This window comes from Xenorhabdus innexi (assembly GCF_002632485.1).
Lineage (GTDB): Bacteria > Pseudomonadota > Gammaproteobacteria > Enterobacterales > Enterobacteriaceae > Xenorhabdus > Xenorhabdus innexi.
The window spans coordinates 1-57,671 of record NZ_NIBU01000015.1 but is presented as its reverse complement, the minus strand read 5'-3'; the positions used below and the strand labels follow the sequence as shown (position 1 = coordinate 57,671).

Below are 57,671 nucleotides of genomic sequence, written 5' to 3'. Positions count from 1 at the left end.
ATCAAACATTGATGATTTACGTGAAAGCCCAGCGGTTCATATCACCAAAATGGTGGCGCAGTGGCATGCTGGCTCTACTTTGGCTGTTGAACCGAATATTCACGAATTGCCTCACTCACTGGAAGGCATGGTGGAGCTGGTCAGCCTGCAACAGGCACTGAGCGATGCGGATATTGTATTGATGCTGGTGGATCACAGTCAGTTTAAAGCCATCAACGGCAGCCAGATAAAACAAAAATGGGTTGTTGATAGTAAAGGAGTCTGGCGTTGAAACGTATTCTGATTACGGGCGGAGCAGGCTTTATTGGTTCTGCGGTGGTTCGCCATATCATCAATCATACCGAAGACAGTGTCGTTGTTGTAGATAGCCTGACTTATGCTGGCAACCTTGAATCACTGTCATCGGTGGCAGGTCATCCTCATTATGCGTTTGCACAGGTGGATATCTGTCATCGTGATGCTTTGGATCGTATTTTTCAGCAATACCAGCCTGATGCGGTGATGCATCTGGCGGCGGAAAGCCATGTTGATCGTTCCATTGACGGACCAGCGGCGTTCATCGAAACCAATATCATTGGCACTTATACCCTATTGGAAGCGGCTCGTGCATTTTGGCAGCAACTGGATAAGGAAAGACAGGCGGCATTCCGTTTTCACCATATTTCTACGGATGAGGTATATGGTGATTTGCACGACGAAGAGGGATTTTTCACCGAAACAACGCCTTACGCGCCGAGCAGCCCTTACTCTGCCTCCAAGGCATCCAGCGACCATCTGGTCAGGGCATGGCACCGTACCTATGGTTTACCGACCATGATCACAAACTGTTCGAATAACTATGGGCCTTACCATTTCCCGGAAAAACTGATCCCTCTGGTGATCCTGAATGCACTGGCAGGTAAACCGTTGCCTGTTTACGGTAAGGGGGAACAGATCCGTGACTGGCTGTATGTCGAAGATCACGCACGGGCATTATATCTGGTCGTGACTCAGGCCGTACCGGGCGAAACCTATAATATTGGCGGTCATAATGAACGCCGCAATATTGATGTGGTCGAGACTATTTGTGAGTTGCTGGAAGAGTTTAAACCAGAAAAACCAGAGGGCGTGGCCCATTATCGTGAGCTGATTACCTACGTCACTGATCGACCGGGGCATGATATGCGCTATGCCATTGATGCCGCAAAAATTGAACGTGAACTGGGCTGGACACCGCAGGAAACTTTTGAATCCGGTATTCGTAAAACCGTGCAGTGGTATCTGGCAAACGAAAACTGGTGGCGCAGGGTGCAGGATGGCTCTTATGCAGGGGAACGTCTTGGCTTGTCCGACCATGATGGAAAGTTTGATCATTGCGGAAATAAATAAATCCATCTGGGGGATGACATGAAAGGAATTATACTGGCAGGTGGCTCCGGCACACGTCTGTATCCAATAACACGTGGCGTATCAAAGCAGTTATTGCCTATTTATGACAAGCCAATGATCTACTATCCATTGTCAGTCTTAATGCTGGCCGGAGTACGCGATATCCTGATTATTTCAACTCAGGAAGATTTACCTGCATTCCAGCGGTTGCTGGGTAATGGTGAGCGTTTTGGCATTCATTTGAGCTATGCCGTACAGCCTTCACCGGATGGTCTGGCACAGGCATTCCTGATAGGCGAAGAGTTTATTGGCGAAGACCCTTGTTGTCTGGTGCTGGGTGACAATATTTTCTTTGGTCAGGCATTCAGTCCCAAGTTGCAGAGTGTTGCAACCCGTAGTCAGGGTGCAACCGTATTCGGCTATCAGGTTATGGACCCTGAGCGGTTCGGTGTGGTGGAATTTGACGAACAATATCGCGTGCTTTCCATTGAAGAAAAGCCGGTGCAACCAAAATCAAACTGGGCTGTGACCGGGCTTTACTTTTATGACAACAAAGTTGTGGATTTTGCCAAGCAGGTAAAACCATCTGCCCGTGGAGAGCTGGAAATCACCACTATTAACCAGATATATCTGGAACAGGGCGAACTGAATGTTGAGTTACTGGGGCGAGGTTTTGCCTGGCTGGATACCGGTACTCATGACAGTCTGATTGAAGCCAGTACATTTGTGCAGACTGTCGAAAAACGGCAGGGCTTCAAAATTGCCTGTCTGGAAGAGATCGCATGGCGTAATGGCTGGATGAGTGATGAGCAGGTCAGGGCTTCTGCGGCAGAGCTGGTAAAAACAGGATACGGTCAATATTTGCTGGATATACTCCATGTCTATTCACGCTGATATTGAACCTTTGGAATGGGACAGCCAATTTTTTGGCCTGTCCACTGCCCGTCTGAATTTAGCGCCTGAGTCTTTGTTGATACCGAGGCAGATAACAACAGCTCAGTTAGATGAATATGCACTGGTGCAGGCGAAAATATCGGCTCAACAGCCGCATCTGATAGATGAATTGTCCGCTCTGGGATTCTCCCTGGTGGAAGGCGAAGCAGATTTACTTTTACCGGTCAGCCCAGAAAAGGTTGGCAGGGAGCAATGCCTGATAACGGCGACCCCACAGGATATTCCGTTACTGAAAGCGGCGGCTGCCTGTGTATTTACAGTCAGCCGTTTTCGTGCTCCTTGGTATCAGCCGGATGACAGCGGTCGGTTTTATGCAGTCTGGGTTGAAAACGCAATTCTGGGCACTTTTGACCACGAATGTTTACTCGTCAACGATGAATCCGGCAGCCCTGTCGGCTTTGTCACTATGAGGAACACCGGAAACCATGAAGCACGGATAGGCTTACTGGCTGTATTACCGGGTAAGTATCAGCAGGGAATTGGCAGGAAATTGATGTCGGCGGCGCAACAGTGGTGTCATAACCATCAGATACAGCGGCTGAGAATTGCGACACAAATCAGCAATATCCCGGCCTTGCGTCTTTATACACGTAGTGGTGCGACCATCGAAAGCACCGCATATTGGTTATACAGAGGACGAAATGATTCCATTTAATAAACCACCGGTAGTCGGCACTGAACTGGAATATATGCAACAGGCAATGGCCAGCGGGAAATTGTGTGGTGATGGTGGTTTTACCAAGCGTTGTGAAGAGTGGATGGAAAAGCGTTTTAGCTGCCTGAAAGTGCTGCTGACACCATCCTGTACTGCTTCATTGGAGATGGCAGCAATACTGCTGAATATCCAGCCGGGTGACGAAATCATCATGCCGAGCTACACCTTTGTTTCGACTTCTAATGCCTTTGTTCTGCGTGGAGCAACAATTGTTTTCGTGGATATTCATCCAGATACGATGAACATTGATGAAACCAAAATTGAAGCCGCCATCACGGATAAAACCCGCGCCATTGTGCCGGTACATTATGCCGGGGTAGCCTGCGAAATGGATACCATTATGGCATTGGCAGAAAAGTATAATCTGTATGTCGTAGAAGATGCGGCACAGGGCGTTATGTCTACTTATAAAGGCCGTGCATTAGGCACTATCGGTCATATTGGCTGTTTCAGCTTTCATGAAACTAAAAATTATTCGGCTGGTGGTGAAGGTGGAGCAACGTTGATCAACGATCAATCCATGCTTGCCCGTGCCGAGGTTATCCGTGAAAAAGGCACTAACCGCGCTCAGTTCTTCCGGGGGCAGGTAGACAAATATACATGGCGTGATATTGGTTCCAGTTATCTTTTATCTGATTTACAGGCCGCATTTTTGTGGGCACAACTGGAAGTCGCGGATAAAATCAATCAGCGTCGCCTGATGTTATGGAATAATTACTATCAGGCTCTGAAACCATTGGCTGATAAAGGGTTACTGACTCTGCCGGTTGTGCCAGAACATCTGGAACACAACGCACATATGTTTTATATCAAACTGAAAGATGTGGCAGAGCGTAGTGAATTTAACCGCTTTATGAAAGAGGCGGATATCCTGACGGTATTCCATTACGTTGCACTGCATACCAGCCCGGCGGGTGAAAAATGTGGTCGTTTTCATGGCGAAGACCGTTTTACTACCGGCGAAAGTGAACGCTTAGTACGCTTACCTATGTTTTACAATATCACTGATGAAGAACAACAGTTCGTTATCAGCCGCATCAAGGAATTTTTTGCCTGATATGTCACTTGCCAAAGCCTCAGTCTGGACGGCGGGCTCCACACTAATCAAAATTGGTGTGGGGTTACTGGTCGTTAAACTTCTGGCCGTTTCCTTTGGCCCGGCAGGAGTGGGGCAGGCGGGAAATTTCCGCCAGCTCATTACTGTTCTGGGGGTACTGTCCGGTGCCGGGATTTTCAATGGTGTGACCAAATATGTTGCGGAGCACCATTCTCAACCAGAAAAGCTCAGGGCTGTCCTGGGAACATCATCCACGATTATTCTGGGGTTTTCTACCTTACTGGCGGTAGTTTTCCTGTTATTCAGTGACGCTATCAGTATTGGTTTGTTTGGTCACAATCATTACAAAACTGTTGTGCAGGCGCTCGCATTTATCCAAATGGGAATCGCTTATGCCAACTATTTTCTGGCTATTTTGAAGGGGTTCCGCGATGCTCAGGGAAATGCTCTGGCAATTATACTGGGCAGCCTGACAGGGGTTATTGCTTATGTCCTGTGTTATTGGCTGGGTGGTTATGAAGGTGCTCTGGCTGGGTTGGCTTTAGTCCCTGCGTTAGTGGTTTTACCGGCAGGAATGATGTTACTGCATAGAAAAACAATAGCGTTTTCATCATTGAAGCCAGCTTGGGATCGTGTCATTGCCAGCCATTTAGGGAAGTTTACGCTGATGGCATTGCTGACATCCATTACACTGCCAGTCGCTTACATCATGATGCGAAATTTAATGGCAGAGCATTATAGTTGGGAAGAAGTGGGAATTTGGCAGGGTGTCAGCAGTATTTCTGATGCTTACTTACAATTTATTACTGCCTCTTTTACCGTTTATTTGCTGCCGACTCTTTCTCGTTTAGAAAGTAAAAATAAGATCACCAGTGAGATCGTAAAGGCACTGAAATTTGTATTACCTGCAGTGGCCATTGCCAGTTTTTCCGTCTGGTTATTGCGTGATTTTGTTATCTGGCTGTTATTTTCAGATAAATTTACCGCAATGCGGGATCTATTCGCATGGCAGTTGGTAGGGGATGTTCTGAAAGTTTGTGCTTATGTTTTTGGCTATCTGGTGATAGCAAAAGCCGCCCTGCGTTTTTACGTACTGGCGGAAGTCAGCCAGTTTCTGCTGTTGACAGGTTTTTCTCACTGGCTGATCCCGATAAATGGAGCGTTGGGAGCAGCACAGTCTTATATGGCGACTTATATCGTTTATTTTAGCCTTTGTTGTAGCGTATTTATTATTTATTGCAGACGAGCATGACAACCTTAATCCACGTATTGGGATCGGATATCCCACATCACAATCAAACGCTGCTGCGTTTTTTTAATGACGTACTGGCACAGGAAATTAATTCCTCAGCCAAGCCGTGTTTTATGGTGGTGGCTAAAAATAACTCAGGGGTAGCAGAAAATTATCCTGCTTTAACAATCACAACTTATGAAAACAAAGCACTATTATCGCAGGCAGTTATCGCACAGGCACAGGAAGACCGGGCTAACCGCTTCTTTTTCCATGGGCAGTTTAATCCCGGTTTATGGCTGGCTTTATTGACCGGAAAAATCAAACGTCATCAATTCTGGTGGCATGTGTGGGGAGCTGATTTGTATGAAGATTCCCGCCAGCTTAAATATCGTTTGTTCTATCTATTGCGTCGTCTGGCTCAGAAGAGGATAGGGAAAGTATTTGCTACGCGTGGTGATCTTAACTATTTCGCCAAATCCAACCCTCGTGTACCGGCTTCACTGCTCTATTTCCCAACACGGATGACACCTTCGCTGACAGTGACAGAAAAATTATTTTCCCCTGAAGGGATTACCCTCTTACTGGGAAATTCAGGTGATCAATCTAATCGGCATATTGAAGCACTACACAAAATTCACCGCCAATTTGGTTCGGAAGCACGGATTATCCTGCCAATGGGTTATCCCGAGAATAATCAGGCTTATATCCAGCGTGTGGAACAGGCTGCATTGTCGTTATTCAGAGCTGAAAATGTCAGGATACTGAAAGAAAAAATGACTTTTGACGATTATTTATCATTACTGCGTCAATGTGATTTGGGCTATTTTATTTTTCAGCGCCAGCAGGGGATAGGAACGCTTTGTCTGCTGATTCAACAGGGGATCCCTTTTGTTCTGAGCCGTCAGAATCCCTTCTGGCAGGACTTAGCCGAACAGCAAATACCGATCCTGTTTGATGGTGATGAACTGAATAAGCATTGGGTGCAGGAAGCACAGCGTCAGATGCTGTCTCTCGATAAGCGGGCAATCGCTTTTTTTGATCCTAATTTTGTCAAAGGGTGGAAGATGGCCCTGCTGGAAGCATCTGGAGAGTTGCCATGACGTTGGTGCAATTGGGTGGGTTGTTTATTGTTTACACGATTTCGCTGGTTTTTATTCTGGCACTGACGTATCAAGAATTTCAACGCGTTCGTTTTAATTTTAATATTTTTTTCTCACTGCTTTACCTGCTGACTTTTTATTTTGGTTTCCCGCTGACGAGCCTGCTGGTTTTTCAGTTTGATGTGCAGGTTGTACCGGTGAGTTCACTGCTGTATGCGATATTAGCATCAACCTGTTTCTACGCTATTTATTATGTCAGTTATAAAGTACGTCTCAGGTATCGGTCTTCGGATCAGAATAGCGTAACAAGTAATCTTGTACCGCGCAGGCCTTTATTCACCATGAACCGGGTGGAGACTAATCTGGCGTGGCTTTTGTTGGCGGGCATTGCCATCTTTTCCGTTGGCTCTTTCTTCCTGCAAAATGGTTTTCTGTTATTTAAGTTACAGTCATACAGCCAGATTTTTTCCAGTAAGGTTTCCGGAGTGGCGCTTAAGCGCTTTTTCTACTTCTTTATCCCCGCCATGCTGGTGGTCTTTTTCCTGAAACCAACCAAAACGCGTTGGTTGTTATTTTTAGTGGGAACAGTCGGGTTCGGCATTCTGACTTATGTCATTGTTGGCGGCACCCGCGCCAATATTATCATTGCGTTTGCCCTGTTTCTGTTTATCGGTATCGTCCGGGGCTGGATTACACTGTGGATGCTGCTTGTGGCCGGTGTGATGGGCATCGTCGGTATGTTCTGGCTGGCTCTGAAACGTTATAGCCTTGATGTGAGCGGAGCAGAAGCATTTTATACCTTCCTGTATCTGACCCGAGATACTTTTTCTCCGTGGGAGAATTTGGCTTTACTGTTGGATAACTACAGCAAAATTGATTTTCAGGGGTTAGCCCCGATTATCCGCGATTTCTATGTTTTTATTCCGAGCTGGGTCTGGCCGGATCGGCCAAATTTGGTCTGGAACACAGCCAATTATTTTACCTGGGATGTACTGAATAACCATTCCGGTCTGGCAATTTCCCCAACTCTAATCGGTTCATTGGTTGTTATGGGGGGCGTATTTTTCATACCCCTTGGCGCAGTCGTGGTTGGCATGATTATCAAGTGGTTTGACTGGATTTATGAAGCCGGGAAACAGGAAAAAAACCGTTATAAGGCTGCTATTTTGCAGGCATTCTGCTTTGGTGCGATTTTCAACATGATAGTCCTTGCTCGCGAAGGTATGGATTCTTTTGTTTCCCGTGTTGTGTTCTTTGGTGCTGTCTTTGGTTTGTGTCTGATAGTGGCAAAATTGCTGTACTGGCTGTTTGACAGTGCTGGGCTTGTCCGGAAATTTGTCATCACCAATATGTCTGTATCACCAGAAACCCCTGTCCGAGTGGATGTAAGGAGCAAAAATAGCGATGAATAATATACGTAAATATCATATCCGTGGTCTGAAACTGTGGGGGTTTCAGGGAATGTCGCATTTCCTTGATCATCTTTTTCAGGATGGGCAGGTTAAGGCAGGGACTCTGGTGGCGATCAATGCAGAAAAAGTGCTCACTGCTGAGAAAGACAATGCTCTGAGCACCTTGCTGGATGAAGCAGAATATCTTTATGCGGATGGCATCAGTATCGTGCGTGCCATCCGGCGTAAATACCCGGATGCGCAGGTATCACGCATTGCGGGTGCAGATCTATGGGAAGCCTTGATGGAGCGAGCAGGACGTGAAGGTACACCTGTATTTCTGGTGGGTGGAAAACCGGATATTCTGGCGCAGACTGAACATAAACTTCGTGAACAGTGGAACGTCAATATCGTCGGCAGTCAGGATGGCTATTTTACCGCTGAGGAGCGTAATGCGGTATTTGAGCGTATTCATGCCAGCGGTGCAAAAATTGTCACGGTCGCAATGGGCTCGCCCAGACAGGAAATTTTTATGCGTGACTGTCGAAAAGTGCATTCTGGCTCACTGTATATGGGAGTCGGAGGGACGTATGATGTTTTCACTGGCCATGTGAAACGCGCGCCAAAAATTTGGCAAAATCTAGGTCTGGAATGGCTTTATCGTCTGTTGTCACAGCCTAGCCGCATCCGAAGGCAAATCAAACTTTTGAAATTTCTGGGATATTACTACAGGGGTAAGCTGTAGGTATTGTTTTAAGTAGATATTGTTTTAATTGCAGCTAACCCACTGTATCTGGATTGACGTTGGGCACGGAGCAGTGGGATGCCTTACCTCATCCACATCATTTAATCACTTTCGTTGACTCGATTTTACAATTTTTTATTTCACTGATAGGCAAAACGTGTTTTGATCCCTGCCTTTTTACAACTTATCTTCACAACCATTGATTATCAATTCCTGTATTTTTTCTGTTTGCAAATAATATAGACACCATAAAAATGGATAGGGAGTTTTATGAGTGATTCGAAACAAGATCTGCCCGAACAGGGGCTGCAAAGGGGACTGGAAGCACGTCATATTGAGCTGATTGCGCTGGGTGGCACAATCGGCGTCGGGCTGTTCATGGGCTCTGCCAGTACCCTGAAATGGGCTGGCCCCTCAGTTTTACTGGCTTACATTATTGCCGGTCTTTTTGTCTTTTTCATTATGCGGTCAATGGGCGAAATGTTATTTCTTGAGCCTGTCACCGGTTCATTTGCTGCTTTTGGTCATAAATACCTCAGCCCCTACTGGGGATACCTGACTGCCTGGGGCTATTGGTTCATGTGGGTTTCGGTCGGTATTTCAGAAATTACTGCTGTAGGCGTATATGCCGAGTTCTGGTTCCCTGATTTACCACAATGGGTTGCTGCTCTGGTGGCTGTCAGTCTGGTGGCATTGGCTAATCTGGCGGCCGTACGGTTGTATGGCGAGCTGGAATTTTGGTTTGCGATGATCAAAGTCACTACGATTATTGTGATGATCTTGGTGGGTATCGGGCTGATATTTTTTGGATTAGGTAATGACTGGCAACCCATCGGTCTTGATAATCTTACCATACATGGTGGTTTCTTCTCCGGTGGTTGGAAAGGGTTCCTGTTTGCTCTGTGTATTGTGGTTGCATCGTATCAGGGGGTCGAGTTGGTGGGGATTACCGCCGGTGAGGCCAAAAACCCGCAGGTAACTCTGAAAAAAGCAATCAACAATATTTTATGGCGTATTCTGATCTTCTATGTCGGGGCGATTTTTATTGTTGTCACCTTATTCCCATGGACTGAGGTAGGAAGCCATGGCAGCCCGTTTGTAATGACTTTTGCTAAAGTCGGCATTGCTTCGGCAGCGGCAGTGATCAACTTTGTTGTACTGACTGCGGCACTTTCAGGCTGTAACAGCGGCATGTACAGCGGAGGCAGGATGTTATATGCGTTGGCGGAAAATCGTCAGTTACCGGCTTCATTGCTGAAATTATCGAAAAATGGTGTTCCTGTCAGATGTATTGCAATCACTATTGGCTGCCTGATTGCAGGTTCCAGCCTGAATTATCTGATCCCGAACCCACAGTCTGTTTTTGTGTATGTTTATAGCGCCAGTGTTCTGCCGGGAATGGTTCCGTGGTTTGTGATTCTGGTCAGCCAGTTACGTTTCCGTCAGCATCATCAGGAAGCCCTGAAACAGCATCGGTTTAAATCGATACTCTTCCCTTATATCAATTACCTGACATTGATTTTCCTGTCTTTTGTCTTGATTGGGATGGCGATTAATCCGGATACGCGTTTTTCACTGATGGTGGGTGGTGCCTTTTTGCTGATTGTGTCACTGATTTATTGGGTGGCAAAATTTATCCGGGAACAAAAACAGGTAGAAAATATAGGCTAAATTTTCATCTGAAAAACAATTTGCGGTGGAAAAGTGTTGTCTTTATCAACGAAGTGAGTAAAGCATAATCAAACGCACCATTTCTTTAAAAAAAGCACTGGACAGTTGGAGATTAAATCCGTACTATCCTCCACCGCAACGGCGTTAAGCGCCCGTAGCTCAGCTGGATAGAGCGCTGCCCTCCGGAGGCAGAGGTCTCAGGTTCGAATCCTGTCGGGCGCGCCATTTAAAGCGTGCAAGAGCAGTGACAATGGGTTATCGTGGTACGGCGTTGTAAGCAGTAATAAAAGATATGTTATGGTGGCTATAGCTCAGTTGGTAGAGCCCTGGATTGTGATTCCAGTCGTCGCGAGTTCGAGTCTCGTTAGCCACCCCATCTTTTTTATGACATAGCGAGGGTGGCGGAATTGGTAGACGCGCTAGCTTCAGGTGTTAGTGTCCTTACGGACGTGGGGGTTCAAGTCCCCCCCTTCGCACCATAAAAAAGAAAATAAAGTATCTTTAAAAAATTTCGGCGAGTAGCGCAGCTTGGTAGCGCAACTGGTTTGGGACCAGTGGGTCGGAGGTTCGAATCCTCTCTCGCCGACCAAATTCTTAAGAAAGGCCCTGCTTTTGTAGGGCCTTTCTTATTGTATTTTAAGAAAATAAAAAACATCCCCCTTTCTCTTAATCTCCTTTCTTTTCTGATAATTATTTTTATTTAAAATAAATTGTTTTTATAAGTTTGGGTCTTTATTAACTTTTTGTTTTTTAAAAATTTTTAATCTATATGTTGTATTTCAACGACAAATGAGACCTTCCGGTGTCTCCAATGAGAGACGTGTAACTAATTGATTATATTTAGGTGTGATTAAGATGCTGAATTGGCGTCTCAAATAAGAGACAGTATTTGGGATGTTTTGTAGAAAGATAACATATCCATTTAGTCTCTTATGCTGTTTTTTTATCTGATGGGCTTTATATTTCCGCCATCATCGCCATCATCGCCATCATCGCCATCATCGCCATCATCGCCATCATCGCCATCATCATATAGTATTTATGTGTGCGGTATTTGATTGATAGAAAATTTGGCATGAAAAATGCATTAACTAAAACTGTAGATACTCATCCCACTCCTTATGACAGTATAGCTTCATAAACCTCGGGATGATGTAGAGCTGATTGTTGGTGCCTATGGTCCATGTTATAGATGAGTAAGTCTATTGTCTTTTCATCACGAACCGGACATAACGTTGAGTGAGGCACTATCCGTCTGTAGACCTGATTGTATTTATGCACCTGTCTTATCGCGGCAGGTGTTTTTTTTTGCCATGATTAACGACGATATTCCTGTCGGCATTGTTAACCATGGCAAATCTGAAAGGTTAAGGTAAAAGCTTATACTTCTTCTGTAGCACTTTCTCGCTTCAGTGTCAGCATAAAGCCTTTAGTGCGTATCTGAGCTGCTTCTTCGCGTTTATGCAGCCTGTCCAGTGCATCAGCAAGCCAGGCGTAGTCATGGGCATCAGGACGTTGTGCAAGAGCTGCCTTAAATGCTGTTTCTGCTTTAGCCCATTCGCCATGACGTAATGCTAGTTGCCCCACTGTACTGTTCAACAAAGGCGTTGCACCATGTTGTTTCAACAAATGTGCCAGCGATTTTTGTACTGCCTCGGGGTTACCTACTTTTAAGTGAGGAAGCAGCAGTAACAGTCGGTCATCATATTGTTGTTTTAATCCGTCGAGAATAATCTGCTGTGCAGTTTCATGGTCATTACATTCGATCAAATGTTCGGCTATCGCAACCTGTAGTGCTGTTTCATTGCGGATCTTGCGATGTTGATCTTTCCACCATGCTTTTAACCCGGCACTGCCTTTTTCTGCCATGACCTGATTCATCAGCCCGATATAAGCCTGTTGATGCAGTTGAGCCATTTGCTCTTCGTTATACAGGTCGGCTTTCTTTATCGAAGGTAAAATATCAATCAGGGACTGATAGGCTCCTGAACGCATATACGCCTGTTCAGCCAGTCGCAACACTTCCGGGTGCCGTGGAGCTGTATCCAGTAACTTATCTACACTATTACGGGCTGCATGAATTTCACCCTGCGCTAATTGGATGCGTGTGCGGGTAATATCGACAGGAAGCTGATCTTTATCAGCAACTTCGGCGGCACGTTCGATATATTGATTGGTGCGGAAATAATCCCCGCGCTGTTGTGCCGCTTCTGCGGCAAGCAGGTAGTTAACGACAGGATCTTCTGCATGGTCAGCATTACGTGTCATTAAATGTTCAACCTGCCTGAAGTCGCCTTCGGCCAGTTTGAGTAATGCCTGTCTGGTTTGTAAACGGGCACGGTTACGCTTATACCCGCCAAAGATCCAGCTATGGGTAAAAGTACCGGTGCGTCTTAGCCTGCGATAGCACCAGCCGATAAAAATCAGCAAGAATTGCAGTAGCAGGAACATAATCACTAAACCGGTCACGCTGGTAGTAATATCGTAACTGTCGGTCTGGATAAGGACGTATCCCTGATGCCCGGACAGGAAAGGGCCGAGCACAACACCAATGATAAGGATGATAAACAGTAATAATATTTTTAGCATATTCAGCCCTCCTGCACGGATGTTTCCGCCTGACTGGTTTCACTTTCAGGTTTTGGCTGATGGTAAGCTTCTGGCGAAGGCTGAGAAGCAGGCTGATAGATACGCTTACGTACTAAATCGGCCAGAATAGGCTGACTGCTTAACTGTTCTGGCATTTCAATAGAAAGAGGCTGTTTTTCCAGAGTTTTTATTTCGTCCAGAAAGGTGATTGTGTCGGGTAATGATGTATCAAAGTAAGCGTTTACCCAAGTTGAAACAGATTCCAGTGAATCTTTATAAGTATCAAGTTGTCGGCGGGGAACCGCCTGAGCTGCGATCAGCAATTTAGACCGAATGTTTTCCCGCAGATAGACTTCTTGGTTTGGTGCTAATAATGCTACTTTCGAACCATCACGCGGTTTAATTGTGATGAAGTTATCCATGAAACTGTGCCAACTTCTGCTCAGGTTCTGGCGCCAGTCAGAAAGTGAGGCACTGACTTCTTTACCGTCTTCATCCATTGGCTTACCCTGCTCGACTTTATCAACCAAAGATAAATTATCTACCTGATTTGATAGATTATTCAGGGTTAAAATGATGCCATCCAGATCGACTTGTTGAATTTTGGACAGCGCATCAATATCTGTCTTAATGGCTGAACGGGCGGGCATTAAGCTGGAATCATTCATGTCTGCGAGCGTGTTGTCAGCATCTTTTAACAGTGCAATAGCCGTAACAACATCCTGATCACTCCATATCTTGCGACTGGCCATTTTCACGAGGAAATTTGCCTGTGCCAGCCGCCAGTTTTCAACGTCAGAACTTGTAACAGCAGACACCCGGTTCCGGAGTTCTGCAATATGGCTGTCCACCTGCTCGATTTGTTGCTGGTTTTTAGCTCCGGATTCCTGTAGTTCCTGTTTTAACTGTTCAATTTTGCTCTCAGTAGCCTGCTTATCGGCAGATTGCAGTTGTGTGAGGGAAGTAATCTGCGTTTGCAGAGCGAGATTTGCAGCGCTTAATGCCGCGTTCTGCTGCTTATTGTGATAATAAAGATAAAGCCCACCGGCGCCTATTGCCAGCGCAATGGCAATTGAGAGAGTACTGCCCACCCATCCATAATTTCTGGATTTGCGAGGCGCCTTTTCAGGCTGCTGAGGGTGTTTTGTCTCAACCGCATCAGTGGATTTCTTTTGTTCCGTCATAATGGACATCCCATATTGGTTTATTCCAGCGCCTGCATTAAGGCGTCATTATCTGCGCTCTTGGCTACTTTTATTGCTTGCCAGCCCAGTGTCCGGGCGATACTGGCCAGGCGTTCACTGACCACAATCAGTCGGCAATTTAATAACCACGCTTTGCTCTTACTACTCGCATCAGTCGCATCAGCGCTATCATCTTCAATAACTAAGTTATATAACAGTCGTAACATTTCGCCACTGGTAATAACGATGGTTTTTATACCACACTGCTGCCAGTGATGGCTGAATTCAGTTGAATGATATTTGACAGGCTGACGTGCATAACATTCACAATAGTCAACTTCTCCTCCCCTTGCCCTCAGGGTTGAAGCAATGACTTCACGGCCCCCATTCCCCCGGAGTAATAAAATTTTTTTATTCTCCACATGCTGTAGGGTGGGAAGTTGCAGCAAATCCTCACTTGTTTCTCCCTGCTCTGACCAGAGAATGTTTTTCCCTGTTTTTTGGCGAAAAAACAGGGAGGTTGATTTGCCTATACCATAATAAGATAGCCCGTCAGACCATGACAGGCTATCTTGCCTGAGCTGCTCACAGGCATAGTGAACGGCATTTTTGGATAGCAGAAAAACAAAATCACCTGCCGATAGCCTTTGCAGTTTATGAGACAGCAAGGGCAAATCAGCCCCCGGATGAATTGAAATAAGTGGCGCACTGAATGCCATCTTACCAATGGCTTTTAACCGATTAACCAATTCTTCTCCTGCGGGAGCAGGGCGGGTGATTAAGATACTCATGCAGGTAGATCTCTCTGATAAACGTCAGCCAGAATCTGGCGGGCACCTTTCTCCAGTAATTCTTCGGCCAGTGAAATACCTGCCTGACAAGCCTCTTCGGATGACACGGCGCTATCGCTGCTGATGATTCTTTCGCCCCGAATGACGGCACTGCCATCAGGGGCACCAACAAGCGCACGTAGCCAGATATTACTGCCCTGCCAGATGGCATAACTGCCAATCGGAACCTGACATCCCCCTTCCAGACGGGTATTCATGGCTCTTTCAGCAAGGACACAAATTTCCGTGCTTCTGTGATTTAAAGGTGCAAGCAATTCACGGGTCTGTATGTCATCCAGACGGCACTCAATACCGACAGCCCCCTGTCCGACAGCCGGAAGCAGTAATTCCGGCGCCAGTGGCATCCGGATACGATCTTCAAGCCCTAACCTTTTAAGTCCGGCAGCAGCCAGGATAATTGCATCATAATCACCCTTGTCCAGTTTGCCTAAACGAGTGCCGACATTGCCGCGCAAATCGCGGATCACAAGATCAGGGCGTAACCGGCGAAGCTGACACTGACGGCGCAAGCTGGATGTCCCGACAATACTGCCGACGGGAAGGTCATCAAGTGAGGCGTATTCTACTGAAACAAAAGCGTCCCGTGGATCATCCCTTTCACAGATTGTGACCAATCCCAAACCATCAGGAAATTCGACAGGGACATCTTTCATAGAATGAACGGCAATATCTGCTCGATTTTCAAGCATTGCCAGTTCCAGTTCTTTTACGAATAATCCTTTGCCCCCAACTTTGGCGAGCGGAGTATCAAGGATGACATCTCCACGGGTGATCATAGGAATTAATTCGACCGTCAAATCAGGATGAAAATGTTCTAATTGCTTTTGAACATATTGAGCTTGCCACATAGCCAGTGGACTTTGGCGAGTCGCAATGCGAATGGTTTTCATTGTCATGGATAATATATTGGATAATTGTATTAATTAACGGCAATTGGAGGTTTTTAACCTCAGAAGTGAAAAATAGAACAGTAAAAATAGATCTCTTTTAACACTTCGATAATGTTTTTTCCAGTTAAGAAAAACGTGAATAGTATATAAATATACAGCTTTAATTGGTAAAAATAATTTTAAATATTAAAATAATATTTTAATAAAATAGAGAAAATAAACAAAAAGATTGATTTAAAATCAAATTGCTATTTGTTATTTATCTTTTGTGAAGAAAAATAAAGATGTTTATCAATTAAAATTAATGAAAGGGTTATCTAAAGGTCTCTGTTTACAATATGTTACCTGATAGATATAGAAAATAGCTGAATATAATGCCTATTTCAAAAAAACATATTTTAGTGTCAAATTTGTGATTAACTTAATACTTTACAATGAGTTAATTGATGATTTGGGGTTGTGGGTCAGGCTAAAAAGTGGTATTGCGGGCTTTACGCTTTGGCAGCAAGGTGTTAAATTGATCACGTTTCCGACAATAAGTTTGTAAAAAAAATCTAAAAATAATTTTTGTAAATTACACGTTAACAAAAATAAAGCGTTAACGGATGTGGGCCTTAGCGGAAACTGGCGATTGTAAGCACTGGAACTGAAGCAGGCAAAAAATCTTGTATCTTTATATTGAAACGCTAAAGCAGCGGCTGGATGCAATTAATCAGCTTAGGTTAGAACGTGCGACTGACTCGATGAGTGCCACGTTTAAGCAGGTTTATAATTTAATTCCAGTATTATTACATTATCATCACCCAATGATGCCGGGTTATATCGAAGACGGTGTTCCCCATGGCGTTTCTTTTTTTATACCTGATGAAAACCAGAAATTCTGGATTAACGATCTTAAATATCCACTTGCCGATATTTTAGCGCATACCTCTAAGGGTGAACTGCCAATTACAGGGGTTTACTCCATGGGCAGTACCTCCTCTATCGGGCAAAGTTGCTCTTCTGATCTGGATATCTGGGTCTGCCATCAATCCTGGCTGGATAATAGTGAAAAAAATTTACTGGAACAAAAATGCAATTTAATACAACAGTGGGCAGCTTCACTGGGTATTGAGGTTACATTTTTTCTGATAGATGAGAATCGTTTTCGTCATAATACCGGTGGTAGCCTGAATGGTGAAGATTGTGGCTCAACTCAGTATATCCTTCTGTTAGATGAGTTTTATCGCACTGCGGTCTGCATGGCAGGCAAACGACTGCTGTGGGCGATGGTTCCAGTGGAAGAAGAAGGGAATTACGACGAATATGTCACCTCTTTATACGCTCGGGGAGTTTTAACACCCAATGAGTGGCTGGATTTGGGGGGGCTGGATGAGCTATCAGCAGAAGAGTATTTTGGTGCCAGTCTATGGCAACTTTATAAAAGCGTCGATTCACCTTATAAAGCAGTATTGAAAAGCTTGTTACTGGAAGCCTATTCCTGGGAATACCCCAATAGTAAGTTGCTGGCGATGGAAATGAAGCAGCATTTCCATGCAGGTTCGATTGTTTCCTATGGCCTTGATGCGTATAGCATGATGCTTGATCGTGTCACCCGTTATCTGACTGCGACTAATGATATGACTCGGCTGGATTTAGCCAGACGCTGCTTTTACCTGAAAGTTTGCGAAAAAACTCAGGGCAATGGCCGTCAGCATGGTAGTCATGAGCATGATAGTCATGAGCATGATAGTCATCGAACTCAGGAATGCACCGGATGGCGGTCTCTGGTTGTTTCTCAGCTAGTAAAGGCGTGGGGATGGGATAGCGATAAACTGGCGATGCTGAATAGCCGTAATGAATGGAAAATCGAGCAGGTGCGTGCGGCGCATAATGAATTGTTGGATACCATGATGCAGAGTTACCGCAACCTTATCCGTTTTGCCCGACGTAACAACTTAAGCGTCAGTGCCAGCCCGCAGGACATAGGCGTATTGACCCGTAAGTTGTATGCGGCATTTGAGGCACTGCCCGGCAAAATCACATTGGTTAACCCACAAATTTCACCGGATCTGTCTGAGCAGGATCTGACATTTATTTATGTTCCGCCCGGTCGGGCAAATCGTAGTGGCTGGTATCTTTACAATCGCGCTCCCACAATAGAATCCATTATTGGTCACCAGCCACTGGAATATAATCGTTATTTAAATAAGCTGGTGTCATGGACATATTTCAATGGGTTACTGACTGAAAAAACCCGTCTCCATATCCGTCATGGTGAATCTCAGGTTGATAAAAAGAAACTTGAGGATTTAGTCAGAGATGTTTCCACTCACTTTCCGATTCGTTTGCCAGCTCCGACACCAAAGGCATTATACAGTCCCTGTGAAATCCGCCATCTGGCTATTATTGTCAATTTAGAAACTGACCCAACGACACATTTTTCCGATCAGGTTGTGCATTTTGACTTCAGAAAGTTAGATATATTGAGTTTTGGTGAGTCACAGCAGTGTCTGGTGAGCAGCATCGATCTGCTTTACCGTAATTCATGGAATGAAGTGAGAACGCTGCATTTTAATGGTGAACAATCCATGCTGGAAGCGCTGAAAACAATATTGGGCAAAATGCATCGTGATGCCGCACCACCAGAAAATGTTGAAGTTTTTTGTTACAGTCGGCACTTGCGCGGGTTGATTTGTACCCGCATCAGGCAACTGGTTTCGGAGTGTATCGAATTACGTCTTTCCAGTAACAGTCAGGATCTGGATCGCTGTAAGGTATTACGTATTTCCGGCCAAACCTGGGGATTGTTTTTTGAACGGCTGAATGTTTCGGTACAAAAGCTGGAAAATGCAGTGGAATTCTACGGTGCAATTTCAAACACCAAACTGTATGGCCTGCCAATAAGAGTTGATAACAAAGAAAGACAGTTGCCTCCTGCTATTGATGGCTTTGCCTGCGAAGGAATAATTCAGTTTTTCTTTGAGAATATTGAAGGTACTCAGGGCTTCAATACCTATATTCTTGATGAATCGAACAGTGTAGAGATTTATCCCCATTGCGAAGGAAGTAAAGAAGAGCTGGTGCGTGATGTCAGCCGTTTTTATTCATCTTCCCATGATCGGTTCACTTATGGCTCCAGTTTTATCAATTTTAATCTGCCACAGTTCTATCAGATCGTAAAGAAGGGTGAGCGTACTCATGTAGCGCCATTTATGGATGGGAAGTCACCGCTGGAGCATGAGACTGAAGCCATTGCTGAACGGGAGAAGGATGAAAAAATCAGGGCAAATGGTCAGTACCATTCTTATCACTATTGAGTTCCATGGGTAATTATAAAAGTGCCGTACTATGGATACGGCACAGCATGTCGATAATTGCAGTATGCAGATAGTTGTACAAGATGCAGATAGTTGTACAAACGGTATAAAACGCTAACTAAAACAGAAAAGGTTCGCCACTCTGGTCGGTGATTGCCTGTCCCAGCATGGAAAGAAAATCGTTGCTGCTACGGTCGCAAACCCACTGGTTATCGCGATAATCGAAGTGATAACCGCCATTTTTAGTCGCCAGCCAGATTTGATGAAAAGGTTCCTGTCGATTGATAATGATTTTGCTGCCATTCTCAAAACTTAGCGTCATTACACCGCCATTAGTTTCACAGTCAATATCTGCATCACCTTCATAATTATCCAGTTGTTCTTCAATATGTGACATCAATTGATCGGCTAATTGATGAAATTCGCTATCGTTCATATTCATTTCCTATTTGCTTTTCAGGGCCTAACTGCGATTATAGAGAGTATTGGCGTATGAATCACAGGCATTAATTATGATGAACAAACAATTCCGTTGGTCGCTGGCTATCATAACATTACTCTCTGTTACAGGTTGTGGCCTGAAAGGCCCTCTTTATTTCCCTCCGGCAGAACCAGCGGCTCCTCAGATTTCAGTAAATAAAGCACAGTCTGAGGATCATGCTTCTCAGGGCATCACCTCTAAAAACGATATTTCTAAGAACAGTACCTCAGCGAGCGCTTAATAAGTGTGAGCAGGTGATGGGCTTTCGGCTTTCATTGGAGTGGCTTTTATTGGAGTAGAAAATGCAATTCTCCAAAATGCATGGTCTTGGCAATGATTTCATGGTTGTTGATGCAGTAACCCAGAATGTTTATTTTTCACCGGAATTAATTTGCCGGTTGTCAAACAGGCATACTGGCGTGGGGTTTGATCAATTGCTGGTTGTTGAAGCGCCTTACGATCCTGATTTAGATTTTCATTATCGTATTTTCAACGCGGATGGCAGTGAAGTATCTCAGTGTGGTAATGGTGCACGTTGTTTTGCCCGTTTTGTCCGTTTGCGGGGGCTGACGAATAAGCGTGATATTAAAGTCAGTACACAGGCAGGCCATATGGTACTGAGCATTACTCACGATGATCACGTTTGTGTCAATATGGGGGAGCCTGTCTTTGAGCCACAGTCTGTTCCCTTTCGTGCTAATAAAGCAGAGAAAACTTATATTATACGGGTGATGGATCGCACTGTGCTTTGTGGTGTCGTATCAATGGGGAATCCCCACTGTGTTATTCAGGTTGATAATGTGGATACGGCAGATGTTGAGGTGCTCGGCCCTGTTCTTGAATGCCATGAACGCTTTCCTGAAAGAGCGAATATTGGCTTTATGCAGATTGTAAGTCGTAACCATATCCGATTACGTGTATTCGAACGGGGTGCCGGAGAAACTCAGGCATGCGGCAGTGGCGCTTGTGCGGCTGTTGCGATTGGTATTCAGCAAAGTCTGCTGGATAAACAGGTTCGCGTAGATTTACCCGGAGGTCCTCTGCAAATTCGCTGGGATGGGCCAGGGCAGCCACTTTATATGACCGGGCCTGCAACTCACGTTTATGACGGTACAATTCACTTGTAATTGTGGAATATAAGGCATTGGAAAATGGGTAAAGAAAATGAACCATTGCACACTGAAAGCATATTGGATGATCAGCGGGTGGTGGATTATCTGCTGAATAACCCCGGTTTTTTTATCCGTAATGCTAATGCGGTTGAAAGGATACAGGTTCCTCATCCGGTGCGTGAATGTGTTTCTCTGATGGAATGGCATATGAGCCGCCAGAGAAAACGGATTGGTTATCTGGAAGAAGATCTGGTTAATCTGGTGGAACAGGCAAAACAGAATGAGATGCTGTTTAACCGTTTGTTGCAATTGCTTGCTGAGCTTTCTGCTGCTGAAAGTTTGCAGGGCTTTCTTTCCCATTTAAGTAGCTGGTCGAAAACACTGGGTCTGAGTAATTGCTATATCCGGCTGTTTTCTGATAAATGGTTGCTTGGTGCTCCTCTGAATGCGCCGGATTTGGCGATATCACGTAATGCTTTTGAGTCTGTCCGTATTCAGCGATTTGGTGACAGTAACCATTATCTTGGCCGATTACACGGCCCGGAAATTTTATTGTTGATGCCTCAGGCCCGTCATGTCGGTTCTGTCGCGGTGTCTCTTTTAGGAGCGCAGGGAGAACTGGGAATGGTTATCTTCAACAGTCATGATAAACAACATTATTACGAAGGTATGGGAACAGATATGCTGGATCAGTTAGCGAAACTGTTACCGGGGTTGCTGTCCCGTTGGGTCGAGCGAGCATGAGCCAGCCAATTGATTCACTCCTTGAGCCGGTAGAGGGTTTCTTACACTATCTGCGGGTTGAACGCCGTTTAAGCCCGATGACAATAATCAACTATCGCCGGAATCTGACGGTACTGGCAGAAATGTCGCTGGAAATGGGAATTGCCGATTGGCAGGAACTTGATGTCACCAAAATCAGAATGTTCGCTACCCGCAGTCGTCGGGCCGGATTACAATCTGCCAGCCTTGCTTTGCGTCTTTCTTCCCTGCGTAGTTTCCTCGACTGGATGGTAACGCAGGAAAAAATAGCAGTTAACCCGGCTAAAGTTGTCAGCACTCCACGTAAAAAACAGCACCTGCCTAAGAACATGGATGTGGATGAGGTGAACCAGTTACTTAATATTGACCTGAATGATCCATTGTCTGTGCGTGACAGAACCATGATGGAAGTCATGTATGGTGCGGGGTTACGTTTGTCAGAACTGGTTGGGCTGGATTGCCGTCATCTGGATTTGGAAGGCGGTGAGGTCTGGGTATACGGTAAGGGCAGTAAGGAACGTAAAGTCCCTGTCGGCAGAGTTGCACTGGAATGGCTGCATCGCTGGCTGGAAATGCGGGAGTTGTTTGAGCCGGAAGATGATGCCGTTTTCATTTCCAGCCAAAGTGGTAAACGGCTATCCACTCGCAATGTGCAGAAGCGGTTTGAGCAGTGGGGAGTTCGACAGGGAATAAACAGCCATATTCATCCCCATAAACTGCGCCATTCGTTTGCGACACATATTCTGGAATCCAGTGGTGACCTCCGGGCAGTACAGGAACTGTTGGGTCATGCAAATTTATCTACTACCCAAATATATACCCATCTGGATTTTCAACACTTAGCCAAAGTTTATGATGTGGCTCACCCCAGAGCAAAAAGAGGGAAATCATAATGCATTTTTATCGGCCTCTCGCGCCATTTGCGGCGATGACATTCGATCTGGATGATACACTTTATGATAATCATCCGGTCATCGATAGAACCGAAAAAGAAGTATTGTGTTTTATCAGGCAGTACGATACCAAATTCAGCCATTTTGACCGTGAAGATCTGCATGTATACCGTCAGGCCGTTCTTGAGATGGAGCCTGAAATATACCACGATATGACATTATGGCGTCGGCAGTCCGCAGAGCTGATGTTCAGCTATCATGGTTTTAACCGCGAAGAAGCAATGCGTGGTGCAGATGAGATTATGTCCTGTTTCACTTATTGGCGTAATCAGATTACAGTACCGGAATCCACGCATAATACTTTATCGGTACTGGCAGAAAAAATGCCGCTGGTGGCGATCACCAATGGCAATGCAGAACCTGCGGAGTGCGGTCTTGCCTCTTATTTCAAATTTGTGCTCAAAGCGGGCGTGGACGGGCGTTCCAAACCCTGCCCGGATATGTATCATCGGGCGGCTGAACGGCTGGCGTTGCCGACAAACCAAATCCTGCATGTTGGTGATAATCTGGAGACAGATGTTGAAGGCGCAATTCGTAGTGGCATGCAGGCGTGCTGGATCAATATTGAAAATAAAAATCTTATGCAGGAACCGGAAGGGCGACTGGTGCCACATGTTGAGATTTCTGACTTGGATTCTTTGATCGCACTGATATAATTTCAGACTGTAAATCTGTATAAAAAAACAGTGACAACGGTCATTGCTAACAACTGATGGTAATTATGGACGTCTCTTATCTGCTCGAAAGCCTGAATGATAAACAACGTGAAGCCGTTGCAGCACCCCGTACTAATATGCTGGTACTGGCCGGAGCCGGTAGTGGTAAAACCCGCGTATTGGTACACCGGATCGCTTGGTTACTGTCAGTTGAACATGCCTCACCTTTTTCCATTATGGCGGTAACTTTCACTAATAAAGCCGCCGCAGAAATGCGCCATCGTATTGAACACCTGATTGGCACCAGTCAGGGCGGCATGTGGATTGGCACATTTCATAGTCTGGCGCATCGTTTACTGCGGGCTCATCATTTAGATGCCAATCTGCCGCAGGATTTTCAGATTCTGGACAGTGACGATCAGCTGCGTCTGATCAAACGGATCATCAAAGCGATGAATCTGGATGATAAACAGTGGCCTGCCCGTCAGGGCATGTGGTACATCAACGGCAAAAAAGATGAAGGTCTGCGTCCTCGCCATATTGAAAGCTATGGTAATCCGGTGGAAGTCACATGGCTGAAAGTCTATCAGGCCTATCAGGAAGCCTGTGATCGTGCCGGATTAGTCGATTTTGCTGAGCTGTTGTTACGCGCTCATGAGCTGTGGTTGAATAAGCCGCAGATATTACAGCACTACCGTGATCGTTTTACTAATATTCTGGTAGACGAATTTCAGGATACCAACAGTATTCAATATGCATGGATTCGCCTGTTAGCAGGTGATTCCGGCAGAGTCATGATTGTCGGTGACGATGATCAGTCTATTTATGGCTGGAGGGGAGCGCAGGTAGAAAATATCCAGCGTTTCCTGAAAGACTTCCCCGCTGCGGAAACTATTCGTCTGGAACAGAATTATCGTTCTACCAGCAATATACTTAAAGCGGCCAATGCCCTGATTGCACATAACAGTGATCGGCTCGGTAAAAATCTATGGACAGAAGGCAGTGAGGGAGAGCCAATCTCACTTTATTCGGCTTTCAATGAATTAGATGAGGCTCGTTATGTGGTCAGTCGTCTGAAAAACTGGCTGGATAACGGCGGGGCTTTGAAAGAATGTGCGATTCTGTATCGCAGTAATGCTCAGTCCCGCGTATTGGAAGAAGCTTTGTTGCAGGCTTCTATGCCTTACCGGATTTATGGTGGTCAGCGCTTCTTCGAACGGCAGGAAATCAAAGATGCGTTATCTTATCTGCGGTTGGTATCCAATCGTAATGATGATGCAGCCTTTGAGAGAGTCGTTAATACACCAACCCGGGGAATCGGGGACAGGACACTTGATGTTGTGCGCCAGATGGCGCGTGATCAGCAGAAGACACTCTGGGAAAGCAGCCAGTTGCTGGTTCAGGAAAAAATACTGGCAGGGCGTGCGGCCTCGGCCTTGCAGCGGTTTATTGAATTAATTAATGCGCTGGAAACGGAAACAGAGGAAATGCCGTTGCACGTCCAGACTGACAGGGTTATCCGGGACTCAGGCCTGTGGGCGATGTACCAACAGGAGAAAGGTGAGAAAGCACAGGCGCGTATCGAAAACCTTGAGGAACTGGTGACTGCGACCCGCCAGTTCAGCTATCAGGACGAAGACGAAGATTTGATGCCGTTGCAGGCTTTTCTGTCTCATGCAGCGCTTGAAGCAGGGGAAGGACAGGCTGATGCCTATCAGGATTCTGTCCAGTTGATGACCCTGCATTCGGCGAAGGGGCTGGAATTCAGGCAGGTTTTTATCGTTGGTATGGAAGAAGGTATGTTTCCAAGCCAGATGTCCATTGATGAGGGAGGGCGTCTGGAAGAAGAGCGCCGTCTGGCTTATGTCGGTGTGACAAGGGCCATGGAAAAATTGACTCTGACCTATGCCGAAAGCCGCCGTTTATACGGTAAAGAGGTCTACCATCGCCCATCCCGTTTTATCGGCGAGTTACCGGAGGAATGCGTGACTGAAGTTCGTCTGAGAGCAACGGTATCGCGGCCTGTGAGCCATAAACGGCTGGGAACACCGATCAGCGCCAGTGACAGCGGCTATGCTTTAGGGCAACGAGTCCGCCATCCTAAATTTGGCGAAGGGACGATTGTTAATATTGAAGGCAGTGGGGAGCATTGCCGTTTGCAGATCGCGTTTCAGGGTGAAGGTATCAAGTGGCTGGTCGCCGCTTATGCCAGACTTGAAACCGGCCAATAATAATCCGGTCGAATGTTGACAGACTTTTTCTTCTAAGCGTAGTAACATTCGCGCCTTACGATGAACGTAGGGAGTATAAGGAGACTTATGGTACATGCTGAACGCATTTAAATTAGAGAATAATCGCCTGCTCCGTCTTGAACTTGAAGAAGGTGATACATTATCCGACTCCATGTGGGTAGATTTGGTCGGGCTGGGAGATGATGATCGACTCCGGGTTCAGAACGAATTAGGGCAAATTCTGGCGACCCGCACGGAACTGGATGATATCGAGGCTTCGGCCCGTTTTTTTGAAGATGAAGATGGTCTGCACGTTCACTCATTCTTTTACTTTGAAGACGCCGAAGACCATGCTGGTAACTCGACAGTCGCATTTACCATTCGTGACGGTCGTCTCTACACATTGCGAGAGCGTGAACTCCCTGCATTCCGATTATACCGAATGCGCGCCCGTAACCAGACGATGGTTGACGGGAATGCTTATGAACTTCTGCTGGACTTATTCGAAACCAAGATCGAACAGCTGGCAGATGTCATTGAAAATATCTACAGTGTGCTGGAATCCCTGAGTCGGGTCATTATGAACGGTAAACAAGGGGACGAATTCGACTCGGCTTTATCTAACCTTGCCGAGCAGGAAGATATCGGCTGGAAAGTGCGCCTGTGTCTGATGGATAGCCAGCGTGCCCTGAACTTCCTTGTACGCCGTACCCGTTTGCCTGCTAATCAGCTAGAACAGGCGCGTGAGATCCTGCGGGATATCGAATCCCTGTTACCACATAACGAATCTCTGTTTCAGAAAGTTAACTTCCTGATGCAGGCGGCGATGGGCTTTATTAACATCGAACAGAGCCGGATTATCAAAATATTCTCCGTTGTTTCTGTTGTGTTCCTGCCTCCGACGCTGGTGGCTTCCAGCTACGGTATGAACTTCGAATTTATGCCGGAGTTACACTGGACATTCGGCTACCCTGGGGCTATCGGCCTGATGATCGCTGCGGGACTGGCTCCTTACCTTTACTTTAAGCGAAAGAACTGGCTATAACCATTCCGGTTTTTACTTCTTAACCCGCTGTTTTATCTGCTTTTATACTGACTCCGGTTATATGGTTTACTATATAACCGGAAACTGTCTCTCGTTATACTGCGATTTGAAAGAAACATACTCCTTGTGATTGTACATATATTGACCTTTCTTAAAGGTTGGCATATGTTATACATATGCTTGTTATAGTAGGAGATTGACTATGAGAATTGTTGCTGTTTTTAAAAATGGAAATAATCGTGCTATTCGCTTACCTAAAGATTTGGATTTTGAAGGCGTTAATGAGTTAGAGATCATTCGAGAAGGCGAAACTATTATATTACGTCCGGTAAAACCCAGCTGGTATTCATTTTTATCTGAAGAGAAAGCTGACGAGGATTTTTTATCTGAACGCCCGGATGTTATTGAGGAAGGTCGTGTTCAGCTATGAAAAAAGTTTACATGCTGGATACAAACATTTGCTCATTCATTATGCGTGAACAGCCTATTGCAGTAATAAATCAATTACAGCGATGTGTGATGCATAACCACCCAATAGTAGTATCCGCCATTACTTATTCAGAAATGCGTTTTGGGGCAACTGGGAAAAAAGCCTCTCCCAAACATGTTGTGTTGGTGGATGAGTTTTGTAAGCGTCTGGATAGTGTTTTACCGTGGGATAAATCTGCGGTAGATGTAACAACAAAAATAAAAATGGCGTTGGCTGCTGCTGGTACACCAATTGGACATAATGATACGGCTATTGCCGGACATGCTTTATCTGTAGGGGCTACATTGGTAACAAATAATACCCGTGAATTTTCACGTGTAGTCGGATTACCATTAGAAGATTGGACTGCGATATACCAATAATTCACTAATATGTTGATTAAAAGAGCTGACCCAAATTTTCAATAATGTATTGGGTCAGCTTTGGACTTATGAGAGATAACCGATTACTTCCGCAATTTATGTTGTGTATAAAGTGCATCCAGTGTAAATAAAATCAGGGCTGCCCAGATAAAGCCGAATGTGACTAAACGGTCTGACCCGATTTTCTCACCATAAACCAGCGTTGCCAGCAGGAACATCAGAGTTGGTGCCAGATACTGGAAAAAGCCCAGCGTAGATAAACGCAGATGACCCGCCGCAGCGGTAAAAAACAGCAACGGTACTGTTGTAATAATACCCGCAGCAATTAATAACAGATTCAGGGATGCTGTATTATTCAGCATATTACTTGTTGGGGTATGGGTGAAAAACAGCAGATAAGCCAGCGCAACCGGGAATACCCAAATAGTTTCTATCAACATGCCGGTTTGTGCATCCACGCCCAGCTTTTTACGGATCAGACCATACAGGGCAAATGTCGTTGCCAGATACAGACCAATCACAGGCACAGAGCCAAACTGCCATAGCTGAATAAAGACACCGGTGAATGCCAGCCCCACCGCAACCCACTGCATACGACGGAATCGCTCACCAAGGAATATCATTGCAAACAGCACACTGACCAGAGGATTAATGAAATAACCAAGACTTGCTTCCAGCATGTGATTATTGTTGACTGCCCAGATATAAACCAGCCAGTTACTGGCAATAGTAAAGGCGGTAATACCTAACATCAGCAGGTTTTTTGGTTGCTTTATTACAGTCGAAACCTGACGCCAGTGACGAGTGATTGTCAGCATCAGCACCATAAAGAAAACAGACCAGATAACACGATGCGATACGATTTCATCGGGTGGCACGTACTGTATTTCTTTGAAATAGATGGGAGCCAACCCCCAAATCAGGTAAGCACCTAAGGCATATAAAATACCTTTGGCTGTCTGTGGTTCGTTCATAATATCCTTGAATGTTCAGAGAGTGTTCAGAAAAAAATGAGAAGAACATCATAGATGTTAGCTCATAGAGCCGTACAATGTGTCATTGGGTTGAGTAATTTACAAGAGGTTAATCGTGGGAATAATAAATAAAAACTTTCCTTTTACGTAACTGGTGTTTAATTCCAATTTAATATGTATTATTGGAATTATAATCTATTCTCATGTGATAAATTGACTTTTTAATCAGTGTTCAGCGCTATGAATAGAATATAAGAATTCACTAAGTGGTCAGTAAAGTTTACACATTTACACTATCGCATTATCTGAACCCCATTATTGTTTTAATCGGTGATTTAAATTTATCAGGGCAGTCCAAATCTCGTATTTTAACAGCAAGATCATTGTTTCTTAATTCATTACATAATTGTGCAATATCTTTCGGAGTCCAGTAGATGTTTTTTCCGTATCCTATGTTTTGTACAGGTGTTAATGAATTCTCGACGCCGCCTGCTTTTAATATGCTGGCGACCATTGTTGCACAATTTTTGTTAATAGGGTTGTAGCTGTGACTTATCTGGTGATTGCCATACCTTTTCCCATTATAGATTTCATTCTTTTTAGCCTGCATTTTTTCAACATCTAAGCCAATGAGATAATATTCCATATGAGGATGTACCTTAAAATCACTCTGAGTATTATTGAGAATTCCCTGCACAGATATAGTGCCTCGGAATACATTGGAATCACCCATGAAACTGACATAATTATTATCTTGCGGGAGTGATGGCCGTTGTACGGATGTTGATTGCGTAGGGAATTCTGTTATCCCGATTGACCAGGGGCATTTGGGAACTCCACCAATATAAATAGCAGCGTGTCCTACAGGAAATCTATGGCAGGGATACCAGATATAGACAACCGCAGAGACAGGAGTTCCTGTGAGAATGGCTTGTTCTGCTTTATTTGATGGTGGCATATTCTGCCTCCTCATTCCTTTCTATACCGCTCAGGGCATATGCGATTTGCAAGCCGGAGCACAGCGGTTATGGTGATACTATATATAACAGCAAAATTGTTGTCCACTTGCCACTTGCTATGTCTGTTTCTGTCAAATTTGATATCTGTTTAAGTAAATAATAGTTAATTATTTTTCTTTGAAATTTTAATAAATTACCTATTTATTATATTTAAATTTGCAGCCTAATATTATGTTCTTTAATTGCTATTTGTTTGAGATTACGCAATATTCTCTATTTTTAGATTGAGGAAGGAAAAGACATAAATTATAAAGTAAAAAGGAATGAGTTATTTATCACATTCCTTTATTTAAAAATATTAAACATTACCCAACCAAATACGTTCCTGTTGCACTTGCAATATGCACTTGTTTTTCATTGTGTAATTCTATTCTGGCAACAGAGACTTTATTACCGGCACGGATAATATTACTGCTGGCAGTAAATTTTTCTCCACGTCCGGGACGCAGATAGTCGACACGCAGGTCTATAGTACCGACAGTAGACAGGCGATTTTTGATCTCTTCTATCGTGACTGTTTTCATCATGCTCAGTATACTGCCGGCACAGACTAAACCACCTGCAACATCAAGTATTGACGCTATAGCACCACCGTGCAGGATCTGCTGAACCATATTACCCATCAGTTTAGTCTGGCTGAAAAATTGAAGTTCTGCATAGTCCTGTTCAAAACGAATTAACTCAAGCCCTAAAAGCTGGTTGAATGGCATATGGTAAATAAAAAAATCCCCTATAACTTTACGAGCCTCTTCTTGTGTTAAAGGCTGAGTTGGGTGCTGTATCGTTTCCATGTTGAAATTCCTGATAATTATAAAAATAAATTGAATATCATTAGAGAGTTAGTTTTAGTTAATAACTTGTTAAGTTTATGCTTTTATTTATCATCTTGCCAGTCTGAGAAGTACTTCGAAAAACAATTCATTGAGGAAAAAGTTACTATAAAAAAACCTCATTTCGAGTTTAGAATATCCCAGTGATTTTTTGCTCTTAATATTATTATCTTCTTACTTCTTTATCTTTGAACTATCACAATTAGGAAAACCAGAAATGCAATTGCGGTGGAAAATACTGGTTATCAGCTGTTTATTATCAACATTCTCTTATGGCTCAGATAAACAAGCTGATGTAGTTAGGGGTAGTGTAATTTCGGCGATGCTGCAAGAATATGATTCGCCTTTCATGCTCTACCCCTATGATACAAATTATATTATTTATACTTATAGTACCCGCGTAAATAAACAGGCAATCAGCAGTTATGACTGGGCTGATAACGCCCGTAAGGATGAAGCTCACTTTCAGGTCAGTTTTGGTTTCCCAATATGGCGAGGTATTTTGGGTGAAGATTCATTACTGGGGGCTTCTTATACACAGCGTTCATGGTGGCAGCTCAGTAATAAAAAAGAGTCTTCTCCATTCCGTGAAACGAATTATGAACCGCAGCTATTTCTGGCATGGTTAACCGATTATGAACTGGCAGGCTGGCATTTGCGGGAAATTGAAGCGGGAATCAACCACCAGTCTAATGGGCGTTCGGAATCCACTTCCCGCAGCTGGAACCGGGTTTATGCACGGTTGATGGCACAGAAGGGAAACTGGCAGGTCGATCTGAAACCCTGGTATCGCCTGACTGAAAGTAACAGGCGTGATGATAACCCGGACATGAACCGTTATATGGGGTATTATCGCCTGAAAGTCGGCTATTACTCGGGAAAAAGTGTATTTACCCTACAGGGGCGCTATAACTGGAACAGCGGTTATAGTGGCGGAGAGCTGGGCTGGAGTTATCCTCTATCTAAACATGTCCGTCTTTATGCTCAACTATTCAGTGGGTATGGCGAATCAATGATTGATTACAATTTCAGACAGACCCGATTTGGTATCGGTGTTATGCTGAATGATATGCTGTAATTGATTAATATATAATTGTTTTTAAAACCAGCTCTAAAAATCGAGGAAAGGCGTGTCTACCGCAGAAGTCATCAGCACGGCATCACTGGCTGAACAAGTATTACGAAAAACATTCGGGTATCAGCAATTTCGCGCCGGACAGCAGCAGGTAATAGATGCTGTTCTTGATGGTCGCGATTGTCTGGTTGTCATGCCGACCGGTGGCGGGAAATCAGTCTGTTATCAGATCCCGGCTCTGGTCAAAGATGGGTTGACACTGGTGGTATCTCCTCTGATCTCATTGATGAAAGATCAGGTGGATCAACTCAGAGCAAATGGCATAGAAGCAGAGTGCTTAAATTCCACTCAGAGTCGTGAACAACAGATTGATATTATTCGCCGGTGCCGTCAGGGAAATATCAAGCTGCTTTACATCGCACCTGAGCGACTGGTTACTGATAATTTCCTTGAGCAGTTACAAAATTGGAATCCGGTTCTGCTGGCAGTTGATGAAGCACACTGTATCTCTCAATGGGGGCATGACTTCCGACCGGAATACCGGGCGCTTGGGCAACTGCGCCGACGTTTTCCCGACCTTCCCGTTACCGCACTGACTGCCACCGCAGATAAAACCACCCGGCAGGATATTGTCCGCCTGTTGGAATTGCGCGATCCCATCATTCATATCAGCAGTTTTGATCGTCCTAACATTCGCTATACATTGGTTGAAAAATATAAGCCGCTTGATCAGCTTTGGGCATTCATTCGCAGTCAGCAGGGAAAAAGCGGGATTATTTACTGCAATAGCCGGAATAAAGTAGAAGAAACGGCCGAACGTCTGCAAAAGCGGGGGTTGAGTGTTGCACCTTACCATGCAGGGCTGGAAAACAATCAGCGGGCTTGGGTACAGGATGCTTTCCAGCGCGATGATTTGCAGGTCGTTGTGGCAACCGTTGCATTTGGTATGGGGATCAACAAACCAAACGTGCGATTTGTTGTGCATTTTGATATTCCCCGCAATATTGAATCCTATTATCAGGAAACGGGGCGTGCCGGTCGTGATGGTTTACCTGCTGAAGCGATACTGTTTTATGATCCGGCGGATATGGCATGGTTGCGCCGTTGCCTCGAAGAAAAGCCAGCCGGTGAGCAACAGGATATTGAGCGTCATAAACTCAATGCGATGGGGGCATTTGCTGAGGCGCAAACTTGCCGACGGTTAGTCTTGCTCAACTATTTTGGTGAAAGCAAGCAAACAGCCTGTGGTAACTGTGACATCTGCCTTGATCCGCCGAAACGCTACGATGGTCTGATGGATGCACAAAAAGCGCTGTCCTGTATTTACCGCGTTGGGCAACGCTTTGGTATTGGCTATATTGTTGAAGTGTTGCGTGGCGCGAATAACCAGCGTATCCGGGAATCAGGGCATGAAAAATTGCCTGTTTATGGTATCGGCAAGGAGCATAGTCAGGAGCATTGGGTGAGTATCCTGCGCCAGCTGATCCATCTGGGGCTGATTAACCAAAATATTGCCAATTATTCTGCATTACAACTGACAGAAGCTGCGCGGCCTGTTTTGCGCGGTGAAATACCTCTGCAACTTGCTGTGCCCCGAATTCAAAGCCTGAAAAGCAGAAATCAACAAAACAAATCATACAGTGGGAACTATGATCGTAAATTATTCGCTAAGTTGCGGAAATTACGAAAATCCATTGCTGACGAAAATAACATTCCGCCTTTTGTCGTTTTCAATGATGTCACACTGATTGAGATGGCGGAACAGTGCCCGATAACACCTGATGAGCTTCTGCTGATTAATGGTGTCGGGCAGCGTAAACTGGAGCGGTTTGGCGATGCTTTTATGACAGTTATCCGTGAACATTTTGAAGGATTCGAATAAGTGCAGTCGTAGTACGTAATTATATAATCTGTAATCGGAAAGACAGCGGGTATATAGGATGATGGCACCTGATAGATTAAAAGCAAGTTGGTTAAACCGCGAGTCTCAGTTTTCTGCATTTACAAATGGATTATTGCTGGATTTTTGGAATATCAGAGATGAACGCGAATTTATAGGTGTCGATAACATTCCTATCCGTTATGTCTCTTTCAGTTCACCTCATCATGATAAAACGTTGCTAATATCTCCGGGTCGTAGCGAAAGTTATGTCAAATACCCGGAAGTAGCCTATGATTTTTACCATCTGGGTTACAACATTCTTATTATTGATCATCGTGGTCAGGGGCGTTCGGGCAGAATGCTGACAGATCCCCAGAAAGGCCATGTTGAATCATTTGAGCATTATGTCGATGATCTGGCAAAACTCATTGAGATAGAAATTTCCTCACTTAAATCGCATCGCTGTTATGCACTTGCCCATTCAATGGGAGGGGCTATTTTGAGTTCTTTTCTGTTACGCCATGAGTCCGTATTCCGTGCAGTGGCGTTGTGCGCACCGATGTTTGGGATTAATCTGCCAATGCCTCGCTGGTTAGCCAACTTTCTTGTCAATCAGGCCGAACCTTACCCCAAAAGACGTAACAGATATGCGGTATCAACCGGACAATGGCGTCCATTACCCTATTTTATCAATCTGCTGACTCATAGCTATGCTCGTTACCAGCGATACTTACGTTATTATGTAGACTATCCTGAATTGCGTCTTGGTGGCCCGACTTATCGCTGGATGCGTGAAAGTATGTTAACTGGGGATAATCTTATTGAAAAGGCAGGAGAAATTCAGACACCGCTGATTGTTTTAAAAGCAAGTGAAGATAAGGTAGTTAGTAATCGAGAATTGTTGGCTTTTTGTCAGTCTCGTCAAAAAGCAGGAATAGGAAAAGAAGAATATAATCCTCTGGTTATCCAAGGGGCACGCCATGAAATCCTGTTCGAAAAAGACGCGTTGAGAGCACATGCACTCAATGTGATTAGTGATTTTTTTGATCAAAACTGATTTAGCTTAGGAAATTTAACCATGTACCATGTTGTTGCTTCAGATTTAGATGGCACGCTTTTATCTCCCGATCACATATTAACGCCGTATACAAAGAAAGTTTTGAATCTGCTGACAGATAAAGGGATTCATTTTATCTTTGCAACAGGGCGTCATCACATTGATGTAGGTCAGATCCGTGACGGGCTGGGAATTGATGCTTACATGATCACATCCAATGGAGCAAGAGTGCATAACTCACAGGGAGAACTGGTATTCAGTCATAATCTGGCTCCGGAAATTGCCCGTGATTTATGTCTGCTGGAGTTTGATAATCCAGATGTTCTGACCAACTACTACAACAACGATGACTGGTGGGTTAATCGCGCAAGTGAAGAACAAGCTGAATTTTTTCAGGAGTCTGATTTCCATTATCAACTTTTCCAGCGCGACAATTTCCCTGTTGATGGCGTATGTAAGGTCTATTTTACCAGCGAAGACCATGATTATTTGGTTCAACTGGAAGAAAGGATTGAAGCGCGCTGGGGAGATAAAGTGAATGTCAGCTTCTCATTGAGAAACTGTCTGGAAATCATGTCAGGCGGTGTATCTAAAGGTGAAGCACTGGCGCAGGTTTGCCAGTCGATAGGGTATGAGTTAAATGACTGCATTGCTTTTGGCGATGGCATGAACGATAAGGAAATGCTGAGTGTGGCAGGCAAAGGCTGCATTATGCAGGGCGCGCATCAGCGCCTGAAAGACACTCTGCCGGATATGGAAATTATAGGTTCTAATGCCGATGATGCGGTGCCGTGTTATTTGCAGAAAATGTATCAGGTTTGATTAAACAATTTAAACGAAGTAACCATAAAACAGCATTCTGATGGGTGCTGTTTTTTTATTATTAATGGAGTTCAATTATTTTTCCTATTTCATATAGTGATTTCTTTGATATTTTAAGTTTGTTTTATGTGTCATAGATAATATTGTTAATTTTGCATTTTAAAGTTTTAGGCGTTTCTTTTGTTTTTAAACGAGTTTTTTTTATGCATAACATATCACTGTGCTTTGGTATTTTTACTTAAAGAATATAGCGTGAGTGTAGGATGGTGAGGTACGTCATTTTTTGTGCAAAAATAAACCAGTTAAGTGGCTTATAGGTTATTTTTATATAAATCTTTTAATTTTTAATTAGTTAGGATTTTTAAGATTATGAGTGTATTGTTTTAAGATATCTAATATTTACCAATTACCAAGTTTTATGTATGGTCCTACGGTTTTTTTTGATACAGTTTCTTACCGTAAAATAAATTTTAATATAGGTTTGTTATTTTACGTGTTTTTCAAAGAAATACTTTTATCTTATTATTCTGGATTAGAAATAGAATAATTATTTTTTGATAATATAAAAATCTACTCGAGTAGATAAAAAATAAAAATATAACTATGAAAAAATATTTTTCCGGTTTATAAGTTTGGCACTAATTTACTGTTCCAACATTCAGGGAACATGCCATGCAGTCTGAAAGTGTAATTATGCCTTTAATGGAGAAACAATATGCATCCGAAGCATGTTTGTTAACTCAAAAAGGGCAAAAAGGTTTTTATCGGGCAGTTTTTTCTTGTTGGCTGGGCACGGCAATGGAATATGCTGATTTTGCTCTTTATGGACTGGCTGCCGGGATAATTTTTGGTGATGTGTTTTTTCCGGATATGACACCAACCGTAGCATTACTTTCTAGTTTTGCTACGTATTCTATTGGGTTTATTGCTCGGCCTATTGGGGCGCTATGGTTTGGATGGTTAGGTGACCGTAAGGGGCGAAAAGTCGTTATGATCACGACTATTACTCTTATGGGGGTATCAACAACACTTATTGGTGCTATCCCAAGCTATACTCAGATTGGTGTTTGGGCTCCAATTTGCTTAGTTATTTTACGCTTTACACAAGGACTAGGAGCTGGAGCTGAGCTTTCTGGTGGAGCGGTAATGCTGGGAGAGTATTCTCCTCCAAAAAAAAGGGGATTGATTTCTTCCATCATTGCTATTGGTTCAAATAGTGGAACATTGCTAGCATCACTAATTTGGTTATTAGTACTCACAATGGATAAAGAAAGTTTACTGGAATGGGGGTGGAGAATCCCGTTTCTATCGAGCTTTTTACTTGCCGTGATTGCATTGCTTATCCGCAAACATCTAGATGAAACCCCTGTATTTCAGCGCTATAAAATGGAATTAGATACCCAAAATTTAAAACAAGAGGGGTTATCTGAGGAGCTTCATTATAAGCCAAGACATAAGTATCAGAGTCTTTGGAAGCGTACGAAAGCATTCTGGATCATGGTTGGTTTGCGTATTGGTGAAAATGGACCATCCTATTTAGTTCAAGGTTTTATCATTGGTTATGCTGCTAAAGTGCTAATGATAGATAAATCTATACCAACAATTGCAGTTTTCATTGCGTCAATCTTAGGTTTTTTGATTATTCCATTGTCAGGCTATTTATCTGATCGTTTTGGACGTCGAATCACCTATCGCTGGTTTTGCTTCCTGATAATTTTGTATGCGGTACCTGCTTTTATCTTATTGGAAAGCCGTGAACCTATTATTGTTATTCCAACTATTGTAGTGGGAATGGGACTGGCTTCGTTGGGTATATTTAGTGTTCAGGCTGCTTGGGGGGTTGAATTATTTGGTGTAAGAAATCGTTGTGCCAAAATGGCCTTTGCAAAAGAGCTTGGATCCATTTTATCTGGTGGTTCTGCACCATTAGTTGCATCTGCTCTATTGTCTTTTTCCGGGCACTGGTGGCCTATCGCATTTTATTTTGTATTCATGGCTGGAATTGGATTTATAACCACGTTCTTTGCACCAGAAACTCGTGGTAGAGATCTAAATTTACCTGAAGATGCTATTTAATTCTTTAGTTAATAATCCTATCGTTAATAACTTTAGCATGAATGAATATTATTTGATTCGTGCCAAGTGTTTATTACATTTGAAATCATGGTATTTTAAATCCTAAATTATTCAAATTATTACTTTCACCTACATATAAAATAAATATCATGAAGTTACATGTAAAAAAAGTGACCCGGACTGATGTTGCGAAAGAAGCAGGAACATCTGTAGCGGTTGTTAGTTATGTTGTTAACAATGGCCCAAGGCCTGTTGCCGAGGCAACACGGCAGCGTGTATTAGAAGCCATCAAAAAAACAGGCTACCGCCCGAACGGTATTGCGAAAGCACTTGTTTCTGGGATGACACAAGCATATGGGCTTATTGTACCAAACATATCTAACCCTTTTATTTCATCTATGGCTCATGCCCTACAACAAGAAGCTTTTAAGTATGGGCAGGTATTGTTATTAGGAGATTCAGGAGATGATAGAAAGCGAGAAAAGAAATTGATTAACAACTTGTTGCAACGTCAGGTAGATGGATTGATATACATTAGTGTTGACCGTCATCCTCATATTGAACTTATCCAAGAAAGTGGAACACCATGTGTCATGTTAGATCGTGTTGATGCGAAGCTAAATGTTAGCGCTATCATTGTAAATGAACGTCTTGCGGCGTTTAAAGCTACTCAGCATCTGGTTCAACATGGTTATCGTGACATAGCCATTATTTGTGGGCCACGTGATATGTTAAATACACAGGATCGTATTGCTGGTTGGCGTGATGCATTACAACAAGCAAATGTAGTGGTGCATGAAGAATGGATCTTTTCTACAGATTATACCCGCACGGGAGGGTATGAAATGACATTAAAAATGTTAAAAGGAAAACGCCCACGAGCTCTGTTTGCAACAAATGAATTGCAAGCATTTGGATGTCTTCGCGCATTATCTGAGCATGGCATAAAAGTACCGGGTGATCTTGCGTTAATTTGTTTCAATGCTACACAGCAATCGCAGTTTAATGTGCCTTCTTTGACTGCGGTGCGCCAGCCGGTTGGCAAAATGGCAAAAACGGCTATTGAAATGTTGAAAACATGGAGTGGGGAAGCCCGTGAATGTGAATTTGAGTTTGATTTACAGATCGGTGAGTCCTGTGGTTGTACATCTATTGTAAAAGAATAAGTATGCGGTTAATTATTGATTGTGATCCAGGGAATGGCATAGCTGGAGCTAATGTTGATGATGGCCTTGCTTTAGCACTTGCCATCGCAGCCCCTCAAATTTCTCTTGAATTAATTTCTATTGTAGCAGGTAATACTCCCAGTGAAATAGGCTATTCTGTAGCAAAATCTCTTTTACAGAGATTAGGTATAGATATCACGGTAATCCGTGGTGCTTCCCAAGGTTTATTAGAGCCTATTGCAGAATGGCGCGAGAAACTTGATCATGGAGTAGATCAGAATGGTTTGCGTCATCTATGGAAAGATACTATTCCTCCTGAACAATTTCCTTTGGAAGAATTATCGGCAGTTAAAAGTATAGGTGAGTTAGTATGTAATAACCCAGGCGAAGTGACTCTTATAGCAATTGGGCCTTTGACTAACATTGCTAATGTTATACAGTTATATCCTGACTTTCCTAAGTCTGTAGCTGAAATTATCATAATGGGTGGAGTTTTCAATGTTTCGGGTTATCAAAAGGATACTAACTTTGGCGTTGATCCAGAAGCAGCACATATTGTATTAACAAGTGGCGCAAACATTACTCTGGTACCGATGGACGTCACGACACAAACTCAGATGTTACATTCTGATTTAGATTACTTATCTACATTTAATAATCCATTATGCGAGTTTTTGGTCGAAACAATTCGTCCTTGGATGAACTATTCAATAGAGACAAGAGGATTAAATGGTTGCTGGATCCATGATGCCCTAACTGTAGCATGGCTTATTGATAGAACTATCGCCACGACTACTCAAAATTATGTGGATGTTATTTTAGAAGGGAAAGACCGTGGGATGACTTGTCTTTATGACCCTAAATCACCATATTGGAAGGATGCAGTCTCAAATAAGCAGAGAAAGCCTATTACTATATTGAACTCTGTAGATAGTCAGCTGTTTTTATCAATAGTCCTCAATTATATCCAGAAGTATTGATTAGCTAAGTTGCTTTCCCATAGGTTCTTAGGTCTTACCTGATTTAGAATTTTTAGGGTAGCAATCTTTACATTAAATTTGCAAGTAGGCAGTTTGGAATAACTGCCACTAATGTTTTTTGCTTAATCAAATCACTGCCTAAATGTCCCCTGACTACCGATACCTAATGATGCAATAAGGCTGATCGCAAAAATATAATTCCAGATCAAGTGGAAAAAATTAGTGGAACACAACTTGTAGTAATGACTTTGCTACAGAGTGTGAAAAACAGCCTGTATGAAAATACTCTACTGATTACTATAAAATTGCTTGCCTGTAGGATAGGTCATAAGTAGTAACCACGGCTTGCTTTCAAATCAGGGGATAAAGCATGTTCGTATCTATTCTGAGATAATATGATTTTGTTAAATTTATGTCAGTGCCGTGGTCGATAAGACAGTATTTTTTGCGTTTGTACATTCATTAATAACTATTGAATGTGTTTTTTCAGGAAACTATTCATGTTTTAGATAAGTTTGTTAATTATAACATGCTAAATAAATATTATTTATTAGTGGTTAATAATAAGTTAATTGCCTTTGTTTTTCTGATTGGTTTCTAGGTAACTTTGATATGAGCCAGACGAATGTATATTGAAAGCATGCTGTGTTTTATATTAGACAGATTTTCTGAATTCAATATCTAAGAATTACATGATTTGGTTAATATTATTGCTTTAAGAATGAGACGTGGACTTTAAAAGATAAGTGAGTATAAAATCCTGCATCCTTTATAGTTTGTCTCCTTTTGTTTTATAAAATTTAATTTTAAAGAAGTAACATTATGAATTGGTATCTTCAGGTTTTAAAAAATTACGCTGATTTTTCCGGGCGTGCGCGTCGTAAAGAGTATTGGATGTTTTATCTTTTTCATATGCTCGCCTTTCTTGTCGTTGGGATATTAGCTGCAATTCTCGGTGACACCTTCGGCGCTATATTATATGTTATTTATTTCTTGGGAACTATTATCCCATCTCTTGCTGTAACAGTGCGTCGACTGCATGATTCTAATCGTTCAGGCTGGTGGTTTTTACTGTGTTTTGTCCCTGTTGCCGGTATTGTAGTATTTATCTTTACCGTTTTGGAAGGTACTGAAGGCAGTAATGACTACGGTGCTGATCCGAAAGGAATGCGTTAAAATAGTAGTATCTCTTTGATCTTATCTTTAGTTTGCCAAAACTAAAAACGCTGTTTGTTATTTTACAACAGCGTTTTCTTATCAATAAAAATCATCTTATTCTGGCTTTATTACCTTCAATTCAATTTTCTTTTTTCCCTCGCAGAAGTAAGTAAACCCATATTGCACTAAACACCACTACGGCCATGATAATAGGTGTTTGTTGTGAGATTCCTGATTCCAGTACAGCGCCAAAAGAGATGTATCCGACAGGAATGCTAAGAAATCTTGAGGAAGTAAACAGTGTCATTATCCGGCCAAACAGATTTTCAGGTACTTTACGTTGAATTAACGTAATTTCTACCGGAGCAGCAAAACCAATTCCACAGCCGATGACAAAAAGCTGGATAAACAAAACATACTGCCCACTGAATAAAGACAAAGACAGGAAGCATAGCCCAAGCAGGCTGTAGCCGGAGAGCAGTATCCGGTGACTGGAAAAGTATTTACCATAGATACCGTACAGTAAAGAGGAAAGGGCGGTACCTATACCAAAGCACGTCATTGAAACCCCAAGACTGACAACGGAATTAAATTCGATTTTATTCACGTAAGGCAGATAAACGGTCAGGAATGGGGTAATAACAAAATTGATTATTGAACTGAGGATCAGAATAGAAAACAATTCCTTCTCTGATTTAATGTAGCTGAAAGCTTCAAGAAAATAACGGTGTGGCAGAGAGGCAGTTTCAGTTTTCTGGTTTATATCGGCAACAAAATATTTTTTCAGAATAATAATACCGAAGGAAACCACTAAAAAGCTGATTGCGTCAAAGTACAATGCGTTTATTGTGCCCAGCATTGCGATAATGAGGGAGCCAAAAGCGGGGCCAACAAGATCACAGATATTTTCAATAGTGCTGTTTATTCCATTAATTAACTCATTCTCTTTTTGATGCTGCTTTATCTCTTTTGCCAGCATAATATCTTTAGCCAGACGTCCCGGTGCATCTAAGATAGTTGAAAATACCAATAAAATCGTCAAAAGATAAAGGTGAAGAATATCCATCGTATAGAATACGGGGATTAATAAGACACTCAGGAAATTCACTAAATCCGATAAGACTGAGATCCAGAATGCACCATATCTATCAACCAACTGTGCACTGAAAAAAACAGACAATATCAATGGCAGCATTTTCGCTGACATAATAGCAGCAACCAGTAATGGGCTGCCTGATATTTCCAGAATTAACCACGGAATGGCAATTTCTGTAACGGTGTTTCCCAGAATGGAAACACCATTTAATGCCAGTAAGCCACTTATCTGAACAGGAATGCGCCTTACCATATTTTTGTTCTCTTTCCCTAAAATCACCACCCTAAATTAAATTACAGGTCTCCCGGTTTACGCGGAAGATTACGACCTGACATATTAGTTGTAGCACTACGGATTTCCTGCCCGAAAATATCAACACGTGCCTGAAATGGGGGGAATGGCAGGGTGATATCGTGTTTGTGGAATTCCTGCAAAATATACTGATGTACTTCATGACGGGCTGGCATACGATGCCCCATTTCTGCGGCATAAGCGCGCAGTTCATAAATCTGAATCCCTTGCTGAATGTCAACCAGATAGGCTTCAGGCACCGGGTTATCGATAATTAACGGGCATCGCCTTGCCGCAGTCAGTAATATCTCTGTTGCCTTAGTGGATTCTGTTTCTGCGGGAACAGGGATAGTCAGGACAATACGGGTGATGGTATCAGATAATGACCAGTTGATAAATTGTTCAGTAATAAATGCTTTGTTGGGAACGATAATCTCTTTTCTGTCCCAGTCAGTCAGGGTTGTAGCCCGCGTATTAATTTTTGTAATACTGCCGGTCAGCCCCCGGATCGTTACGGTATCACCAATACGGATTGGTTTTTCGAACAAGATTATCAGCCCGGAAATGATATTGGTGAAAATTTCCTGTAACCCAAAACCAAGACCAACCCCCATTGCAGCGACCAGCCATTGCAGTTTTGACCATTCAATTCCCACTAATGAAAAACCGAGGATACCGCCGATCAGTGTAATACTGTATTTGGTTAATGTGGTGATGGCATAGCCTGTACCGGGCGTTAGCTCCAGATGCTGTAGCAGTGCAAGCTCCAGTAAGGCCGGGAGATTGCGAACAAGCTGAGCGGTAATAACAATGACCAGAATTGCAATCAGAATGGAACCCAGCGTGATTGGCTGAATAGTATCAACGCCGTTGATGACAGTGGTAACATCCCATAACGGGATCGTTTCAAGGAAAGAGAACGCGGAATGGAGTTCTGACCATAACAGGATAAGCGAAACCAGAGCCAGCATAGTCAGAATGGAACGTACCAGACCTAAAGACTGGGCACTGATTGCATCTAAGTCGATAACCGGTTCTTCAATGTCAATCGCTCCTTCAACACTGCTGTTAATGTTGCTGGAATCATCTTCATTCTTAGCGCGTTGGGCAAGGATATCTGCCCGGCGTTGTTTGGCCCTTTCAAAAGCAATTTTACGGCGCTGGATTAACATCCATCGGCGGGTGATGTGATAGATGACCAGCAGGAAAAACCAGATGGCAACAGAGGTTTCGAGCCGTGCCAACAAAGCCTGCGAAGTTTGCAGGTAACCAAGTACCGAGGCCAGCGCGGCCAGAATCGGTGCAGAGAGTAATATCCACCATAAAACCGAGTTGATGGCGTTTTCACCTGACCCGTGCTTGTCCATATACAGCGGAATACCAGCGCGTTTCAGGCTGGTTGTGACCAGACTTAGCGAGACGCAGAGCATCAGAAAGCATAATCTGCCGAGGGTTGCAGCAAATTCGCGATCACTGTAATTGTTAAAGGTAATAAGTGCCATCATCAGTGGCACAATCAGGAAAATTGATACCCGATAAAACCGCATTGCCCGTTTTACCCGTTCTTCCGGCCAGCGGAAATGAGCAATAAACAGGCCGTTCGGATGGGCAAATGCTGCACTGAGCATGAAAACCCACAGAATTGGCGTTGTTTCACTGACACCATTACCGATAGCTGTTGCCATCGGGTATTGCCAGGCACTTTTCAGGCCATAACCAATAGCAGACCAGAGCATCGGCAGAGGTAAAGCCGCCACTATAGACCAGAACACCGTCCTCATCGTCAGGGAGAAATGATCTTGTGTCACCTTGCCGATACGGTTGCTGGAACGCTCAAGAAAAGCATGATACTGGCGGTGCGAACTGATGCTGAATATCACCAGCAACAACGTACCCAGCAGATAAAGTAAGGTATCCTGTGTTGTCAGCATCACGTGGATTGCAATGCCTAACTGGGAGATGGTATCCAGAGAGAGCAATTGGGTTAAATCCCGCACAACCAGCAGCGGGTAATTCAGTGAAATGGGATCGACATCTGCAACCCAGAACAGATAGCGGTGTGTCGCTTCCTTAACTTCTTTCAGCGCATCATTTAACTGACTGGTAGAGACTTTGAGTTTCGTTAATTCTAATATTTCGCTGTCATAACCGGAAAGGAGGGAGTTAAGCAACTCTTTTCGGGTACGGATAAGGGAGTCATAAACCTGTTTTTGGGTCGAAGTCAGGCTGTTATTCGTAATCGGAGTATGTTCGCTTTCCCGTTGAGAACTCTCCAGCATTTCTTCATATTCCAGTCTCTTAACCCGTAGCTCGACAATATTTCGGTCTAGCTGCTGAGATTTCGGGATATCCGGAATATGTGTTAACTGTGTCCTTAATGCAGCTCCAAGTGCTGTTGAATCACCCAGCCATTGCGCCTGTTCGCGGATAGTATTAAGAGTCTGTCGTACCCGCAGAATATCATCGGCTGCTTTACGTTGCTGGGAGCCAATGGAATCCATGCGTTGGGTCTGCTGGTTGAGCATTTGTGAAAGATGGCGGTTTTGCTGAAGTTCATCCAGTAGAAACTGGGGCAGTTTTCCGCCATTTTGTTCTGCCAGCATTTCGGTATGCTCAAGCGCTGACTCTGCTTTTTGCTGGCGCTGGGCGTTTAGCTGGCTGCGGAGTTGCTGGAGCTGAATATCGAGATTTTGATAGCGTTTTTTAAATAATTCTGCCCGTAAGCGGGCAATTTCCTGCCGATTATTGGTCGAAAGTTGTGCCATCTCCAGTTCACTGGTGACGGTTTTACGGGCATTTACTTCCGCCTGAGCAAGGGCTAACTGTGCTTCCCCCAATACCGTGGGAGATGTGTTTAATGATTGAAGCCGGGAAGTTGCCTCAGTTAGCAAGCGCCTTGCTTCTGCCTGCTGTTGAGGCATGAGATTTACGGACTCACTGATTTCCCGGATTTTATCCTGTTCTTGTTGTAACTGCCGCTCCTGCTCCAGTAATTGACTGTTGAGCTGGATAATCTGCTGTTCCAGACTGCTGATAGGCTGATTAGCCGGAATAGCAGGGGGTGGCTCACTGGCAGCCAGAATTTTTTGTCTTAATTCCCGGATAATTTTAGGGAAATCATCAATGGACTTCTGGTATTTTGCGATCTGTTCCTTGGAGGATTTTGTGTCATTAATCCAATTGATAGCCCCTTGCAGTGCTTGCGCAATTTCAGCATCCTGTGGATTTTTACTGCCTTCAACCTGTTTCAGATCCTGTTTAAGCTGGTTTTCATCCAGCTGTACTGTGGAAGCAAAAGTCAGATTCGCAATAAACAGGCTAAGAAATAAACTGATAATCAGGCGCACAATAAGGGGCTCCTTGGTAATAAATTAACTGGCGTTATTTTGATTCATGGAAACATCGTCAGTTGTGTGCTCAGTGAGCTCATCATCGTTTGAGATAGCTTGTGCCATCAGGCCACCCAACAGAGTCTGTGAGCCACTGTATAAGTTATTGGCAAACTGAATCTGATTGGGGGCAAACAGATTGATTACGGTTGAACCAAGCTTGAAACGGCCCATTTCCTCTCCTTTTTTCAGAGAAACAGCCCCTTCCTCGCCTTTTGCCGGATAGACCCAACGTTTGATAATCCCTTCGCGCGGAGGGGTGACACAGCCACTCCAGACGGTTTCTATACTGCCCACAATTGTGGCACCAACCAGAATTTGTGCCATCGGGCCGAAAGCGGTATCAAACATGCAGATAACACGCTCATTACGAGCAAACAAATTCGGCACATTAGCGGCAGTCAGCGGGTTGACTGAGAACAGATCGCCGGGAACATAAATCATCTCTTTCAGTACGCCGTCACAGGGCATATGAACACGGTGATAATCTTTCGGAGATAAGTAAGTCGTGACAAAATGGCCATTGCGGAATTGTTGAGCAAGTTGGTGCTGTCCCGCCAATAGCGCTTCTACAGTATAGTAGTGGCCTTTAGCCTGAATAATCTGCTCTTCACGGATGGCGCCTAGCTGGCTGATGGCTCCATCTGCGGGCAGTGCCAACTGGTGTGTTTCACTGACAACAGGACGAATGCCCTCTTTTAATGGTCGGACAAAGAATTCGTTAAAGGTTGAATAAGCCTGAAAAGAAGGATTCTGGGCTTCATTCATATCAACTTTATAAACTTTGGCAAAAGCCTTAATTACAAGCTGTGTTAACCAGCCAGCTTTTTTATTGGCGAACCAGCCTGCTAAGTGAGTAATACATTGCTTTGGCAGTAAATATTGTAGTCTGATTTTAATATTATCCAGCACGTCAACCTCTTGGAGTATTTTATCGGCCAATGTTTTTATACGAAAATTGGGCAAAAGTCTGCTATTGTACCTGCCCTTACCTTGAATGTCAGGGCTACCCGTTGTCTTTCAAACAGTCTCTTTGTTGGCGGTGCTCACTCACTCCGGCCACCGTTTTTATAAACAGGCGGTTATCTATGTTTCCGGGAGTTCATTCGCTTGCCGCCGCGACGCATTTTGAAATCCATTGGGTATATGCATAGGATGTATTGCTAATTATTGTCTTATTTTTGACCTTCGGTGAAATTTTTGCGTGGTTTAACCTGAGCCATACTTTCCAGAATCCGGTGATAATTTTCAAAGCGCTCTTCTGCGATAGCGCCTCGCTCCAGAGCATCGCGTAAAGCACAGCTGGGATCATCAAGATGTTTGCAATCGCGGAATTTACAGCTACCAAGATAATCACGGAACTCAATAAACCCTTGTACCACCTGTTCTGGTGTCAAATGCCACAAGCCGAATTCCCGGACACCGGGGGAATCAATGACATCTCCTCCCTGTGGAAAGTGGTAGAGGCGTGCTGTTGTTGTCGTGTGCTGACCAAGGCCGGAGTTATCAGAAACCTCATTAACCAGAATGGTTTTTTCGTTATCCGGCAGCAAGGTATTAAGCAGGCTGGATTTCCCGACCCCTGACTGACCTGCGAATATACTGATTTTATCCGCCAGTAAGTGGATCAGTTCAGGAATACCTTCACCGGTATGGCTGGAAACTTCCAGTACCCGATAGCCGATGTGACGGTAAATATCCATGACACCGTTGACCCATTCCCGGCTTTCGTCGTCCAGAAGATCGATTTTATTAAGCACTATCAAGGGTTCAATATTGAGTGTTTCACATGCCACCAGATAGCGGTCGATAATATTCAGTGAGAGTTCAGGCAGAATAGCGGAAACAATCACAATTTGGTTGATATTAGCGGCAATGGGTTTAATACCATCATAATAATCGGGGCGGGTGAGAACGGAAGTACGTTCATGAACCGCTTCTACTATTCCATTAACCTTAACATCTGACTGGAGCTGTAAGGCAGGACGCCATACGACACGATCACCGGTAACTAGTGAACGGATTGTCCGGCGGATATTACAGCGTTGTATGGAAGCATCTGCGGCCTCAATATCTGCATGTTGCCCGAATCGGCTGATAACCAGCCCTTCTTGTGGCTCACCAAACTGGCTGTCATCCAGTTCTGGCTTTTGGGCGTTATTCCTGTCGAGCGGCTGTTTTAGCCTGCGCTGGTGATTGGCCTGCACACGGCGTTGCTGCCCTTTGGAGAGTTTACTTTTAGCCACCGAACCTCACTTATTTCATCTATCTTGCTGGTTATCGCTGCGGGTGATCAAAAACGCTATGATACACCTCTGATACAGATTACCTGTTTTAAAGGAACCTAGGATATATCATGTCAAAAAGTGAGAACAATCTTATCTGGATAGATTTAGAAATGACGGGTCTGGATCCCGAGCGCGATCGCATAATTGAAATTGCGACTATTGTGACGGATTCAGAGCTGAATATTCTTGCGGAGGGGCCGGTTATTGCAGTACATCAGCCAGATGAACAGTTGGCTCTGATGGATGAGTGGAACGTCAGAACGCATACTGCCAGTGGATTGGTGGAGCGGGTAAAGCAGAGTACGTTTAGTGAGGCCGAAGCTGAACAAGCGACGATTGCGTTTCTGGAGCAGTGGATTCCGGCAGGAAAATCCCCTATTTGTGGTAACAGTATCGGTCAGGACCGCCGTTTTCTATTCCGCTATATGCCAGAGCTGGAAAAGTATTTTCACTATCGTTATCTGGATGTCAGCACACTGAAGGAATTGGCTCGTCGTTGGAAACCTGAAATGCTGTCCGGTTTAAGCAAGAAAAACACTCATCAGGCATTGGATGATATCCGGGAGTCAATTGCGGAACTGGTTTATTACCGCGAACATTTTATCCAGAAATAAATGACATTATTTTACTGATATAAAATGATTAAGTGGGTTTTCGCCCACTTAATCTATATTTATCGTTATTCGCCGTATCCATATTTAAAATAGATCAGAGTGCGTTCTAGCCCGTTCAAATCGGATAAGGTCACTGGTAATTTTGTAGATAAGGGCCCAATCCGGTTCTATGTGAGCGTCTCTATAGCCTTTATAGTTGCCATGTAATGGATGATCTTTGTATACAGTAGGTAATGGCAACTCATTGTTAATCAAGAGCTTCATTAATGCTTTCAGTTTTTCTATGTCTTTCTGTCTTTTCTGAGCTAACTTCACATCTTTTTGAAACTGGGTGGAATATTCAATAGCTCTTTGTTTCATGAGTTATTAGATACCCAATTTATCGAAGATATCATCAGCATCTTTTGCTTGGTGGACATCAATTCCTTTTTCACTATTAGCAATGGTTTTAGTTGTTAGTTCATTAGGAATACACATATCAAATGGTAAAGCTTTTTCGGTTGCGACCTTAGTGAGTGTTATGCGCACCAGATCAGAAACGGTTAACCCCATGCTGGCTAGCACAGCTGCAGCTTCATTTTTCAATTTTTCATCTATGCGAGCACGAACAAAGGCATTTGCGGCCATATTTAAACCTCCTTTTGATTAATAATTGTACTGTGGCTCATTTGAGCTACATGATCAAATGTGGATATATGCCAATCAAAGTAAGATATCTATGTTTGAATCACAATCAGGCTTTTTTTGTTTGATTAATGATCAACAAAAGAAAGAATGTGATTTTTTTTGTGTTGGGTCTTGCCAGCGGCCGAATTATTCGTATAATGCGCTCCCCGTACCGATGAAAAATTTCAAACGTACAACACACCAAAATTAAGCGGGAATAGCTCAGTTGGTAGAGCACAACCTTGCCAAGGTTGGGGTCGCGAGTTCGAGTCTCGTTTCCCGCTCCAAATCTTCTCTTATCCAATATTATCAATAGTCCAATATTATCAATAGACTACCTTATTACCCCCTATATTTAATACTAGCCCGTAACTGTATTGTTTTTTAAAAGTGGTTTTTTCGTTCAGGACGATGCCATTGCAACTCTGACACTACGCGGTGCAAGTGAAAGTAAGGCAAAAATAGCCAGAAGTAAGCCAATCCAAAGTGGCGAGATTAATCCATACCCGGCTGCAATGCTTAATCCTCCAACCCATGAGATAAAGGCAAAACCACTGTTAATGACAGAGACATGAACACTCATGACCAGCGGGCCTGCATTCGCTACTCGCATAACCCGTGTAATCAGTGCCGGACTCATGGGAACACCCACAATGCCGATGATTAAAAAAGCGATCACGCTTATATAGCGATTTTCCGGGAACAGCGCGAATATCAGCAGTGATATCGCCAGTATACTGATGCCGATAGTCAGAACTACGAAGGTGTGCCGGTCAACAAAGCGGCCGATGAGGGTATTACCGATGATATTCGCAACACCGTAACAGCCAAGTACAATAGGTACAACTGCGGGTAATAAGCCTGTAATTTCAGTCAGGATAGCAGAGATATAGCTGAAAGCAGCGTAAGATGCACCAATGATCAGAGCACTTGAACTATAAGCAGCCCAGAGTTTTCCATTCTTAAATGAGGCGAACTGATCGCGGATACGGACATTCGAAATATTATGTGAAAGTGGCACCATTGCCCATAAAATCAAGGCACAAACGAGAGTAAATATAAAAATTAACCAAAAACTTAAACGCCAGCCGTAATACTGATCAATCATGATTGCTGCGGGTAGACCCAAAACGTTTGCCAGCATCATGCCAGTGAGTACAACTGATGAAGCCCTTCCTCGCATTTCTGCTTTAACAACTTCTCCGCAGATTGCTAAAGAAATACCAACACAGGCAGCTCCCGCAAAACCGGTAATAACACGGGCGATAGCCATAACATAATAATTTCCTGCAGTTGCGGCGATAACCCCTCCGATACTGTAGAGCATTAATATCAAAGTAGAGCTTGTTTATTGGGAATTCGAAGCGCAACAAATACCATTGTTAATATTGGCCCGCCGATGACCATTCCTATTGCGTAGAGTGAAATCAGGTAGCCGATATCTGTAACTGTAACGCCGAACGCAGCCATTAATGATGGCATCATACCTACAACCATAAATGCAGAAGTATTCAGTATGAATATTGTTAATCCAAGCAAATAGATGGAAATAGGGATATTACCCTGTTTTTTAGCTGATATTTCTGATGAGGTTTGTGTATTTATTTTCTCTGATGCCATTTTAGTCATGATCAATTTCCCCAATCTTGTTGTGCTTTGATTTATCAGTATGGGATGAACTATATTTCATTCAATTTAATAATTGAATATTAGACTAGTGTCATGTTAAATTTTAGTCAATAGGCTACAATTCGGGGTAATCTGCTTTTTGTTAAAGAGGGACAATATGCTGGTGTTGAGCGGTAATCGCGTAATTAGTGGTGTTAATTATATCAATCAGAGGGTATTTTGAGCGATTGATGTTTTATGACGTGTAAAATGCTTGCCATCCCTACTAAATAAGTTCATAATGGCGCCCATCTTAATGCTGTTAAAGATAAAACATGAAATTAATCAATTGGTTACATGTTATATATTTAAAAATAAGGCATTAGTTATGCGGGAATAGCTCAGTTGGTAGAGCACAACCTTGCCAAGGTTGGGGTCGCGAGTTCGAGTCTCGTTTCCCGCTCCAAATTCAGGACGGCAGATTTTATAATAATCTGCCTGCCATAGAAAAAAGCGCCGAAAGGCGCTTTTTTCGTTGTATCAATAGGGTAAATCCATTCTTGCCAGCTATGGTGTATTTGTTTTACCCAACAACACCCTGATTTATTAACAGATTCCGTTATCCATACTAAAAAACCATGTATTTACCTGCTACTGGCCTTGTGTGGGCGCAGGCTGGTTTTGATTGATTTATGTGATAACGGATGGTCAAATAGTGCAACTGAGATAAATATCTATTCAAATAGAATTAGCATATCGATACTACTGGATATATTAGTGCTGTTCACGTCTAAGAGTATCATTCATATAGTTAAACTTTCTAATTTCAGGCAAGGTGATGACTTGTCTAATTTATATCGATTTCTAGAAAATATATTTGATTTTTATCAGAAAATAAATAAGGAATAGTTATGAGTGAAGTTAATAAAAGTGACAGTTATGAATTCGATAATTATATTTTTAAATTAAATTTTGATCTCGATGGAAATAATTTAATTATAGAAAAACATAAAAATAATGAAATTATATTTTCAGGCTCCTTTAATGAGATAGATGATGTGTTATTATTAAATAAAAAAATACACATTAATTTAATTGATAAAAATAGACCTGTTGTAATTAAGTTTTCTACTTTTTCTAATAAACTGGAAGTATTTAAAGTATATCAAAAGCTAGAACGGGCTTTTCATGAATATAAACTAAGAAAAAACCTTGATGAATCATATGGAAAGTATAAAGAAGAGGCTGATGATATTTATAAAAAATACATTAAGGTGTGTGATAGGTTTAAGAAAAGCATGCGTGAAGCTGGTGGGATATATGTTAAGCTAAAAAATGAAAATAAAGAATTAACAAATAAACTGAATACGTTATTAGACCAGCAACAGGGTGAAAATATCAGTAATAAGCCAGCTAAAAAAAGTATAAAAACATCAACGGGTAAGAATTTTAACAGCGCACATTATAACGATAGTCTGGTATAAGATGTTTCATGGCAAGACAAAGAATCAAATGGATGGATATCACGGTAGCCTGTGATATCCATCTGTTTTCATTATGCTATTTTAGCCAGCTCTTTTAGCAGTACTTCTCTGCGTTCCTGCATGTTTTTTATCGCTTTTTGTTTCACATGCCCAAAACCCCGAACCTGATCGGGCAGAGCCGCCAGCTTCTGACAGATCTCCATGTTATTGCTATTTAATTTTTCTACCAGTAAATCAATGAGTTGTTCATATTCGGACAGTAAATCTCTTTCCTGTTTTCTTTCTTCCTGATAGCCGAAGATATCAAAAATAGTTCCGCGCAATGGCTTACAGGCAGCAAGAAAGCGAAAAACAGGAATGATCCAGGCGCCATACTCCCCTTTTCCTCTTTCTCCGGTTCTGGGATCTTTACGATTGAAAAACGGAACGCTGAGGTGAACGCGGATCTTATCCGTATTATCAAATTGTGAACGGAGATTATCAAAAAAACCTGTTTTGGTATAAAGACGGGCAACTTCATATTCGTCTTTGTATGCCATCAGTTTGAATAAATTTTCTGCGATGGATTTTGTTAGCTCTGCGGCATCAATTTGCTGTGTAACCTGCTGGATTTGAGCAATGCGACTTAGATAACGCAGTGCATATTTTTCATTCTGATACTCAACCAGAAGCTGGTATCTGTGCAAAATCAGGTCATCCAGTGTCCTGATGGACTGTTTCGGTTCAACGGTCAGAAAATTATTCAGGGTATCTGGTTGTACAGCAGCAATTCTACCGATATGGAAGGCTCGTCGCGCATTATTTACAGCATTACTTGCTATGCTGCCTTTCTGTATGATGGCCTGCTCGATAGAAGACAGACTGATTGGAATTTTACCCAATTGCCACGCGTAGCCGATTAAAACGATATTTGTTTGATTTCTGTCACCAACTAAATCGGCTGCAATTTGCTCGGCATCAATGGACTGTAATGTATGGCAATGCTGGCGGAGAGTATTCAGCATTCCTGATTGATCTAAATTCAGGGTCGGATTTCTCAGCATAGTGCCTATTTGCGTCTCATGGGTATTCAGCACACAACTGGTACCTGATTTTGACATCACTTCCAGTGAGCTTAGCCCTGTTGCCGTGACTAAATCTGCGGCAATAGTAAGGTCAGCACGCCCCCGATCAATTCTGACCTGATGCAGTTTATCGGAATCCTGACTGAATCGAAGGTGGGTTATTGCTTCCCCGCCTTTTTGCGCAAAGCCTGTAAAATCAAGCAGGTTAACAGCATATTTTTCTATTTCGGCAGCAATACCAAGCATATGGCCTGCGGTGATAATACCGGTTCCTCCGACACCCGCTAATAAAATTTCAAAGGGATCATCGGCCATTTTTATAATTGGCTCAGGTAGTTTGCTCAGCAGGTTATCAATCTCTTCCTGCGGCATTATCCTGCTGGGGTCCTGAAGTAGATTAGCATTTTCAATAGTAATAAAACTGGGGCAGAAACCTTTCAGGCAGGACAGGTCTGAATTGCAGACATGATGATCTATCGCACGTTTAGTTCCCAGTGGTGTTTCTATCGGAATAACAGCAAGACAATTGGATTGTATTTGGCAATCACCGCAGCCTTCACAAACGGCCGCATTGATCACTGCCCGCCTTTTTGCCTGTGGGATTATCCCTTTTTTTCTTTTACGGCGTAGTTCTGTCGCACAGGCCTGTTCATAGATAATGACTGTCACGCCCTTGATATCCCGCAGACGTTTCTGCACATCTTCGAGATAATCTTGTTGATAAATTTTGACGTCGGCAGGAAGGCTATTCTTGCCTTTATATTTATCGGGTTCATCGGTGACAACAACAACTTCTTTTGCTCCTTCAGCCAGCATTAAAGCGACAGCCTGTTTTATTGTCATACTACCGTCAAGTGCCTGCCCACCGGTCATTGCAACAGCATCATTAAACAATAATTTATAGGTGATGTTGCTACCAGCCGCGATTGACTGACGAATGGCTAAATGACCTGAATGAAAGTAAGTTCCGTCTCCCAGATTCTGAAACACATGAGAACGATTAATAAAAGAGGAGTGACCTATCCAGTCAACACCTTCTGCTCCCATAGCCGTCAGGCCGTAACCTGTATTGCGATCCATCCATGCTGCCATTACATGGCATCCAATACCGATTTGTGCCTGACTGCCCTCAGGTATACGGGTTGAGGTACTATGAGGGCAGCCAGCGCAGAAATAAGGGGTACGTTTGGGAAGCGAGGGATCGTGTAGTGTAGTCTGAGTTATCCATTCCAAAGGAACAGAAAGAGATAAGCCAAATTTTTCCAGCCAGTGGGCCAGAAAAGGGGCAAGCCGGGAGGGGCGTGACTCCATATCTGTAGGCACTAATTTTCTGCCGAGATGGTCATGTTTCCCAATCAGAGTAATCTGTTGTGGCAAATTAATGAGGTGTTGCGCGAGAAGCAGTTCAACAACAGAGTTTTTTTCTTCAATAACAAAAATATCATTAACCTGAGAGGCTATTTCGCTGAGAAGTGGTGATAAGGGATAAACCAGACGAACATGAACAATCGCAATGCCGTTTTTTGCCAGTTCAACAGGTGTCAGACCTCCGATACGCAGCGCTTCCAGAGTATCCCGATGAGCTTTACCAACGGTGACTAATAAGGCTCTCGGGTTTTGGCAGGGTGCGATAAGTTGATCTATCGGATTGAGTCTGGCGAAGTCCTGAACAGCTTTAAGTTTATAGACCAGCCGTTGTTCTATCAGAGGGCTGGGAAGGTCAGGCCAGCGCCAATGTAACCCACTTGGACCGGGATCTATTTCCGGTATCTTATACTCCGGAAGCGTCTTATAGCCCCTGACAGCACCGCTTTCCACAACTTCGCTGATTGCTTTAAACCCAACCCATGTACCGCTGACACGGGAGGCTGCCCAGCCCCATAATCCCACGTCATGGTAATCAGACACAGAAGCCGGATGCAAGATAGGCATATTCCACGCCATTAGGGCGAGATCAGACTGATGGGACATAGAAGAAGACACGCACCCATGGTCATCGCCCAGAATAACCAACACACCGCCATGGGGAGAAGATCCATAGGCATTGCCATGTCTGAGCGCATCTCCGGAGCGATCAACTCCGGGTCCTTTGCCGTACCACATACTAAATACACCGGTAACATTGCGGTCGGGGTCAGATTCAACTTTTTGAGTACCGTAGATAGCAGTTGCTGCAAGATCTTCATTGATTGCAGGATGGAAACGAATATTAGCCTGTGCCAGTTTTTTACCATTTTGCCACAATGCTTGATCCAGACGGGCTAATGGTGAACCGCGGTATCCTGATACAAACCCTGCTGTATTAATATTATGGCTTTTATCCAGTTCTGCCTGAGCGAGAAGAAGATCGATAAGGGCGTCATTGCCAGTAAGAAATTTAGGTGGATAGTATAGAGTCATATAATTCGGCCTTTACTTAAGAGCATTACCGTTTGAGATACGACTAAAAATGGATCTAATTTATTTCCAGCAAATTATTCCGACAAGTACAAATCTTATTAGAGGCTAATTGTAAGTATTATGTTAATTTTTAGATAACGTAATGTATCATATTGTGCTGGTAGCTTGCTATAACCATATGCAAAGTGTGTGGTATATACGGCTTTGCATACCTTTTAAGCGGTTGGAGTTAATGTATGGGTAAATGGCTTGCCATATTTGTCAGATGCGTTCATAATTGCGCGCATTCCTAAAATGCAGGAAGTTGATAGTTATTGGTATTTACCATAATTTGAAACTAACACTAAGGCATTTCTGGTTGCCATCAATAATGCGGGAATAGCTCAGTTGGTAGAGCACAACCTTGCCAAGGTTGGGGTCGCGAGTTCGAGTCTCGTTTCCCGCTCCAAATCAAATATCCATTCAATTCTGCAAATTAATCCAGTCTCAAGCCTAAAATAATGGGTAAGGTAATTACTGCAAACATTGTTTGTAATGTGATAATCGCTGACATTAACTGACTGTCTCCATTTAACTGTCGGGTTAAAATATAAGCTGTTGGTGCTGTAGGTATCGCGAAAAAGAGAATCAGTAAGTTGATTTCTAACACATCCAGTTCAAGTAAGTAGCCAACAACCCCGGCAACCAAAGGCATAAATAATAATCTGGACAGGCTATTGATAATAATTGGCTTCTTCTCCGTTCTCAACATTGCTGGCTGCAATGATGCACCGATACAAATTAGCCCTAAAGGAAGGCTTGCCCCGGCCAGAATTTTTAAAAACTGCCCTGAACCGTAAGGTAAGCCAAGATTAGTGAGATTGAGGCCTATTCCAATAAAACAGGCTAATATCAGCGGATTTTTAGTGATTATCACGACAAATTGCTTAATTGATAAAGTTTTTATGTCTGGTGTTAATGCAAAAACAGAAATGGCATTGCAAAGAGGAACTAAGATCGCAATTATCAGCGATGCTACTGCGATCCCGTGAGAGCCGAAAATATCTACCGTGATGGCTAATCCTAGATAAGTATTGAAACGCAACAACCCTTGCACATAAACACCAAAACGTTGAGCGGGCCATTTAAGTAACCACTTAATAATAATTAATATAAATAAACCAGTGCCAAGTATAGCGAGGATTGCCCAAAAGAGGCGCGGTAGCTGGGGGTTATCCAGAGAGGCTGTTGCCAGGCTATTGATCAATAAAGCGGGAAACAGCAGAAAATAATTAAGCTTCTCTGTTCCCTGCCAGAAAAAGGGGCTAAATGAGGCACTACGTTTTAGCATAAAGCCCAAGAGTATCAGTGCAAATAATGGCCATAGGATGGTAATAATCTGGTTCATATATTATCTTAAATTGTGAAGACTCGTCGTCTTCCGAGCGGCTTTTCGTAGGTGTATCAAAATCAATTAATTACATATTTAATGTTTTTTTATCGAACATTATTTCGCTGTTTTTTTATTGGTCATAGCAATTCCTGCAATAATTAAAATTCCACCAATACATATAGATACAGTAAATTTCTCGTGTAAAAAGAGTACTCCACCCAGTATTGCGGTCAGCGGATTTAATGCGATAAAGACACCTGCTCTTGTAGCACCAATCTTACCAATGCCATCATAATATAAAACATATGCAATAGCTGATCCGACGACACCTAAATAAATCAGGCTTATCAGATCACTCATGGACAAAGAAATCAGTGCCGCAGAGTTAATATCACCTGTTACTAACGCTGTTACTGTTAACATTAACGCACCCGCAATGACCGAATAAGCAACAGTATATAATGCACCAATTTCATTGATTGTTTTCCGTCCGAAAACACTATAAATCACCCAACTGATGACACATCCTAAAATAGAGATGTCACCGATCATATCGCCTTTATTACTCAATAATGTTGATAAGTTATTGCCGATAATAACGATCCCTGCACCAAATAAACAGAATGAAATACCAACGGTCTTTATGGTGGACATTTTTTCCTTAAACAGAAAATAAGAAACTGTTGCTATCACTGCCGGATTTATCGCTACAATCAGAGAAGCTCTGGATGCATCAATATATTTCAGGCCATAAAAAAAACAAAGGTTATAGACATAAATACCAAAGAAACCCAGCATGGTAATACTTGCTATTTGTGATTTATTTATTTTGATAAATCCTTTTTTAGAAAAAGCGATAACAATTATTAATACAAATGCGGCTAAAATAAACCTAACCGATGCTGATAATAACGAGCTGGTATCAGATGAAATAAACCTTCCAGCTATGAATGTGCCACCCCAGATCATCGAAACAATAGTTAATTTAATGTAGCTTGAGTAATCATCTGATTTTATTATCATATTTATCATCGCCTCATAATATTTTTTAATTTAATATTCTCGCCAAGAAATTATAATGATGAACTATTCTCTTGCATGATTTTTTATTAGGTTCGATACTTGGATTCGACTAATAAGTGCAATTTCTAAGAAAGGCGGTCAGTTGCTATAGTAGGCATCTTTCTCGCCAAAGGAAAATGCACTATGACCTATACACA

Annotated in this window: 49 protein-coding genes and 7 tRNA genes (1 of these 56 running past the window's edge); 37 read left to right on the top strand and 19 right to left on the bottom strand. The window is 43.2% G+C overall.

The features are described 5' to 3' along the window. The 14 genes from wecC to Xinn_RS08380 form a co-directional block, all read left to right on the top strand. Positions 1–271, top strand: partial view of a UDP-N-acetyl-D-mannosamine dehydrogenase gene (gene wecC, locus Xinn_RS08445; RefSeq protein WP_086955047.1) — the final stretch only. 992 nt of this gene lie to the left of the window's left edge; 271 of the gene's 1,263 nt are visible here — the last part of the coding sequence; its start codon lies off the left edge, out of view; its stop codon occupies positions 269–271. Beyond that, positions 268–1,368, top strand: a complete 1,101-nt coding sequence (gene rffG / locus Xinn_RS08440) for a dTDP-glucose 4,6-dehydratase (protein WP_086955048.1) — start codon at positions 268–270, stop codon at positions 1,366–1,368. The genes wecC and rffG overlap by 4 nt, the downstream gene beginning before the upstream one ends. 18 nt (positions 1,369–1,386) lie before the next feature. Then, positions 1,387–2,262: a glucose-1-phosphate thymidylyltransferase RfbA gene (rfbA, locus tag Xinn_RS08435; RefSeq protein ID WP_086955049.1), complete on the top strand. Its 876-nt coding sequence runs from the start codon at positions 1,387–1,389 to the stop codon at positions 2,260–2,262. Next, positions 2,246–2,977 carry a dTDP-4-amino-4,6-dideoxy-D-galactose acyltransferase gene (gene rffC, locus Xinn_RS08430; protein WP_086955050.1) on the top strand — a complete coding sequence of 244 codons (732 nt, stop codon included), beginning with the start codon at positions 2,246–2,248 and terminating at the stop codon, positions 2,975–2,977. The genes rfbA and rffC overlap by 17 nt, the downstream gene beginning before the upstream one ends. Then, positions 2,964–4,094 (top strand): dTDP-4-amino-4,6-dideoxygalactose transaminase, encoded by a 1,131-nt coding sequence (rffA, locus tag Xinn_RS08425; protein ID WP_086955051.1) that lies wholly within the window; start codon positions 2,964–2,966, stop codon positions 4,092–4,094. Before rffC ends, rffA begins: the two co-directional genes overlap by 14 nt. A 1-nt stretch (position 4,095) precedes the next feature. Then, positions 4,096–5,346 (top strand): lipid III flippase WzxE, encoded by a 1,251-nt coding sequence (wzxE, locus tag Xinn_RS08420; protein WP_086955052.1) that lies wholly within the window; start codon positions 4,096–4,098, stop codon positions 5,344–5,346. Then, entirely contained in the window at positions 5,343–6,428 is a 1,086-nt protein-coding gene (locus Xinn_RS08415) for a TDP-N-acetylfucosamine:lipid II N-acetylfucosaminyltransferase (RefSeq protein WP_086955053.1), read from the top strand. The genes wzxE and Xinn_RS08415 overlap by 4 nt, the downstream gene beginning before the upstream one ends. Further along, positions 6,425–7,840 (top strand): ECA oligosaccharide polymerase, encoded by a 1,416-nt coding sequence (gene wzyE / locus Xinn_RS08410; RefSeq protein ID WP_086955054.1) that lies wholly within the window; start codon positions 6,425–6,427, stop codon positions 7,838–7,840. Before Xinn_RS08415 ends, wzyE begins: the two co-directional genes overlap by 4 nt. Further along, on the top strand, positions 7,833–8,564 hold the full coding sequence (gene wecG, locus Xinn_RS08405) for a lipopolysaccharide N-acetylmannosaminouronosyltransferase (RefSeq protein WP_422645973.1): 732 nt from the start codon (positions 7,833–7,835) through the stop codon (positions 8,562–8,564). Before wzyE ends, wecG begins: the two co-directional genes overlap by 8 nt. Before the next feature lie 270 nt (positions 8,565–8,834). Continuing rightward, positions 8,835–10,235 (top strand): bifunctional threonine/serine APC transporter ThrP, encoded by a 1,401-nt coding sequence (gene thrP, locus Xinn_RS08400; RefSeq protein WP_086955056.1) that lies wholly within the window; start codon positions 8,835–8,837, stop codon positions 10,233–10,235. 148 nt (positions 10,236–10,383) lie between these two features. After that, positions 10,384–10,460: transfer RNA gene (locus tag Xinn_RS08395), tRNA-Arg, on the top strand. Positions 10,461–10,535: 75 nt separating this feature from the next. Next, positions 10,536–10,611 (top strand) — tRNA-His (locus tag Xinn_RS08390). A gap of 16 nt (positions 10,612–10,627) precedes the next feature. Beyond that, positions 10,628–10,714, top strand: a tRNA-Leu gene (locus tag Xinn_RS08385). A 33-nt stretch (positions 10,715–10,747) separates the two neighbouring features. Further along, positions 10,748–10,824: transfer RNA gene (locus tag Xinn_RS08380), tRNA-Pro, on the top strand. A gap of 791 nt (positions 10,825–11,615) precedes the next feature. Here Xinn_RS08380 and hemY read toward each other — a convergent pair. From hemY to hemC, 4 genes are read right to left on the bottom strand one after another with little or no spacing between them, the layout of a single operon-like run. Next, complete coding sequence (gene hemY / locus Xinn_RS08375; protein ID WP_086955057.1) at positions 11,616–12,824, bottom strand: protoheme IX biogenesis protein HemY; 1,209 nt, start codon at positions 12,822–12,824, stop codon at positions 11,616–11,618. Positions 12,825–12,826: 2 nt separating this feature from the next. Then, complete coding sequence (hemX, locus tag Xinn_RS08370) at positions 12,827–14,008, bottom strand: uroporphyrinogen-III C-methyltransferase (protein WP_086955058.1); 1,182 nt, start codon at positions 14,006–14,008, stop codon at positions 12,827–12,829. A 20-nt stretch (positions 14,009–14,028) separates the two neighbouring features. Next, the gene (gene hemD, locus Xinn_RS08365; protein ID WP_086955059.1) at positions 14,029–14,799 is read right to left on the bottom strand and encodes a uroporphyrinogen-III synthase; all 771 of its coding nucleotides are present in this window, start codon (positions 14,797–14,799) and stop codon (positions 14,029–14,031) included. Next, positions 14,796–15,755: a hydroxymethylbilane synthase gene (gene hemC, locus Xinn_RS08360; protein ID WP_086955060.1), complete on the bottom strand. Its 960-nt coding sequence runs from the start codon at positions 15,753–15,755 to the stop codon at positions 14,796–14,798. Before hemC ends, hemD begins: the two co-directional genes overlap by 4 nt. 659 nt (positions 15,756–16,414) lie before the next feature. On the opposite strand from hemC, the gene Xinn_RS08355 reads away from it, so the two are divergent. Next, a complete protein-coding gene (locus Xinn_RS08355) occupies positions 16,415–19,048 on the top strand; it encodes a class I adenylate cyclase (protein ID WP_086955061.1) in 2,634 nt (877 codons plus the stop codon). Positions 19,049–19,166: 118 nt separating this feature from the next. Here the strand turns inward: Xinn_RS08355 and cyaY are convergent, their stop codons facing one another. Next, positions 19,167–19,484: an iron donor protein CyaY gene (cyaY, locus tag Xinn_RS08350; protein WP_086955062.1), complete on the bottom strand. Its 318-nt coding sequence runs from the start codon at positions 19,482–19,484 to the stop codon at positions 19,167–19,169. A gap of 79 nt (positions 19,485–19,563) precedes the next feature. Here cyaY and lptM point away from each other — a divergent pair, with 79 nt between their 5' ends. From lptM to Xinn_RS08305, 9 genes are all read left to right on the top strand, one after another. Then, positions 19,564–19,770, top strand: a complete 207-nt coding sequence (gene lptM, locus Xinn_RS08345; RefSeq protein ID WP_169923553.1) for an LPS translocon maturation chaperone LptM — start codon at positions 19,564–19,566, stop codon at positions 19,768–19,770. Positions 19,771–19,831: 61 nt separating this feature from the next. Continuing rightward, positions 19,832–20,656: a diaminopimelate epimerase gene (dapF, locus tag Xinn_RS08340; protein ID WP_086955064.1), complete on the top strand. Its 825-nt coding sequence runs from the start codon at positions 19,832–19,834 to the stop codon at positions 20,654–20,656. A gap of 24 nt (positions 20,657–20,680) precedes the next feature. Further along, on the top strand, positions 20,681–21,385 hold the full coding sequence (locus tag Xinn_RS08335; RefSeq protein WP_086955065.1) for a DUF484 domain-containing protein: 705 nt from the start codon (positions 20,681–20,683) through the stop codon (positions 21,383–21,385). Then, a complete protein-coding gene (gene xerC / locus Xinn_RS08330; RefSeq protein WP_086955066.1) occupies positions 21,382–22,296 on the top strand; it encodes a tyrosine recombinase XerC in 915 nt (304 codons plus the stop codon). Before Xinn_RS08335 ends, xerC begins: the two co-directional genes overlap by 4 nt. Continuing rightward, entirely contained in the window at positions 22,296–23,012 is a 717-nt protein-coding gene (yigB, locus tag Xinn_RS08325; RefSeq protein ID WP_086955067.1) for a 5-amino-6-(5-phospho-D-ribitylamino)uracil phosphatase YigB, read from the top strand. The genes xerC and yigB overlap by 1 nt, the downstream gene beginning before the upstream one ends. A gap of 65 nt (positions 23,013–23,077) precedes the next feature. After that, the gene (gene uvrD / locus Xinn_RS08320; RefSeq protein WP_086955068.1) at positions 23,078–25,243 is read left to right on the top strand and encodes a DNA helicase II; all 2,166 of its coding nucleotides are present in this window, start codon (positions 23,078–23,080) and stop codon (positions 25,241–25,243) included. A 94-nt stretch (positions 25,244–25,337) separates the two neighbouring features. Continuing rightward, on the top strand, positions 25,338–26,288 hold the full coding sequence (gene corA / locus Xinn_RS08315; protein WP_099137640.1) for a magnesium/cobalt transporter CorA: 951 nt from the start codon (positions 25,338–25,340) through the stop codon (positions 26,286–26,288). Positions 26,289–26,490: 202 nt separating this feature from the next. Continuing rightward, entirely contained in the window at positions 26,491–26,718 is a 228-nt protein-coding gene (vapB, locus tag Xinn_RS08310; RefSeq protein WP_086955070.1) for a type II toxin-antitoxin system VapB family antitoxin, read from the top strand. After that, the gene (locus Xinn_RS08305) at positions 26,715–27,140 is read left to right on the top strand and encodes a type II toxin-antitoxin system VapC family toxin (protein WP_086955071.1); all 426 of its coding nucleotides are present in this window, start codon (positions 26,715–26,717) and stop codon (positions 27,138–27,140) included. The genes vapB and Xinn_RS08305 overlap by 4 nt, the downstream gene beginning before the upstream one ends. Before the next feature lie 83 nt (positions 27,141–27,223). Here Xinn_RS08305 and rarD read toward each other — a convergent pair whose 3' ends face one another. The 3 genes from rarD to Xinn_RS08290 all read right to left on the bottom strand — a co-directional run bounded on the left by rarD (position 27,224) and on the right by Xinn_RS08290 (position 29,924). Next, the gene (gene rarD / locus Xinn_RS08300; protein WP_086955072.1) at positions 27,224–28,114 is read right to left on the bottom strand and encodes an EamA family transporter RarD; all 891 of its coding nucleotides are present in this window, start codon (positions 28,112–28,114) and stop codon (positions 27,224–27,226) included. 301 nt (positions 28,115–28,415) lie between these two features. Beyond that, the gene (locus tag Xinn_RS08295) at positions 28,416–29,072 is read right to left on the bottom strand and encodes a hypothetical protein (protein ID WP_086955073.1); all 657 of its coding nucleotides are present in this window, start codon (positions 29,070–29,072) and stop codon (positions 28,416–28,418) included. A gap of 366 nt (positions 29,073–29,438) precedes the next feature. After that, a complete protein-coding gene (locus tag Xinn_RS08290) occupies positions 29,439–29,924 on the bottom strand; it encodes a thioesterase family protein (protein WP_086955074.1) in 486 nt (161 codons plus the stop codon). 256 nt (positions 29,925–30,180) lie between these two features. Here Xinn_RS08290 and pldA point away from each other — a divergent pair, with 256 nt between their 5' ends. The 8 genes from pldA to Xinn_RS08250 all read left to right on the top strand — a co-directional run bounded on the left by pldA (position 30,181) and on the right by Xinn_RS08250 (position 40,197). Continuing rightward, a complete protein-coding gene (gene pldA / locus Xinn_RS08285) occupies positions 30,181–31,041 on the top strand; it encodes a phospholipase A (protein ID WP_086955075.1) in 861 nt (286 codons plus the stop codon). 52 nt (positions 31,042–31,093) lie between these two features. Next, the gene (gene recQ, locus Xinn_RS08280; protein WP_086955076.1) at positions 31,094–32,920 is read left to right on the top strand and encodes an ATP-dependent DNA helicase RecQ; all 1,827 of its coding nucleotides are present in this window, start codon (positions 31,094–31,096) and stop codon (positions 32,918–32,920) included. 61 nt (positions 32,921–32,981) lie between these two features. Beyond that, the gene (pldB, locus tag Xinn_RS08275) at positions 32,982–33,977 is read left to right on the top strand and encodes a lysophospholipase L2 (RefSeq protein ID WP_086956557.1); all 996 of its coding nucleotides are present in this window, start codon (positions 32,982–32,984) and stop codon (positions 33,975–33,977) included. Positions 33,978–33,998: 21 nt separating this feature from the next. Beyond that, positions 33,999–34,799 (top strand): sugar/pyridoxal phosphate phosphatase YigL, encoded by an 801-nt coding sequence (yigL, locus tag Xinn_RS08270; protein ID WP_086955077.1) that lies wholly within the window; start codon positions 33,999–34,001, stop codon positions 34,797–34,799. Positions 34,800–35,501: 702 nt separating this feature from the next. Further along, a complete protein-coding gene (locus Xinn_RS08265) occupies positions 35,502–36,875 on the top strand; it encodes an MFS transporter (RefSeq protein ID WP_422645974.1) in 1,374 nt (457 codons plus the stop codon). A gap of 149 nt (positions 36,876–37,024) precedes the next feature. Continuing rightward, the gene (locus Xinn_RS08260; RefSeq protein ID WP_086955079.1) at positions 37,025–38,041 is read left to right on the top strand and encodes a LacI family DNA-binding transcriptional regulator; all 1,017 of its coding nucleotides are present in this window, start codon (positions 37,025–37,027) and stop codon (positions 38,039–38,041) included. A 2-nt stretch (positions 38,042–38,043) separates the two neighbouring features. Next, a complete protein-coding gene (locus Xinn_RS08255; RefSeq protein ID WP_086955080.1) occupies positions 38,044–39,021 on the top strand; it encodes a nucleoside hydrolase in 978 nt (325 codons plus the stop codon). An 822-nt stretch (positions 39,022–39,843) separates the two neighbouring features. Then, on the top strand, positions 39,844–40,197 hold the full coding sequence (locus Xinn_RS08250) for a DUF805 domain-containing protein (protein ID WP_086955081.1): 354 nt from the start codon (positions 39,844–39,846) through the stop codon (positions 40,195–40,197). 121 nt (positions 40,198–40,318) lie between these two features. On the opposite strand, the gene Xinn_RS08245 is transcribed toward Xinn_RS08250, so the two are convergent. The 4 genes from Xinn_RS08245 to rsgA form a co-directional block, all read right to left on the bottom strand. Then, a complete protein-coding gene (locus Xinn_RS08245; protein ID WP_086955082.1) occupies positions 40,319–41,527 on the bottom strand; it encodes an MFS transporter in 1,209 nt (402 codons plus the stop codon). A gap of 41 nt (positions 41,528–41,568) precedes the next feature. Continuing rightward, positions 41,569–44,913, bottom strand: a complete 3,345-nt coding sequence (gene mscM, locus Xinn_RS08240) for a miniconductance mechanosensitive channel MscM (RefSeq protein ID WP_086955083.1) — start codon at positions 44,911–44,913, stop codon at positions 41,569–41,571. A gap of 24 nt (positions 44,914–44,937) precedes the next feature. Further along, complete coding sequence (gene asd / locus Xinn_RS08235) at positions 44,938–45,867, bottom strand: archaetidylserine decarboxylase (protein ID WP_086955084.1); 930 nt, start codon at positions 45,865–45,867, stop codon at positions 44,938–44,940. A gap of 263 nt (positions 45,868–46,130) precedes the next feature. Further along, positions 46,131–47,201, bottom strand: coding sequence for a small ribosomal subunit biogenesis GTPase RsgA (gene rsgA, locus Xinn_RS08230; protein WP_086955086.1), 1,071 nt, complete (start codon positions 47,199–47,201; stop codon positions 46,131–46,133). A 110-nt stretch (positions 47,202–47,311) separates the two neighbouring features. On the opposite strand from rsgA, the gene orn reads away from it, so the two are divergent. Beyond that, on the top strand, positions 47,312–47,857 hold the full coding sequence (orn, locus tag Xinn_RS08225) for an oligoribonuclease (protein ID WP_086955087.1): 546 nt from the start codon (positions 47,312–47,314) through the stop codon (positions 47,855–47,857). An 84-nt stretch (positions 47,858–47,941) separates the two neighbouring features. Here orn and Xinn_RS08220 read toward each other — a convergent pair whose 3' ends face one another. Beyond that, entirely contained in the window at positions 47,942–48,217 is a 276-nt protein-coding gene (locus Xinn_RS08220; RefSeq protein ID WP_086955088.1) for a type II toxin-antitoxin system YafQ family toxin, read from the bottom strand. 6 nt (positions 48,218–48,223) lie between these two features. Continuing rightward, positions 48,224–48,484 carry a type II toxin-antitoxin system RelB/DinJ family antitoxin gene (locus Xinn_RS08215; RefSeq protein ID WP_086955089.1) on the bottom strand — a complete coding sequence of 87 codons (261 nt, stop codon included), beginning with the start codon at positions 48,482–48,484 and terminating at the stop codon, positions 48,224–48,226. Between the two features lie 250 nt (positions 48,485–48,734). Between Xinn_RS08215 and Xinn_RS08210 the strand changes: the two genes are divergently transcribed. After that, a tRNA-Gly gene (locus Xinn_RS08210) sits at positions 48,735–48,810 on the top strand. A 116-nt stretch (positions 48,811–48,926) separates the two neighbouring features. Here the strand turns inward: Xinn_RS08210 and Xinn_RS08205 are convergent. Beyond that, positions 48,927–49,850: an MFS transporter gene (locus Xinn_RS08205; protein WP_244590170.1), complete on the bottom strand. Its 924-nt coding sequence runs from the start codon at positions 49,848–49,850 to the stop codon at positions 48,927–48,929. A 5-nt stretch (positions 49,851–49,855) separates the two neighbouring features. Beyond that, positions 49,856–50,152: a hypothetical protein gene (locus Xinn_RS22665; protein WP_244590169.1), complete on the bottom strand. Its 297-nt coding sequence runs from the start codon at positions 50,150–50,152 to the stop codon at positions 49,856–49,858. 369 nt (positions 50,153–50,521) lie between these two features. On the opposite strand from Xinn_RS22665, the gene Xinn_RS08200 reads away from it, so the two are divergent. Together Xinn_RS08200 and Xinn_RS08195 are read left to right on the top strand one after the other, a co-directional pair. After that, positions 50,522–50,597, top strand: a tRNA-Gly gene (locus Xinn_RS08200). Positions 50,598–51,042: 445 nt separating this feature from the next. Continuing rightward, positions 51,043–51,615, top strand: a complete 573-nt coding sequence (locus Xinn_RS08195; protein ID WP_086955090.1) for a hypothetical protein — start codon at positions 51,043–51,045, stop codon at positions 51,613–51,615. Between the two features lie 71 nt (positions 51,616–51,686). Here Xinn_RS08195 and Xinn_RS08190 read toward each other — a convergent pair whose 3' ends face one another. Then, positions 51,687–55,079, bottom strand: a complete 3,393-nt coding sequence (locus Xinn_RS08190; RefSeq protein ID WP_086955091.1) for an indolepyruvate ferredoxin oxidoreductase family protein — start codon at positions 55,077–55,079, stop codon at positions 51,687–51,689. A gap of 372 nt (positions 55,080–55,451) precedes the next feature. Here Xinn_RS08190 and Xinn_RS08185 point away from each other — a divergent pair. Then, a tRNA-Gly gene (locus Xinn_RS08185) sits at positions 55,452–55,527 on the top strand. 27 nt (positions 55,528–55,554) lie between these two features. Here the strand turns inward: Xinn_RS08185 and Xinn_RS08180 are convergent. Continuing rightward, positions 55,555–56,466 (bottom strand): AEC family transporter, encoded by a 912-nt coding sequence (locus Xinn_RS08180; protein ID WP_086955092.1) that lies wholly within the window; start codon positions 56,464–56,466, stop codon positions 55,555–55,557. Between the two features lie 99 nt (positions 56,467–56,565). After that, positions 56,566–57,474: a DMT family transporter gene (locus Xinn_RS08175; RefSeq protein WP_086955093.1), complete on the bottom strand. Its 909-nt coding sequence runs from the start codon at positions 57,472–57,474 to the stop codon at positions 56,566–56,568. Positions 57,475–57,671: the final 197 nt, after the last annotated feature.

Excerpts from the sequence above, each read along its gene's own strand:
- rfbA (WP_086955049.1), top strand. The coding sequence starts at position 1,387 with ATGAAAGGAATTATACTGGCAGGTGGCTCCGGCACACGTCTGTATCCA.
- rffC (WP_086955050.1), top strand. The coding sequence starts at position 2,246 with ATGTCTATTCACGCTGATATTGAACCTTTGGAATGGGACAGCCAATTT.
- rffA (WP_086955051.1), top strand. The coding sequence starts at position 2,964 with ATGATTCCATTTAATAAACCACCGGTAGTCGGCACTGAACTGGAATAT.
- wzxE (WP_086955052.1), top strand. The coding sequence starts at position 4,096 with ATGTCACTTGCCAAAGCCTCAGTCTGGACGGCGGGCTCCACACTAATC.
- Xinn_RS08415 (WP_086955053.1), top strand. The coding sequence starts at position 5,343 with ATGACAACCTTAATCCACGTATTGGGATCGGATATCCCACATCACAAT.
- wzyE (WP_086955054.1), top strand. The coding sequence starts at position 6,425 with ATGACGTTGGTGCAATTGGGTGGGTTGTTTATTGTTTACACGATTTCG.
- wecG (WP_422645973.1), top strand. The coding sequence starts at position 7,833 with ATGAATAATATACGTAAATATCATATCCGTGGTCTGAAACTGTGGGGG.
- thrP (WP_086955056.1), top strand. The coding sequence starts at position 8,835 with ATGAGTGATTCGAAACAAGATCTGCCCGAACAGGGGCTGCAAAGGGGA.
- hemY (WP_086955057.1), bottom strand. The coding sequence starts at position 12,824 with ATGCTAAAAATATTATTACTGTTTATCATCCTTATCATTGGTGTTGTG.
- hemX (WP_086955058.1), bottom strand. The coding sequence starts at position 14,008 with ATGACGGAACAAAAGAAATCCACTGATGCGGTTGAGACAAAACACCCT.
- hemD (WP_086955059.1), bottom strand. The coding sequence starts at position 14,799 with ATGAGTATCTTAATCACCCGCCCTGCTCCCGCAGGAGAAGAATTGGTT.
- hemC (WP_086955060.1), bottom strand. The coding sequence starts at position 15,755 with ATGACAATGAAAACCATTCGCATTGCGACTCGCCAAAGTCCACTGGCT.
- cyaY (WP_086955062.1), bottom strand. The coding sequence starts at position 19,484 with ATGAACGATAGCGAATTTCATCAATTAGCCGATCAATTGATGTCACAT.
- lptM (WP_169923553.1), top strand. The coding sequence starts at position 19,564 with ATGAACAAACAATTCCGTTGGTCGCTGGCTATCATAACATTACTCTCT.
- dapF (WP_086955064.1), top strand. The coding sequence starts at position 19,832 with ATGCAATTCTCCAAAATGCATGGTCTTGGCAATGATTTCATGGTTGTT.
- Xinn_RS08335 (WP_086955065.1), top strand. The coding sequence starts at position 20,681 with ATGGGTAAAGAAAATGAACCATTGCACACTGAAAGCATATTGGATGAT.
- xerC (WP_086955066.1), top strand. The coding sequence starts at position 21,382 with ATGAGCCAGCCAATTGATTCACTCCTTGAGCCGGTAGAGGGTTTCTTA.
- yigB (WP_086955067.1), top strand. The coding sequence starts at position 22,296 with ATGCATTTTTATCGGCCTCTCGCGCCATTTGCGGCGATGACATTCGAT.
- uvrD (WP_086955068.1), top strand. The coding sequence starts at position 23,078 with ATGGACGTCTCTTATCTGCTCGAAAGCCTGAATGATAAACAACGTGAA.
- corA (WP_099137640.1), top strand. The coding sequence starts at position 25,338 with ATGCTGAACGCATTTAAATTAGAGAATAATCGCCTGCTCCGTCTTGAA.
- vapB (WP_086955070.1), top strand. The coding sequence starts at position 26,491 with ATGAGAATTGTTGCTGTTTTTAAAAATGGAAATAATCGTGCTATTCGC.
- Xinn_RS08305 (WP_086955071.1), top strand. The coding sequence starts at position 26,715 with ATGAAAAAAGTTTACATGCTGGATACAAACATTTGCTCATTCATTATG.
- rarD (WP_086955072.1), bottom strand. The coding sequence starts at position 28,114 with ATGAACGAACCACAGACAGCCAAAGGTATTTTATATGCCTTAGGTGCT.
- Xinn_RS08295 (WP_086955073.1), bottom strand. The coding sequence starts at position 29,072 with ATGCCACCATCAAATAAAGCAGAACAAGCCATTCTCACAGGAACTCCT.
- Xinn_RS08290 (WP_086955074.1), bottom strand. The coding sequence starts at position 29,924 with ATGGAAACGATACAGCACCCAACTCAGCCTTTAACACAAGAAGAGGCT.
- pldA (WP_086955075.1), top strand. The coding sequence starts at position 30,181 with ATGCAATTGCGGTGGAAAATACTGGTTATCAGCTGTTTATTATCAACA.
- pldB (WP_086956557.1), top strand. The coding sequence starts at position 32,982 with ATGGCACCTGATAGATTAAAAGCAAGTTGGTTAAACCGCGAGTCTCAG.
- yigL (WP_086955077.1), top strand. The coding sequence starts at position 33,999 with ATGTACCATGTTGTTGCTTCAGATTTAGATGGCACGCTTTTATCTCCC.
- Xinn_RS08265 (WP_422645974.1), top strand. The coding sequence starts at position 35,502 with ATGGAGAAACAATATGCATCCGAAGCATGTTTGTTAACTCAAAAAGGG.
- Xinn_RS08260 (WP_086955079.1), top strand. The coding sequence starts at position 37,025 with ATGAAGTTACATGTAAAAAAAGTGACCCGGACTGATGTTGCGAAAGAA.
- Xinn_RS08255 (WP_086955080.1), top strand. The coding sequence starts at position 38,044 with ATGCGGTTAATTATTGATTGTGATCCAGGGAATGGCATAGCTGGAGCT.
- Xinn_RS08250 (WP_086955081.1), top strand. The coding sequence starts at position 39,844 with ATGAATTGGTATCTTCAGGTTTTAAAAAATTACGCTGATTTTTCCGGG.
- Xinn_RS08245 (WP_086955082.1), bottom strand. The coding sequence starts at position 41,527 with ATGGTAAGGCGCATTCCTGTTCAGATAAGTGGCTTACTGGCATTAAAT.
- orn (WP_086955087.1), top strand. The coding sequence starts at position 47,312 with ATGTCAAAAAGTGAGAACAATCTTATCTGGATAGATTTAGAAATGACG.
- Xinn_RS08220 (WP_086955088.1), bottom strand. The coding sequence starts at position 48,217 with ATGAAACAAAGAGCTATTGAATATTCCACCCAGTTTCAAAAAGATGTG.
- Xinn_RS08215 (WP_086955089.1), bottom strand. The coding sequence starts at position 48,484 with ATGGCCGCAAATGCCTTTGTTCGTGCTCGCATAGATGAAAAATTGAAA.
- Xinn_RS08205 (WP_244590170.1), bottom strand. The coding sequence starts at position 49,850 with ATGCTCTACAGTATCGGAGGGGTTATCGCCGCAACTGCAGGAAATTAT.
- Xinn_RS22665 (WP_244590169.1), bottom strand. The coding sequence starts at position 50,152 with ATGACTAAAATGGCATCAGAGAAAATAAATACACAAACCTCATCAGAA.
- Xinn_RS08195 (WP_086955090.1), top strand. The coding sequence starts at position 51,043 with ATGAGTGAAGTTAATAAAAGTGACAGTTATGAATTCGATAATTATATT.
- Xinn_RS08190 (WP_086955091.1), bottom strand. The coding sequence starts at position 55,079 with ATGACTCTATACTATCCACCTAAATTTCTTACTGGCAATGACGCCCTT.
- Xinn_RS08180 (WP_086955092.1), bottom strand. The coding sequence starts at position 56,466 with ATGAACCAGATTATTACCATCCTATGGCCATTATTTGCACTGATACTC.
- Xinn_RS08175 (WP_086955093.1), bottom strand. The coding sequence starts at position 57,474 with ATGATAATAAAATCAGATGATTACTCAAGCTACATTAAATTAACTATT.